At 70.3% G+C, this 56,588-nt stretch carries 49 protein-coding genes and 1 pseudogene (1 of these 50 running past the window's edge); 22 read left to right on the forward strand and 28 right to left on the reverse strand.

Translation table 11 applies throughout. The annotated features are described in order from the left end of the window. A pseudogene (locus tag TSO352_RS30535) lies at positions 1 to 340 on the forward strand (hypothetical protein); the annotation flags it as partial. A gap of 71 nt (positions 341 to 411) precedes the next feature. Here TSO352_RS30535 and TSO352_RS30540 read toward each other — a convergent pair. Beyond that, on the reverse strand, positions 412 to 1,539 hold the full coding sequence (locus tag TSO352_RS30540) for an aldose epimerase family protein (protein ID WP_247872550.1): 1,128 nt from the start codon (positions 1,537 to 1,539) through the stop codon (positions 412 to 414). Positions 1,540 to 1,833: 294 nt separating this feature from the next. Between TSO352_RS30540 and pyrC the strand changes: the two genes are divergently transcribed. Next, complete coding sequence (gene pyrC, locus TSO352_RS30545; protein WP_109111053.1) at positions 1,834 to 2,889, forward strand: dihydroorotase; 1,056 nt, start codon at positions 1,834 to 1,836, stop codon at positions 2,887 to 2,889. 66 nt (positions 2,890 to 2,955) lie between these two features. Here pyrC and TSO352_RS30550 read toward each other — a convergent pair whose 3' ends face one another. Next, the gene (locus tag TSO352_RS30550; RefSeq protein ID WP_109111054.1) at positions 2,956 to 3,894 is read right to left on the reverse strand and encodes an alpha/beta hydrolase; all 939 of its coding nucleotides are present in this window, start codon (positions 3,892 to 3,894) and stop codon (positions 2,956 to 2,958) included. Between the two features lie 210 nt (positions 3,895 to 4,104). Beyond that, complete coding sequence (xseA, locus tag TSO352_RS30555; protein WP_109111448.1) at positions 4,105 to 5,694, reverse strand: exodeoxyribonuclease VII large subunit; 1,590 nt, start codon at positions 5,692 to 5,694, stop codon at positions 4,105 to 4,107. A gap of 73 nt (positions 5,695 to 5,767) precedes the next feature. On the opposite strand from xseA, the gene purD reads away from it, so the two are divergent. Continuing rightward, on the forward strand, positions 5,768 to 7,054 hold the full coding sequence (gene purD / locus TSO352_RS30560; protein ID WP_109111055.1) for a phosphoribosylamine--glycine ligase: 1,287 nt from the start codon (positions 5,768 to 5,770) through the stop codon (positions 7,052 to 7,054). 25 nt (positions 7,055 to 7,079) lie between these two features. On the opposite strand, the gene TSO352_RS30565 is transcribed toward purD, so the two are convergent. From TSO352_RS30565 to TSO352_RS30575, 3 genes are all read right to left on the reverse strand, one after another. Next, a complete protein-coding gene (locus TSO352_RS30565; RefSeq protein ID WP_109111056.1) occupies positions 7,080 to 7,718 on the reverse strand; it encodes a hypothetical protein in 639 nt (212 codons plus the stop codon). 174 nt (positions 7,719 to 7,892) lie between these two features. Beyond that, positions 7,893 to 9,398 (reverse strand): PAS domain-containing protein, encoded by a 1,506-nt coding sequence (locus tag TSO352_RS30570; protein ID WP_109111057.1) that lies wholly within the window; start codon positions 9,396 to 9,398, stop codon positions 7,893 to 7,895. A 262-nt stretch (positions 9,399 to 9,660) separates the two neighbouring features. Further along, positions 9,661 to 10,113 carry a nucleoside deaminase gene (locus TSO352_RS30575; protein ID WP_109111058.1) on the reverse strand — a complete coding sequence of 151 codons (453 nt, stop codon included), beginning with the start codon at positions 10,111 to 10,113 and terminating at the stop codon, positions 9,661 to 9,663. Positions 10,114 to 10,218: 105 nt separating this feature from the next. Here TSO352_RS30575 and TSO352_RS30580 point away from each other — a divergent pair, with 105 nt between their 5' ends. From TSO352_RS30580 to oxlT, 3 genes are all read left to right on the forward strand, one after another. Then, complete coding sequence (locus TSO352_RS30580; protein WP_109111059.1) at positions 10,219 to 11,787, forward strand: pseudouridine synthase; 1,569 nt, start codon at positions 10,219 to 10,221, stop codon at positions 11,785 to 11,787. Next, positions 11,747 to 12,328 carry a 16S rRNA (guanine(966)-N(2))-methyltransferase RsmD gene (gene rsmD / locus TSO352_RS30585; RefSeq protein WP_247872551.1) on the forward strand — a complete coding sequence of 194 codons (582 nt, stop codon included), beginning with the start codon at positions 11,747 to 11,749 and terminating at the stop codon, positions 12,326 to 12,328. The genes TSO352_RS30580 and rsmD overlap by 41 nt, the downstream gene beginning before the upstream one ends. Positions 12,329 to 12,975: 647 nt before the next feature. Then, on the forward strand, positions 12,976 to 14,331 hold the full coding sequence (oxlT, locus tag TSO352_RS30590; RefSeq protein WP_109111060.1) for an oxalate/formate MFS antiporter: 1,356 nt from the start codon (positions 12,976 to 12,978) through the stop codon (positions 14,329 to 14,331). A gap of 67 nt (positions 14,332 to 14,398) precedes the next feature. Here oxlT and TSO352_RS30595 read toward each other — a convergent pair whose 3' ends face one another. Beyond that, positions 14,399 to 14,590, reverse strand: coding sequence for a hypothetical protein (locus TSO352_RS30595; protein ID WP_109111061.1), 192 nt, complete (start codon positions 14,588 to 14,590; stop codon positions 14,399 to 14,401). Positions 14,591 to 14,863: 273 nt separating this feature from the next. Between TSO352_RS30595 and TSO352_RS30600 the strand changes: the two genes are divergently transcribed. Further along, complete coding sequence (locus TSO352_RS30600) at positions 14,864 to 16,543, forward strand: alpha-amylase family protein (RefSeq protein ID WP_109111062.1); 1,680 nt, start codon at positions 14,864 to 14,866, stop codon at positions 16,541 to 16,543. Here the strand turns inward: TSO352_RS30600 and TSO352_RS30605 are convergent. Next, positions 16,540 to 16,974, reverse strand: coding sequence for a helix-turn-helix domain-containing protein (locus TSO352_RS30605; protein ID WP_109111063.1), 435 nt, complete (start codon positions 16,972 to 16,974; stop codon positions 16,540 to 16,542). The genes TSO352_RS30600 and TSO352_RS30605 overlap by 4 nt on opposite strands. A 133-nt stretch (positions 16,975 to 17,107) precedes the next feature. On the opposite strand from TSO352_RS30605, the gene TSO352_RS30610 reads away from it, so the two are divergent. Next, positions 17,108 to 17,719 carry an NAD(P)-dependent oxidoreductase gene (locus tag TSO352_RS30610; RefSeq protein ID WP_109111064.1) on the forward strand — a complete coding sequence of 204 codons (612 nt, stop codon included), beginning with the start codon at positions 17,108 to 17,110 and terminating at the stop codon, positions 17,717 to 17,719. A 43-nt stretch (positions 17,720 to 17,762) separates the two neighbouring features. Here TSO352_RS30610 and TSO352_RS30615 read toward each other — a convergent pair whose 3' ends face one another. The 4 genes from TSO352_RS30615 to TSO352_RS30630 form a co-directional block, all read right to left on the reverse strand. After that, entirely contained in the window at positions 17,763 to 17,957 is a 195-nt protein-coding gene (locus tag TSO352_RS30615) for a CstA-like transporter-associated (seleno)protein (RefSeq protein WP_109111065.1), read from the reverse strand. Positions 17,958 to 18,079: 122 nt separating this feature from the next. After that, positions 18,080 to 20,146: a carbon starvation CstA family protein gene (locus TSO352_RS30620; RefSeq protein ID WP_109111066.1), complete on the reverse strand. Its 2,067-nt coding sequence runs from the start codon at positions 20,144 to 20,146 to the stop codon at positions 18,080 to 18,082. Positions 20,147 to 20,456: 310 nt separating this feature from the next. Continuing rightward, complete coding sequence (gene mutL / locus TSO352_RS30625; RefSeq protein ID WP_109111450.1) at positions 20,457 to 22,385, reverse strand: DNA mismatch repair endonuclease MutL; 1,929 nt, start codon at positions 22,383 to 22,385, stop codon at positions 20,457 to 20,459. A 62-nt stretch (positions 22,386 to 22,447) separates the two neighbouring features. Continuing rightward, the gene (locus TSO352_RS30630) at positions 22,448 to 22,813 is read right to left on the reverse strand and encodes a hypothetical protein (protein WP_109111451.1); all 366 of its coding nucleotides are present in this window, start codon (positions 22,811 to 22,813) and stop codon (positions 22,448 to 22,450) included. A gap of 377 nt (positions 22,814 to 23,190) precedes the next feature. Here TSO352_RS30630 and TSO352_RS30635 point away from each other — a divergent pair, with 377 nt between their 5' ends. Both TSO352_RS30635 and TSO352_RS30640 read left to right on the forward strand, forming a co-directional pair. Then, the gene (locus tag TSO352_RS30635; RefSeq protein ID WP_247872552.1) at positions 23,191 to 23,625 is read left to right on the forward strand and encodes a CBS domain-containing protein; all 435 of its coding nucleotides are present in this window, start codon (positions 23,191 to 23,193) and stop codon (positions 23,623 to 23,625) included. Positions 23,626 to 23,768: 143 nt separating this feature from the next. Next, the gene (locus tag TSO352_RS30640; protein WP_109111067.1) at positions 23,769 to 24,977 is read left to right on the forward strand and encodes a DUF3095 family protein; all 1,209 of its coding nucleotides are present in this window, start codon (positions 23,769 to 23,771) and stop codon (positions 24,975 to 24,977) included. A gap of 50 nt (positions 24,978 to 25,027) precedes the next feature. On the opposite strand, the gene TSO352_RS33350 is transcribed toward TSO352_RS30640, so the two are convergent. Together TSO352_RS33350 and TSO352_RS30650 are read right to left on the reverse strand one after the other, a co-directional pair. Then, complete coding sequence (locus TSO352_RS33350) at positions 25,028 to 25,744, reverse strand: hypothetical protein (RefSeq protein ID WP_158284644.1); 717 nt, start codon at positions 25,742 to 25,744, stop codon at positions 25,028 to 25,030. A 119-nt stretch (positions 25,745 to 25,863) separates the two neighbouring features. Further along, entirely contained in the window at positions 25,864 to 26,304 is a 441-nt protein-coding gene (locus TSO352_RS30650; RefSeq protein WP_109111069.1) for a YccF domain-containing protein, read from the reverse strand. 307 nt (positions 26,305 to 26,611) lie between these two features. On the opposite strand from TSO352_RS30650, the gene TSO352_RS30655 reads away from it, so the two are divergent. Next, positions 26,612 to 27,160, forward strand: a complete 549-nt coding sequence (locus TSO352_RS30655; protein WP_109111070.1) for a hypothetical protein — start codon at positions 26,612 to 26,614, stop codon at positions 27,158 to 27,160. Positions 27,161 to 27,401: 241 nt separating this feature from the next. Next, positions 27,402 to 28,124 (forward strand): alpha/beta hydrolase, encoded by a 723-nt coding sequence (locus TSO352_RS30660; protein WP_109111453.1) that lies wholly within the window; start codon positions 27,402 to 27,404, stop codon positions 28,122 to 28,124. A 98-nt stretch (positions 28,125 to 28,222) separates the two neighbouring features. Here the strand turns inward: TSO352_RS30660 and TSO352_RS30665 are convergent, their stop codons facing one another. Both TSO352_RS30665 and TSO352_RS30670 read right to left on the reverse strand, forming a co-directional pair. Continuing rightward, on the reverse strand, positions 28,223 to 28,918 hold the full coding sequence (locus TSO352_RS30665; RefSeq protein WP_109111454.1) for a response regulator transcription factor: 696 nt from the start codon (positions 28,916 to 28,918) through the stop codon (positions 28,223 to 28,225). A gap of 262 nt (positions 28,919 to 29,180) precedes the next feature. After that, complete coding sequence (locus TSO352_RS30670; protein ID WP_109111455.1) at positions 29,181 to 29,861, reverse strand: response regulator transcription factor; 681 nt, start codon at positions 29,859 to 29,861, stop codon at positions 29,181 to 29,183. 517 nt (positions 29,862 to 30,378) lie between these two features. Between TSO352_RS30670 and TSO352_RS33685 the strand changes: the two genes are divergently transcribed. Further along, positions 30,379 to 30,552 (forward strand): hypothetical protein, encoded by a 174-nt coding sequence (locus TSO352_RS33685; protein ID WP_199231790.1) that lies wholly within the window; start codon positions 30,379 to 30,381, stop codon positions 30,550 to 30,552. 80 nt (positions 30,553 to 30,632) lie between these two features. Here the strand turns inward: TSO352_RS33685 and TSO352_RS30675 are convergent, their stop codons facing one another. The 3 genes from TSO352_RS30675 to hflK form a co-directional block, all read right to left on the reverse strand. Next, entirely contained in the window at positions 30,633 to 32,147 is a 1,515-nt protein-coding gene (locus TSO352_RS30675; protein ID WP_247872602.1) for a DegQ family serine endoprotease, read from the reverse strand. A 341-nt stretch (positions 32,148 to 32,488) separates the two neighbouring features. After that, a complete protein-coding gene (gene hflC / locus TSO352_RS30680) occupies positions 32,489 to 33,424 on the reverse strand; it encodes a protease modulator HflC (protein ID WP_109111072.1) in 936 nt (311 codons plus the stop codon). A 13-nt stretch (positions 33,425 to 33,437) separates the two neighbouring features. After that, positions 33,438 to 34,697 carry an FtsH protease activity modulator HflK gene (hflK, locus tag TSO352_RS30685; protein WP_109111073.1) on the reverse strand — a complete coding sequence of 420 codons (1,260 nt, stop codon included), beginning with the start codon at positions 34,695 to 34,697 and terminating at the stop codon, positions 33,438 to 33,440. A 172-nt stretch (positions 34,698 to 34,869) separates the two neighbouring features. Here hflK and apbC point away from each other — a divergent pair, with 172 nt between their 5' ends. Next, positions 34,870 to 36,024, forward strand: coding sequence for an iron-sulfur cluster carrier protein ApbC (apbC, locus tag TSO352_RS30690; RefSeq protein WP_109111074.1), 1,155 nt, complete (start codon positions 34,870 to 34,872; stop codon positions 36,022 to 36,024). A gap of 206 nt (positions 36,025 to 36,230) precedes the next feature. Here the strand turns inward: apbC and TSO352_RS30695 are convergent, their stop codons facing one another. Together TSO352_RS30695 and TSO352_RS30700 are read right to left on the reverse strand one after the other, a co-directional pair. Continuing rightward, positions 36,231 to 37,481, reverse strand: a complete 1,251-nt coding sequence (locus TSO352_RS30695) for an Hsp70 family protein (protein ID WP_109111075.1) — start codon at positions 37,479 to 37,481, stop codon at positions 36,231 to 36,233. A 124-nt stretch (positions 37,482 to 37,605) separates the two neighbouring features. Continuing rightward, the gene (locus TSO352_RS30700; RefSeq protein WP_109111076.1) at positions 37,606 to 38,589 is read right to left on the reverse strand and encodes an SDR family oxidoreductase; all 984 of its coding nucleotides are present in this window, start codon (positions 38,587 to 38,589) and stop codon (positions 37,606 to 37,608) included. A gap of 226 nt (positions 38,590 to 38,815) precedes the next feature. On the opposite strand from TSO352_RS30700, the gene TSO352_RS30705 reads away from it, so the two are divergent. From TSO352_RS30705 to TSO352_RS30715, 3 genes are all read left to right on the forward strand, one after another. Then, complete coding sequence (locus tag TSO352_RS30705; RefSeq protein ID WP_247872553.1) at positions 38,816 to 39,037, forward strand: sulfurtransferase TusA family protein; 222 nt, start codon at positions 38,816 to 38,818, stop codon at positions 39,035 to 39,037. An 81-nt stretch (positions 39,038 to 39,118) separates the two neighbouring features. After that, positions 39,119 to 40,348 carry a DUF2478 domain-containing protein gene (locus TSO352_RS30710; protein WP_109111457.1) on the forward strand — a complete coding sequence of 410 codons (1,230 nt, stop codon included), beginning with the start codon at positions 39,119 to 39,121 and terminating at the stop codon, positions 40,346 to 40,348. A 39-nt stretch (positions 40,349 to 40,387) separates the two neighbouring features. Further along, complete coding sequence (locus TSO352_RS30715; RefSeq protein ID WP_109111077.1) at positions 40,388 to 40,720, forward strand: DUF1244 domain-containing protein; 333 nt, start codon at positions 40,388 to 40,390, stop codon at positions 40,718 to 40,720. 48 nt (positions 40,721 to 40,768) lie between these two features. Here the strand turns inward: TSO352_RS30715 and TSO352_RS30720 are convergent, their stop codons facing one another. Both TSO352_RS30720 and TSO352_RS30725 read right to left on the reverse strand, forming a co-directional pair. Then, entirely contained in the window at positions 40,769 to 41,395 is a 627-nt protein-coding gene (locus TSO352_RS30720) for a glutathione S-transferase family protein (protein WP_109111078.1), read from the reverse strand. A 94-nt stretch (positions 41,396 to 41,489) separates the two neighbouring features. Continuing rightward, on the reverse strand, positions 41,490 to 42,167 hold the full coding sequence (locus TSO352_RS30725) for an ABC transporter substrate-binding protein (protein ID WP_247872554.1): 678 nt from the start codon (positions 42,165 to 42,167) through the stop codon (positions 41,490 to 41,492). 366 nt (positions 42,168 to 42,533) lie between these two features. Between TSO352_RS30725 and TSO352_RS30730 the strand changes: the two genes are divergently transcribed. Both TSO352_RS30730 and TSO352_RS30735 read left to right on the forward strand, forming a co-directional pair. Further along, the gene (locus TSO352_RS30730; protein WP_109111458.1) at positions 42,534 to 46,133 is read left to right on the forward strand and encodes a response regulator; all 3,600 of its coding nucleotides are present in this window, start codon (positions 42,534 to 42,536) and stop codon (positions 46,131 to 46,133) included. A gap of 163 nt (positions 46,134 to 46,296) precedes the next feature. Continuing rightward, the gene (locus TSO352_RS30735; protein WP_109111080.1) at positions 46,297 to 47,229 is read left to right on the forward strand and encodes a response regulator; all 933 of its coding nucleotides are present in this window, start codon (positions 46,297 to 46,299) and stop codon (positions 47,227 to 47,229) included. Here TSO352_RS30735 and TSO352_RS30740 read toward each other — a convergent pair. From TSO352_RS30740 to cobD, 4 genes are all read right to left on the reverse strand, one after another. Continuing rightward, positions 47,180 to 47,410: a hypothetical protein gene (locus tag TSO352_RS30740; RefSeq protein WP_109111081.1), complete on the reverse strand. Its 231-nt coding sequence runs from the start codon at positions 47,408 to 47,410 to the stop codon at positions 47,180 to 47,182. The genes TSO352_RS30735 and TSO352_RS30740 overlap by 50 nt on opposite strands. A 59-nt stretch (positions 47,411 to 47,469) precedes the next feature. Next, positions 47,470 to 47,775 (reverse strand): STAS domain-containing protein, encoded by a 306-nt coding sequence (locus TSO352_RS30745; protein WP_109111082.1) that lies wholly within the window; start codon positions 47,773 to 47,775, stop codon positions 47,470 to 47,472. Between the two features lie 56 nt (positions 47,776 to 47,831). Further along, positions 47,832 to 49,493, reverse strand: a complete 1,662-nt coding sequence (locus tag TSO352_RS30750; RefSeq protein WP_109111083.1) for a diguanylate cyclase — start codon at positions 49,491 to 49,493, stop codon at positions 47,832 to 47,834. Positions 49,494 to 49,611: 118 nt separating this feature from the next. Next, complete coding sequence (cobD, locus tag TSO352_RS30755; protein ID WP_109111084.1) at positions 49,612 to 50,733, reverse strand: threonine-phosphate decarboxylase CobD; 1,122 nt, start codon at positions 50,731 to 50,733, stop codon at positions 49,612 to 49,614. A 68-nt stretch (positions 50,734 to 50,801) separates the two neighbouring features. Here cobD and cbiB point away from each other — a divergent pair, with 68 nt between their 5' ends. Further along, positions 50,802 to 51,764, forward strand: coding sequence for an adenosylcobinamide-phosphate synthase CbiB (gene cbiB / locus TSO352_RS30760; RefSeq protein ID WP_109111085.1), 963 nt, complete (start codon positions 50,802 to 50,804; stop codon positions 51,762 to 51,764). Between the two features lie 231 nt (positions 51,765 to 51,995). On the opposite strand, the gene TSO352_RS30765 is transcribed toward cbiB, so the two are convergent. After that, the gene (locus TSO352_RS30765) at positions 51,996 to 52,565 is read right to left on the reverse strand and encodes a hypothetical protein (RefSeq protein WP_199231791.1); all 570 of its coding nucleotides are present in this window, start codon (positions 52,563 to 52,565) and stop codon (positions 51,996 to 51,998) included. A gap of 158 nt (positions 52,566 to 52,723) precedes the next feature. Between TSO352_RS30765 and TSO352_RS30770 the strand changes: the two genes are divergently transcribed. Both TSO352_RS30770 and TSO352_RS30775 read left to right on the forward strand, forming a co-directional pair. Then, a complete protein-coding gene (locus TSO352_RS30770) occupies positions 52,724 to 55,033 on the forward strand; it encodes an MHYT domain-containing protein (protein ID WP_109111086.1) in 2,310 nt (769 codons plus the stop codon). Between the two features lie 207 nt (positions 55,034 to 55,240). After that, positions 55,241 to 56,588, forward strand: the 5' portion of a protein-coding gene (locus TSO352_RS30775) for a penicillin acylase family protein (RefSeq protein WP_109111087.1). It continues 1,331 nt past the right edge of the window; 1,348 of the gene's 2,679 nt are visible here — the first part of the coding sequence; the start codon lies at positions 55,241 to 55,243; its stop codon lies off the right edge, out of view.

A 56,588-nucleotide genomic window follows, 5' to 3' on the forward strand; every position in this document is an offset into this window, starting at 1 on the left:
CAGCAAATCCACCGTCAAGACGGAGACCCACAGCCAGACCGCGCCCACCCACAAGCAGGTCGCGGCCACCCCGAAGGCCGAGGTGACCAAGGCGCAGGCCGACGCCGTCGCCAAGGAGCTGGGCACCAAGCCGAGCGAGAGCCTGACCGTCCAGTTGGGCAAGTACCATGAGCAGCTCGTCGCCGCGCACGCGCTGAAGGACGGCGCCGCCCGCGACAAGGCGGTGACCGAGGCCCGCCAGCAGCTGACCGCGGTCGCCGGCAAGCCGGTGACGACGGAGCAGGCCGCCAAGATCGACGGCATCCTGGGCGTGAAGGCCGCGCCGGCCACCGTTCAGTAACACAACCCTCCACCGCCGCATCCCCACCCGCCCACGCCGGCCGGCGGGCGGGGATGCGGACGGGGCGGGACTCAGTTCTGGGTCAGGAACTTGAAGACGATCTTACCGCTGTAGGTCTCACCCGGCCGCAGGACGGGCGACGGGAAGTTCGCCTTGTTCGGCGCGTCCGGGAACACCTGCGGCTCCAGGCAGAACGCCTCCTGCAGGCCGTAGAGATGGCCGCCCTTGCCCTGGTCCTTCGGCACGGCGCCGGCCAGGAAGTTGCCCGAATAGAACTGGATGCCCGGCTGCGTGCCGTAGACCTCCAGCACCCGGCCGGACACCGGCTCGACCACCCGGGCCATCAGGCCATATTCGCCCGGCTTCTTGTCGATGACGAAGTTGTGGTCGTAGCCCTTCACGAAGCCCAGCTGGTCGTAGCTGGAGGTGATGCGCGCGCCGACCGCCTGCGGGCTGGTGAAGTCCAGCGGCGTGTCCTTGACCGGGCGGATCTCGCCGGTCGTGATCAGGGTGCTGTCGACCGGCGTGAAGGACTTGGCGTTGACCTGCAACTGGTGGCCGAGGATGGAGCCGTTGCCTTCGCCCGCCAGATTGAAGAAGACATGGCTGGTGAAGTTGACGATCGTCGGCTTGTCGGTGGTCGCGTCGAACGCGATGTCCAGCGCGTTGTCGTCGGTCACCTTGTAGACGACGCGGGACGGCACCGTTCCGGGATAGCCCTCCTCGCCGTCCTTGTAGGTGTAGGTCATCTCGACCGTCTGCGGGTCGATCTGCTTGGCGTCGAAGACGACGAAGCGGCTGCCCTTCTTGCCGCCGTGCAGGCTGTTCGGGCCATCGTTCAGGCTGGCCTGGTAGGGCTGCCCGTCGATGGCGAACTTGCCGCCGCCGATGCGGTTGGCGTAGCGGCCGATGAAGGACCCCATCGACGGCTGTCCGGTCAGCACCTGATCGATGCCGTCATAGCCCAGCGCCACGTCGCCGAGCGTGCCGTTGCGGTCGGGGACGAGGATTTGTTCGACCTTGGCGCCGTAGTTGGTGATCTTGACCACCATCCCCTTGGCGTTGGTCAGGGTGTAGAGGTCGACCTGCTTGCCATCGATCTCCTTCTGGAAATTCTCCCGTTTCAGGTCGACGGGGCCGGCCGCCTCGGCGGACGCCGCCAGGGCGCCGGTCGACACGCCGACCAGAAGCAGAAACACACCACGCGTCCATTTCCTCATGATGCAACCCTTGTTTCGTTGCTTGACTGCGGCTCGCGCCCCTCATGCGCACAGGGATGCGTTTGAGGGCGCAATTAACATACTAGTATATTAATAAGTCTCAACAAGGTCATTCGGGGGAGGCGCGGCGGCAGGACGCTTTTGTCGCAGCCCCCTGCGTCGTCCCGGCCCTCGGGCGGCCCGGTGCTGTTGAGATGCGGCGGCGATGGCGATAGAACGTCGTTCAGCCATTCCACCGTCATCGCCCCACCGCCATCGCCGGGATCCCTCGCCATGCCGAACGACCGTCTTGTCATCCGCCGTCCCGACGACTGGCACGTCCACCTGCGCGACGGCGCCATGCTGAAGGCGGTGCTGCCTTTCACCGCCCGCCAGTTCGGCCGCGCCATCGTGATGCCGAACCTGAAGCCGCCGGTGACGCACGCCGCCGACGCCGTCGCCTACCGCGACCGCATCCTGGCGGCGCTGCCGGACGGCGTCGCCTTCACCCCGCTGATGACCGCCTACCTGACCGACGGCACCGACGCCGACGATCTGGCCCGCGGGTTCGAGGATGGAGTGTTCGCCGCGGCGAAGCTCTACCCGGCCAACGCCACCACCAACAGCGCCCACGGGGTCACCGACGTCGCCCGCATCGCCCCGGTGCTGGAGCGGATGGCCGAGATCGGCATGCCGCTGCTGATCCATGGCGAGGTGACCGATCCGTCCGTCGACATCTTCGACCGCGAGGCGGTGTTCATCGACCGCATCCTGGCGCCGCTGCTCGACCGTCACCCCAGCCTGCGCGTCGTGCTGGAGCATGTGACGACCTCCGACGCGGTGCAGTTCGTCCGCGCCCACGCCGGCAGCGGCCGCATCGGCGCCACCATCACCGCGCACCATCTGCTGATCAACCGCAGCCACATCTTCCAGGGCGGCATCCGCCCGCACCTCTACTGCCTGCCGATCGCCAAGCGCGAGACGCACCGCGTGGCGCTGGTCGAGGCCGCGACCTCGGGCGAGGGGCCGTTCTTCCTCGGCACCGACACCGCCCCGCACACCGTGACCGCCAAGGAGGCCGCCTGCGGCTGCGCCGGCTGCTTCACCGCCGCCAACGCGCTGGAACTCTACGCCGAAGCCTTCGACGAGGCCGGCGCGCTCGACCGGCTGGAGGCCTTCGCCAGCCTGAACGGCCCGCGCTTCTACGGCATGCCCGCCAACGAGGAGCGCGTCGCGCTGGAACGCCGCCCGTCGGTGACGCCCGACGTCCTGCTGGTCAGCGAGGGCGACGCCGTGCTGCCCTTCCGCAGCGGCGAAACCCTGCGCTGGAGCTTCGCCGGGGTGGTGTGACGGCCGGGCGGGGCGGGAAGGCCCGGGCGGGGGTGCGTCCCGCCGCCCGGAGCCTGTCGCGAACGGTCAGGGCAGCATCTTGATCGAGTTCATCCAGGCCAGCAGCAGGTCCGGCCATTGCGCTGCCGGCAGGCCGGCCGCAAAGCGCAGCGAGAAGCCGTGCCCGCCCTGGCGGAAGATGTGCAGCTCCGCCGGGACGCCGGCCTTGCGCAGCGCGTCGTAGAAGGCCAGCGAGTTGGCGACCGGCACGTCGGCGTCGTCGTTGGCGTGGAAGATGAACGCCTGCGGCGTCGCGGCCGTCACCTGCCGCTCGGTCGAATAGGCGGCGATCGTCTCCGGCGACGGCGTGTCGCCGATCAGCTCCTGGCGCGAGATGGCGTGCGTGAAGCGCTCGTCCATCGTGATGACCGGATAGCCGAGCGCCAGGAAGTCCGGACGGGCGGAAAGCTGATCGGCCGCGTCCACCGGCTCATACACCTTGCGCTCGTACCCGGTGGCCAGTTGCGAGGCGACATGGCCGCCGGCCGAGAAGCCGAGCACCCCGATGCGCGCCGGGTCCAACCCCCAGTCCGCGGCGTTGGCACGGATCAGGCGCAGCGCCCGCTGGGCGTCCATCAGCGGCGCGTCGGTGGCCTGGGCCTTGCCCGGCAGCCGGTAGGCCAGCCGGAAGACGGTTACCCCCGCATCGGTGAAGCGCGGCGCGATCTCGTCCGCCTCCTTGTCGAGCACGACGCGCTGGTAGGCGCCGCCCGGCGTCACCAGCAGGGCGGTGCCGTTCGGTTTCGCCGGCCGGTAGACCAGCAGCGACGGCTGGGTGATCGCCAGCAGGGCGCGATCCTTGATCGCCGGGTCCTTGCTGCGCTCCAGCACCTGCTGCGGCATCGGGAAGCTTGCCGAACCGGGCGGCCCCTTCGGCCACAGGGTGAGTTCCTGCAGATTTTCGAGCGACGCGGCCGACGCGGTGGCCGACAGCGCGGCCAATGCGGTCGCAGCGCCGACGAGCATGAGGGCAGTGGACCGGACGAGACGCCGGTAGAGACCTGCGAAACCCTGCATTCTTGAACACTCCCGATGCGCGGCCGTCCTTCATGTCCACCAAAGGCGGCCAGCCTTTATCGTTCCACCGAAGCGTCGGCGTACTAATATATTAGCGTCGGGAAGCGCTGCTCTGGCAATGGGGCAAAATGGCTTGGCCGATGGGAGGGGGGCTCGCGGTCAGAACAAACTCCCCTGCACCGGAACCACCCGCGGCTTCTTCTTCTCCGGCTTGGCCTCCGCCTTGGGCGCGCCGCCGTCGATGGTCGCCGCCACCTTGGCGTCGTCGGCGAAGACGAGGTTGACCTCCAGGCCCGGCGTCGCCTGGTCGGGGCGGGTGATCGGCCGGCCGGCGCGGTCCTCGACCAGGGCGAAGCCGCGGGCCAGCACGCCCTTGTAGCTGTAGCTCTCCAGCAGTTGGCCGAGCGACGCCAGTTTCGCCACCTTGTCGGCCACGCCCTTGGCGAAGCTGCGGTCGAGGCGCGGCGTCAGGTCGGCGAGCCGGCGGGCGCCCTCGTCCAGCTTCACCCGCGCCGGGGCCAGCGACAGCCGGCCGGCCACCCGGTCGAACCGCCCGCCGGCCATCGACAGCGCGTGGCGCAAGCCTGAGTCGAGGGCGCGGCTTTCCGACGCCAGCCGCTGCCCGGCCTGGGCCAGCTTCTCGCGCGGGTGGCGCAGCTTGGCCGACAGCTCGCCGACGCGGGTGCGGCGCCGCTCCACCAGGGCGGATGCTGCGAGGTTCAGCCGTTCGGCGCGATCGTCCAGCCGCTGGGCGTGGCCTTCCAGCAGGGCGCGGGGGTCGCCCAGGCCGCGCGCCAGCCCTTCCACCCGGTTGCGGCGGTCGTCCACCGCGCGGGAGGCGCAGGCCAGCAGCCGGCGTTCGTCGTCGAGGATCTGGGCCAGCAGCTCGGCGCGCACCGGCACCGCCATTTCCGCCGCGGCGGTCGGGGTGGGCGCGCGCAGGTCGGACGCGAAGTCGATCAGCGTGGTGTCGGTCTCGTGGCCGACGGCGGAGATCAGCGGGATGGCGCTGGCCGCCGCGGCGCGGACGACGTTTTCCTCGTTGAAGGCCATCAGGTCCTCCAGCGAGCCGCCGCCGCGGGCGACGATGATCAGGTCGGGGCGCGGCACCGGACCGCCGGGCTGGATGCGGTTGAAGCCCTCGACCGCCGCCGTCACCTCGGCCGCCGCGCGCTCGCCCTGGACGGCGACCGGCCACAGCAGGACATGGCGAGGGAAACGGTCGTTCAGCCGGTGCAGGATGTCGCGGATGACCGCGCCGGTGGGCGAGGTGACGACGCCGATGACGTCGGGCAGGAAGGGGATGCGCTTCTTGCGGGCGGGGTCGAACAGCCCCTCCGCCGCCAGCCGGCGCTTGCGCTCCTCCAGCATCTTCAGGAGGGCGCCTTCGCCGGCCAGCTCCATCGACTCGATGATCAGCTGGTATTGCGAGCGGCCGGGGTAGGTGGTCATGCGGCCGTTGACGATGACCTCCAGCCCCTCTTCCGGGCGGACCGCCAGCTTGGCGGCGGTGCCGCGCCAGCACACCGCCTCGATCACCGCGGTGTCGTCCTTCAGCCGCAGATAGATGTGGCCGGAGCTGTGCTTCTTCGGCTGGCTGATCTCGCCGCGGACGCGGACGAAGCCGAACTCGTCCTCGATGCTGCGCTTCAGCCGGCGGGCGAGGTCGCCGACGGTGAATTCCGGCAGGTTGGACCCGGGCCGCGGTTCCGGGGCGATCAGGGGCAGGGAGTCGGTGTCGGAGGTCATGGCGCTCTTGAGTTGGGGCGCCGCCATGATACAAGGCGCGCTGTCGGCAACAAGGCGGAAGGAGCGCCATCCCATGAAAGTCCTCGTCGTCGGATCGGGCGGTCGGGAGCACGCGCTCTGCTGGGCCATCTCCAACTCGCCGCTGTGCGACGCGCTCTATTGCGCGCCTGGCAACGCCGGCATCGCCGACGTCGCCACGCTGGTCCCCATCGGGTCGGACGACGTCGACGCGCTGGTGCGCTTCGTCCAGGACAGCGCCATCGACTTCGTCGTCGTCGGTCCGGAAGGCCCGCTGGTGCTGGGGCTGGTCGACCGGCTGGCCGCGCTGGGCGTCAAGGCCTTCGGCCCGAGCGCGGCGGCGGCGGAGTTGGAAGGCTCCAAGGGCTTCATGAAGGACATCCTGGCGAAATACGGGGTGCCGACCGCCTTCTACGAGCGCTTCAAGGATCCCGACGCCGCCAAGGCCTATGTCCGCAAGCACGGCGCGCCCATCGTGGTGAAGGCCGACGGGCTGGCCGCCGGCAAGGGCGTCACCGTCGCCCGCACCGAGCAGGAGGCGTTCGAGGCGATCGACGACGCGCTGGTCGGCGGCCGCTTCGGCGCCGCCGGTGCGGAAGTGGTGGTGGAAGAGTTCCTGGACGGCGAGGAGGTCAGCTTCTTCGCGCTGTGCGACGGCGAGAACGCGCTGCCGATGGCGTCGGCCCAGGACCACAAGGCGGTCGGCGACGGCGACACCGGCCCCAACACCGGCGGCATGGGCGCCTATTCCCCGGCCCCGGTGCTGACCCCCGACCTGCAGGAACGCGTGATGCGCGAGATCATCCTGCCGACGGTCAAGGGCATGGCGGCGGAGGGCAAGCCCTTCAAGGGCGTGCTGTTCGCCGGCCTGATGATCATGCCGACGCCGGACGGCCCGGTGCCGAAGACACTGGAGTTCAACGTCCGCTTCGGCGACCCGGAATGCCAGACGCTGATGATGCGGCTGAAGTCCGACGCGCTGGCGGCGCTGGTCGCGGCGGCCGACGGCGTGCTGGACAGCATCGACCTGCGCTGGCACGACCAGACCGCGTTGTGCGTGGTGATGGCGGCCAACGGCTACCCCGGCGACTACGCCAAGAACACCGAGATCCGCGGGCTGGAGGCGGCCGGCGCCGTCGATGGCGTGACCGTTTTCCACGCCGGCACCAAGCGGGCCGAGGACGGCCGGGTGCTGTCGGTCGGCGGCCGCGTGCTGGGCGTGACGGCGCTGGCCCCGACGGTGGCCGAGGCGCAGGCGGCGGCGTACAAGGCGGTGGACGCGCTGGACTGGCCGGACGGCTTCTGCCGCCGCGACATCGGCTGGCGGGCGGTGGGACGCTGACGCGCCCCGTTTCGCGGCGGCGGGCTCAAACCCCGCCGGTCGGCAGCCCGAGGATGCGGTCCACCCGCGCCACCACCGGCGCGGTCAGCGGCTTGTTGGCCACGGTGGCGAGATCGGCGCGGGCCGCATTGATGGCATAGGCGCGGGTGACCGGATCGCTGATCGTCAGCGCCTGCCGCATGGCGGCGTCGTAGGCCGCGATCTTGCCGACCATGGAGGCCGGGGCGGCGTTCGCCAGCGCCGTGGTCGATGCATGGGCCGCGTTCAGATTGCCCAGTTCGCGCGCCACGGCGTTGGTCTTGGTCGCGGAGATGTGGGACGGCTGAGCGCTGGCCGCCGCACGCTCCTGCGCCGCGTGGGCCTGCGCCGCGTGGGCCTGCGCCGCGCGGGCCTTCGCGGCCTGGGTCGCATCGTCGCCCTGGCTGGCGTCGGTGGCCGTGCTGCCCGGCGCGTGGCTGGAGCTTTGCGAATGGCCGGCGCTGTTGCCACCGCTGTTGCCGCCACCGTGTCCGCCGCCATTCCCCCCACCATTTCCGCCACCGTTTCCACCCCCGCCGCGGGCGAACGCGACGGACGGCGCGAACCCGCCGAGCGGATCGGTGGTTGCGGCGGTGAAGACAAGGCCCAAGGCCAGCAGCAGGCTTGCGGAACGGCGGTTCGTCATCGGTCTCTCCCTCACGCCTGGGGCTTCCACCCCTATCGATTGGTGCAAACAAGCGCGAGCGTGACTTTAGTCCCCGGTCGGCAGGGCCGGCCATGGGGGCATCGGTGACAAAAATGGGGCCTGGGCCGACTGGAGGGAGGGGGGAGCGACGCACGCCCCCCTCCCGGCTTCGTCTCAGGCGCGCAGCCGCTCCGACGCGCTGGCGATGTTCTGCGACACCACCTCGATGTCACGCACCACGCGGGTGACGCTGTGGGCGATTTCCTTGGTGGCCGATTCCTGCTGCGACACCGCCGCGGCGATCGTGGTCGAGATCTGCTGAACGTCGGAGACGATCGCGCCGATGCGGCGGATCGCGTCGACCGCATGCAGCGCCTCCTGCTGGACGGCGGCGATTTGCGCTGCGATGTCGTCGGCGGCGCTGCCGCTCTGCTGGGCCAGCGACTTCACCTCGTTCGCCACCACGGCGAAGCCGCGGCCCGCCTCGCCGGCGCGGGCCGCTTCGATGGTCGCGTTCAGCGCCAGCAGGTTGGTCTGCGACGCGATGCTGTTGATCAGCTTGGTGATGGCGCCGATGCGCTCGGCCGAGGTGACCAGCGCCTCCACCGCGGTGTTGGTGCGCGTGGCCTCTTCCGACGCCTTCAGCGAGGCGCCCGACGCTTCGTTGGCGCGGTTGCTGATGTCGGAGATCGAGGCCGACAACTCCTCGGTCGCGGCGGCGACGGTCTGCGCGTTGGTGATGGCGCGGTCGGCGGCGGTGCCGACCTCGCCCTTTAGCGCTTCGGCGAGGCCGGCGACGGTGCGGCGGCGCTCGCCATCCGTGTCCACTTGGCGCAATTCGGCCGATTTCTGCGCGTCCACGTCGATCAGCGAACCGCAGGCGCGCAACGCGAGGCCGTTGGCATCACGGGCGACGCCACCGATGGCACGGAACCAGTGATAGGCACCGTTTTTCGTCTTCAGCCGGTAATCGACGTCGTAGCCGGTGCGGCCGCTGCGGTCGTTCAGGCAGGCCATGAAGGCATCGAAGGTCCGCTTGGCGTCGTCGGGATGCAGCCGGTCGGCCCAGGAGCCGACCAGATCCGGGAAGCCGGCCTTGTCGTCGCGGTCGAAACCGGCGAGGCGGCGGAACTCCGGCGACCAGTGCCAGCGGCTCTGCGCGTGCATCGGATCGCCGTTGTGGAAGACGGCGTCCCACAGCCCGACACCGGCGTGGCGGTCGAGCAGCTTGGCGCGTTCCAGTTCGTTTCGTTCGGCATCGATGTCGATCAGCGAGCCGCAGGCGCGCAGCGCCCGACCGCTGGCGTCGCGGGCGACGCCGCCGATGGCGCGGAACCAGCGGTAGCTGCCGTCCTTCACCTTGAGCCGGTAGTTGACGTCATAGCCGGTGCGGCCGCTGCGGTCGTTCAGGCAGGCCATGAAGGCGTCGAAGGTCGGCTTGGCGTCGTCCGGGTGCAGCCGGTCGGCCCAGGAGCCGACCAGATCCGGGAAGCCGGCCTTGTCGTCGCGGTCGAAGCCGACGAGACGGCGGAACTCCGGCGACCAATGCCAGCGGCTCTGCGCGTGCATCGGATCGCCGTTGTGAATGACCGCATCCCACAGCCCGACGCCCGCATGGCGGCCCAGCAGCGCCAATTCCTCGGCGGCGTGATTGTCTTGCGGCTTGCGGAACGACAGCATCCTCAACTCCTGGAAGCGGGAAGGGAAAACGGGAGGGGTTGAGGGCCACTTTGCATATTCGGGCTGAACAAACAATTAATACAGCTGATCTTATGCACACGATACTATTTCCGGATTTGCGCCGGCTCCGGATGGTGTTTGGCGTTCCTGCGCCATTGTCAGCTGGCGTCGGTATTAATTTAATTTCCCGGCAGTTAAACGAATATTTCTCGTTGTCTGACGGGAGCGGCGAACAGGACCGGCCATGCGGCGTGCGGCCCGACTATCGCCGCTCCCTGAAGAAGCTCCGCAGCAGCGCCCCCGCCCGCGTCTCGTCGATGCCGCTGTAGACCTCCGGCGCGTGGTGGCAGGTGGCTTGGCCGAAGAAGCGGGGGCCGTGGTCCACCGCGCCGCCCTTGGGGTCGTAGGCACCGTAATAGACCCGGCGGAGGCGGGCGAAGCTGATCGCGGCGGCGCACAGCGCGCAGGGCTCCAGCGTCACATACAGGTCGCAGCCGGGCAGGCGCGGCTGGCCTCGGGCGGCGCAGGCGGCGCGGATCGCCAGCAGTTCGGCGTGGGCCGAGGGGTCGCAGAGTTCCTCCGTCCGGTTGCCGGCAGTGGCCAGCACGGACCCGGTGGCGGGGTCGACGATGACGGCGCCGACCGGCACCTCGCCGCGGGCGGCGGCGGCCTCGGCGGCGGCGAAGGCGAGGTCCATGTAGCGGGGGGAGGGCATGGCCGGGCAAGGTGCCAACCGCAGATCGGCCGCGTCAACCGGATTCCGGCGCCTTTCCGCGGGACTCGTGTTGCGGGCGGCGCCTCCAGGCCCTATGGTCCGGCCATGGACCGCTCCGATACCGTCAAGACTTCCAAATCCGATTCCGATTCCGCCGCCGGCTCCGCCGGCGATGGCGGGGAACGCATCGCCAAACGGCTGGCGCGCGCCGGGCTCTGCTCGCGCCGCGACGCCGAACGCTGGATCGCCGAGGGCCGCGTCGCGGTCAACAGCCGCACGCTGGACAGCCCGGCCTGCGTGGTGCACCCCGGCGACATCGTGCAGGTCGACGGCAAGGTCATCCCGGAGCCGGAGCCGGCCCGCCTGTGGCGCTATTACAAGCCGTCGGGCCTCGTCACCACCGCGCGTGACGAGAAGGGGCGCGAGACCGTCTTCGACCGGCTGCCGCCGGAGCTGCCGCGCGTGGTCTCGATCGGCCGTCTCGATCTGACGACCGAAGGGCTGCTGCTGCTGACCAACGACGGCGAGCTGGCCCGTTTCCTGGAGCTGCCGGCCACCGGCTGGACCCGCCGCTACCGCGTGCGCGTGTTCGGTGAGGTCGACGAGGTCCAGCTGGCCGCGCTGCGCAAGGGCCCGACCATCGACGGCGTGAAGTACGGCCCGATCGAGGCGGTGCTCGACCGCATCCAGGGTCGCAACGCCTGGCTGACGGTCAGCCTGAAGGAAGGCAAGAACCGCGAGATCCGCAAGGTGATGGAGGCGTTCGGCCTTCAGGTGAACCGGCTGATCCGCGTCGCCTACGGTCCCTTCCAGCTCGGCAAGCTCGAAGAGGGCGCCGTCGAGGAGGTGCCGAAGCGCGTCGTCCGCGAACAGATCGCCCCCTTCTTCGGCACGCCCGAGGGCGCCGAACCCACTGAATCCGGCAGCAAGCAGCGGGCCAAGGCGCGCGCCGAGGCTGTGGCCGCGGCGGCGCCCGCCAAGACCGCCCCCGTCGCCGGGGCACGGCCCGGGGCCAAGGCATCGACCAAAATGGCGGCCAAACCGGCGGCCGAGGCCGAGACCACCCGGGGTGGGCCGAAGCGCGCCCCGCGCTCCGCCACCAAGCGGCACGAGGTCGAGGCCGCCCGCGAGGCGGAAGCGAAGCCGGCCCGCCGTCGCGCGACGCTGTCCCTGGGGGCCCCCGGGGCGAAGCCCGGCCGTTCCGGCAAGCCGGATGGCCGTTTCGAGGGCCGCGATTCGGCGGGACCGGAGGGCCGCGGCGCCAAGACCGTGTTCGGCAAGCCGGCCGGCGCCAAGTCGTCCGCGGGGAAACCCGACGGCGCGCCGGCACCGCGCGGCCAGAAGCCCGGTCGTCCGGGCAAGGCGTCCGCTTCGGAGGCGCAGCCTGAGTCCGGCCGCGGCTCGCGGCCCGGCCGCGGGGCGGCTTCGGACACGGCGTCCGAAACCGGCCGAGGCTCGCGTCCCGGCAAGGCGTTCGGTGCGGGCAAGCCGGCCGAGTCCGGCAAACCGGCGGGTCCGGGGCGGCACGCCGGCTCCGGCAAGCCGTCTGGTCCCGGCAAGCCCACTGGCCCCGGCAAGCCGTCCGGCCCCGGCAAATCGGGCGGTGCCGGCGGCAAGCCGGATGGACGGCTGAATGGTCGGACGGAGCGCCCGCGTGCGGATCGTCGGCGGTAGGCACCGCGGCCGCGGTCTGGTCGCGCCGAGCGGGCGCGACACCCGGCCGACCACCGACCGCACCCGCCAAGCCATCTTCAACATCCTGGCCCACGCCGAGTGGGCGCCCGAGTTCGAGGGCGCCGCGGTCGTCGACGCCTTCTGCGGCACCGGCGCCCTGGGGCTGGAGGCGCTGTCGCGCGGCGCGTCCTGGTGCGGCTTCCTCGATTTGGGCCGGCCGGCGCTGGACGCCGTGCGGGCCAATCTCGCCGCGTTGAACGAGACGGACAACGCCGCCGTGCTGCGCGCCGACGCGACCAAGCCGCCGCCGGCGCCGCGCCCCTGCACGCTCGCCTTCCTCGACCCGCCTTACGGCCAGGATCTGGCGCCCCGCGCGCTGGGGGGGCTGATGAAGGCCGGCTGGCTCGCCGACGGCGCGCTCGCGGTGGTCGAGGTCGCCGACCGCGATCCCTTGCCCCTGCCGGCCGGGATGACCCTGGTCGATGAACGGCGCTACGGCGACACCCGCGTCGCCTTCCTGACGGTCGCCCGTCCCGGCTGAGCACCGCGCGCCGGTCGGTCGCGGTGGGGTCGCGCGCGCCGCTTTCAATCCCCCGAGTTCCATTTTTTCCGTCCGTCGCCGCCAGGGCGTTGGTGCCCGTTCCCTTGCGCTCCAAGGGGCACGGCCTTGTTTTTCCACCATACGGAAAGACCAAACGGACTGTTGAGTTCCAAAACAATCAGAGCAAATGATGGTGCGTCGCCGATGCGGTTCCAGTTGGAAACGGCGGCATCTTTCTATCTCCTTTGACTGCACACCCTCGTTCGAGGGGGCCGTGCAGGTACCGGCACGGCTTCTTTTTGCAGAACGTCTGTCAAAGCGGATGTCGGGGCACAGGACAAGTGTGAACCGGATATCCATGAGAGCGTGATCGTCAGTTTTTACTTGGTCAGTTGGTTCGTCTGCGGCGTCGATCCGCTTCGCGGGGTCTTTCTGCGCCCGTCTTTGGCATACCAGATTACATATCTGGCATTCCTAAACCGGGACAATCGGACTCCGGACGATTGTCGGCATCCGCGCCTCAGTTCCGGAATGGAACCGTCGGAAAGAACGCGTCCATCCGGTCTGTCCGCATTCGTGATTGGTGCGCCGGCGCCCGGGATCGGGCGTCGCGGCCACCGGCTCTGGCAAGCTCAATGGGAGGCACGATGGCACACTCGACTTCACAACCGGCGGCATCGGGGGCGCCGATTTCCGACGGCGCCCGCTGGATGCAGATCGTCATCGGCATCGTCTGCATGGTGGCGGCGGCCAACATCCAGTATGCCTGGACGCTGTTCGTCCCGGAAATCCAGGCGACGCACAACTGGACGCGCGCGTCGATCCAGACCGCCTTCACCATCTTCGTCGTCGTGCAGACCTGGCTGACGCCGATCGAAGGCTATTTCATCGACAAGTACGGCCCCAAGGTGATCGTTGGCGCCGGCGGCTTCTTCACCGGCCTGTCCTGGATCGTCGACAGCTACGCCGGCTCGCTCAGCATGCTGTATGTCGGCTCGGCCATCGGCGGCGTCGGCGTCGGCTGCGTCTATGCCACCTGCGTCAACAACGCGCTGAAATGGTTCCCGGAAAAGCGCGGTCTGGCGGTCGGCCTGACGGCGGGCGGCTATGGCGCCGGCTCGGCCCTGACCATCCTGCCGATCTCGGCGATGATCCACAGCAGCGGCTACCAGACGACCTTCTTCTGGTTCGGCCTGTTGCAGGGCGCCATCATCATGGCCGCCGCGATGTTCCTGCGCATGCCGCAGAAGGAGCAGGTGAAGGCGTCGACCAAGGTCGCGCAGACCCGCCGCGACTACACCCTGGCGGAGGCGCTGCGCACCCCGGTGTTCTGGGTGATGTGGGCGATGTTCATCGGCACCGTCACCGGCGGCCTGATGGCGGTGGCCCAGCTCGGCGTCATCGCCCATGACCTGGGCGTGAAGGAGGCCCCGGTCAGCGTGCTGGGCCTGACCATGGCGGCGCTGCCCTTCGCCCTGATGCTGGACCGTGTGATGAACGGCATCTCGCGTCCGCTGTTCGGCTTCATCTCCGACCACATCGGCCGCGAGGCGACGATGTTCGTCGCCTTCACCCTGGAAGGGCTGGGCATCATCATGCTGAGCCGCTTCGGCCACGACCCGATGATGTTCCTGATCCTCAGCGGCATGGTCTTCCTGGCCTGGGGCGAGGTCTACAGCCTGTTCAGCGCCACCTCGGCCGACACCTTCGGCACCAAGCACGCCGGCAAGATCTATGGCGTCCTCTATTGCGCCAAGGGCGTCGCCGCGCTGCTGGTGCCGATGGGCAACCTGCTGATGGAGGCGACGGGGACCTGGGCGACGGTGCTGTACGTCACCGCGACCATGGACCTGACGGCGGCGGCCTGCGCGCTGCTGGTGCTGAAGCCGATGCTGGCCCGCCACCACGCCCGCAACGCCGAACTGGCCCGCAACGCCGAGCAGGACGAGGCGCCGCGGACCGTTCCGGTGGGCGTCCAGGCGGCCGGCACCGCCAACGGCTGAGGCTGGTCCGGCGGACCGGCGATGGGGACCGGCGGACCGGGGCGGGAGGGCGCCCCGGTCCGTTGTCCTATTCGAGCCAGAACGGCCGCTCTTCGCCCTTGGCGCTTTGCTGGAAGCGGTCGGAGGAGAACGCATCATCCTCCGTCTCGTCCGTCTCCGGCGGGGTGGCCGGGTTCGATCCGCGCCCGCTGGCCATGTAGACGGCGTGGCCGATCATGCCGGTCAGCGCCAGGAACAGAAGGGCTTGGGTGTCGATCATGACCGGTCTCCGCTGACGGCGTGGGGCAGGGGGCGTGGGGGAACGCCATGCTCCCGCTATGCTGTGATGCAACATAATGCGGCTGGCATGCCCGCACAAAAAGTTTTGCATGCCAGATACCGTAAGGCGGCCATGCGCCGCACCCCCGGGATGCTATGCCGATGGGCCAGCACCTCCATGCAACGAAAGGGGCCTTGCCGCTGTTCCACGCGGTGCCGGCGCTGGTGCCGGCCAGCCCGGTCGGGCATTCACAGCGGGGACGGAGCGGCGCGCATGATCCGGGATCTCTGGTACAAGAACGCGGTCATCTACAACCTGTCGCTCTCCACCTTCATGGACGCGAACGGCGACGGCGTCGGCGATTTCCAGGGGCTGCTGCGCCGGCTGGACTATCTGCACGGGCTGGGGGTGACCTGCCTGTGGCTGGGACCGTTCCAGACCTCGCCGATGAAGGACGACGGCTATGACGTTGCCGATTACTACAACGTCGATCCGCGCTATGGCACGCTCGGCGACTTCGTCGAGTTCACCCACGCCTGCGAACAGCGCGGCATCCGGGTCATCATCGATCTGGTGATCAACCACACCTCCGACGAGCATCCCTGGTTCCAGGCGGCGCGGAAGGACCCGGCCGGCAAACACCGCGACTGGTATGTCTGGTCCGACAAGAAGCCGGAGAACGCCGACCAGGGCATGGTCTTCCCCGGTGTGCAGAAATCGACCTGGACCTATGACCGCGAGGCGCGGGCCTGGTACTTCCACCGCTTCTACAAGTTCCAGCCCGACCTGAACACCGCCCACCCGGAAGTCCACGCCGAACTGCTGAAGATCATGGGCTTCTGGATCCAGCTGGGCGTCGCCGGCTTCCGCATGGACGCGGTGCCCTTCATCATCTCCAAAAAGGGGGCGGACGTCACCAAGCCGACCGAGCAGTTCGGCATGCTGCGCAGCTTCCGCGAGTTCGTGCAGTGGCGCCGCGGCGACGCCGTGCTGCTGGCGGAGGCCAACATCCTGCCGGAAGACGATCTGGAGTATTTCGGCGAAGACGGCGACCGCTGCCACATGATGTTCAACTTCCAGGTCAACCAGCACCTGTTCTACGCGCTGGCGACCTCCGACACCGCGCCGCTGACCAAGGCGTTGGAGGTGACCAAGCCGCGCCCGGCCACCGCGCAGTGGGGCAGCTTCCTGCGCAACCACGACGAACTCGACCTCGGCCGCCTGACGGACGAACAGCGTCAGGCGGTGTTTGCCGCCTTTGGTCCGGACAAGACGATGCAGCTCTACGACCGCGGCATCCGGCGGCGGCTGGCGCCGATGCTGCACGGCGACCGGCGGCGGCTGGAGCTGGCCTACAGCCTGATGTTCACGCTGCCCGGCACCCCGGTGATCCGCTATGGCGATGAGATCGGCATGGGCGACGACCTGTCCGTGCCGGAGCGCAACTGCGCCCGCACGCCGATGCAATGGTCGGACGAGCCGCAGGGCGGCTTCACCAAGTCCGACGACCCGATCCTGCCGGTGATCAGCGGCGGTGTCTTCGGCTATGAACGGATCAACGCCGCCCGCCAGCGCCGCGACCCCGAATCGATGCTGAACTGGACCGAGCGCATCATCCGCATGCGCAAGGAATGCCCGGAAATCGGTTGGGGCGACTTCCGCGTCCTGAAGACCGGCCGGCCGGAGGTGCTGGCGATGCGCTACGACTGGCGCAACAACGGCGTCGTCGTGCTGCACAACCTGTCGGACAAGCCCTGCGAGATCACCCTGGATGTCGACGGCAACGGCGAGTCGTGCCGGCTGGTCAACCTGCTGTCGGAAGACCACAGCGAACCCGATGACAAGGGCCGCCACCGTCTGGTGCTGGAGGCCTATGGCTACCGCTGGTTCCGTGTCGGCGGGCTGGATTACCTGCTGCGGCGGACGGAAGGCGATATGAAGCCGAAAGGCTAGGCGGCGTCCAGCCGGGCCGGCGCGTTGCCGTCGGCCCGCTCATGGGCCTCATCGTGGGCGGCGTCATAGGCGGCGCGTGCCTGCAACATCCGCTCGACATGGGTTTCCGCCCAGACGCGCAGGGGGACCAGCGTCTGCGCCAGCGTGGCGCCCAGAGGCGTGACGGCGTATTCGACCGTCACCGGCACGGTGGCGAAGACCTTGCGGGTGACCAGCCCGTCGCGCTCCAGGCTTTTCAGCGTCTGCGACAGCATCTTCTGCGAGATGCCGGCGATCTCCCGCCGCAACTGGTTGAACCGCATCGGCCCGGTTTCGACCAGAAGACCGAGGATCAGCACCGTCCACTTGTCGGCGATCCGGTCCAGCGCCTGCCGGGTCGGACAGGTCGCGGCGTAGGCGTCCCAGTCTTTGGCCATGCTGTCCCGGTCCATGCGCTTCGATCTCCTTCTGCCGACAGCCGCCGGTTACGCGGTGGTGACCATGTAACGGAAAGGTGCCTTCTTTACACCAGATTCCCAACCCGGCATCAAGTTACCATCAGATACCAACCGGGAGCGCATCACCATGAACATCGCCATCATCGGCGCCGCCGGCCGCGCCGGCAGCCGCATCCAGGCCGAACTGGTCCGCCGCGGCCACCATGTGACCGCCATCGTTCGCGACCCGGCCAAGGTCGCCGCCACCCCCGGCGTCACCGTCAAGGCCGGCGACGCCAACGACGGCGCGACGCTGGCCCCGCTGCTGGCCGGCCACGACGCGGTGGTCAGCGCCGTCATGTTCCTGATGAGCGACGTCGAGACGCTGGTCGGCGCGGTGAAGCGGGCCGGCGTGCCGCGCTACCTCGTGGTCGGCGGCGCCGGCAGCCTGGAGGTCGCCCCCGGCGTCCGCGTGCTCGACACCCCGCAGTTCCCCGAGGCCTACAAGGCCGAGGCGACCAAGGGCGCCGAGTTCCTCGCCCGCCTGAAGACTGAGCCCGACCTGAACTGGACCTTCCTGTCCCCCTCGGCCGAGTTCGTGCTGGGCGCGCGCACCGGCGTGTTCCGCCTGGGCACCGACAGCCTGCTGGTGGACGGCGCCGGGCGGAGCTGGATCAGCTACGAGGATTTCGCGGTGGCGCTGGCCGACGAGATCGAAACGCCGGCGCACGAGCGCCAGCGCTTCACCGTGGGCTACTGAGGCAGGGGGCCGGAGCGCGACCCCCGCTCGTGATCGCAAGCCGTCAGCAGCAGCCGGCCTTTCCGGCGCCGTAACGCGCTTCCAGCCGGTTGTCGAGAAACTCGCGGTAGGTCATCACCGGCTGGTCGGGGTGCTGGACCCGCATGTGCTCGACGTAGGTGTCGTAATCGGGCACCCCGACCATGAGCTTGGCGGTCTGCTCGAAATATCCGCGGAACCGGCTGAGATTGCTTTTCATCCTCTCCATGAGGCGGTCTCCCGGACGGCGGTTGTGGGTTTCACGCTTTTGCTGCCCGCCGCGCCGTCATCCCTGCGCAACGTTGCAGGGATGACGGGCGGGCATCGTCACCGTCGCTGGGATCAGTCTCCGGCTTCGGCGACGACGCCGGTCGCCGGAATTTCCCGCGCGGTCGGGCGGTCGCTCTGCAGCGCCTGCAGACAGGTCCGAACGGCAAAACCAAGCACCGCCAGCACCACCAGGACGAACAGCGCGGACAGCCCGGCGTCGAGGTAATCGTTGAAGATGACCTGGCGCATCTGCTCCATCGACTTCGCCGGAGCGAGGAGCCTGCCCTCGTCGGCGGCGGTGCGGAAGCGGTCGGCATGGGCGAGGAAGCCGATCGCCGGGTTGCTGTGGAAGACCTTCTGCACGCCCGCGGTGAGGGTGCAGATCAGCAGCCACGCGGCCGGCACCATGGTCACCCAGGCGTAGCGTTCGCGCTTCATCTTGAACAGCACCACCGTGGCCAGGATCAGGGCGATGCCCGCCAGCATCTGGTTGGAAATGCCGAACAGCGGCCAGAAGGTGTTGATGCCGCCGAGCGGATCGACCACGCCCTGGTAGAGGATGTAGCCCCAGGCGGCGACGCACAGCCCGGTCGCGATCAGGTTCCCGGCCCAGGACGCGGTCTGTTGCAGCGGCTTGAAGAACACGCCCAGCAAGTCCTGCAGCATGAAGCGGCCGGCGCGGGTGCCGGCGTCGACGGCGGTCAGGATGAACAGGGCTTCGAACAGGATGGCGAAATGGTACCAGAACGCCATCATGCTCTTGCCGCCGAACAGCTCGGAAAAGATCTGCGACATGCCGACCGCCAGGGTCGGGGCGCCGCCGGCGCGCGACAGGATGCTCACCTCGCCGACGTCCTTGGCCGTCTGGGTGATCATCTCGGGCGTGATGACGAAGCCCCAGTTGTTGATCACCTGGGCGGCGGCCTCGGCGGTGCTGCCGAGAACCGCGGGCGGGCTGTTCATGGCGAAGTAGACGCCGGGCTCGATGCAGGACGCCGCCACCAGGGCCATGATGGCCACGAAGGATTCGGTCAGCATGCCGCCATAGCCGATGAAGCGGGCCTGGAGCTCGTTCTCGACCATCTTCGGCGTGGTGCCCGAAGAGATCAGGGCGTGGAAGCCCGACACCGCGCCGCAGGCGATGGTGATGAACAGGAACGGGAACAGGCTGCCCGACCACACCGGACCGGTGCCGTCGATGAAGCGCGTCATGCTCGGCATCTTCATCGGCGGTGCGACCAGCAGGATGCACAGCGCCAGCACCACGATGGTGCCGACCTTGAGGAAGGTCGACAGGTAGTCGCGCGGCGCCAGCAGCAGCCACACCGGCAGCACCGACGCCACGAAGCCGTAGCCGATCAGGATCCAGGTGATCTGGATGCCGGTCAGCGTGAACAGCGGCGCCAGGGTCTCGCTCTGGGCGACCTGGCCGCCGAGCAGGATCGCGGCGATCAGCAGGAAAAAGCCGATGACCGAGATCTCGCCGATCCGGCCGGGGCGGATGAAGCGCATGTAGAGGCCCATGAACAGCGCGATCGGCACGGTGGCGGCGACCGTGAAGAAGCCCCATGGGCTGTTCGTCAGCGCCTTCACCACCACCAGGGCCAGCACCGCCAGGATGATCACCATGATCATGAAGGTGCCGAACAGCGCGATCACGCCGGGGACGGCCCCCAGCTCGGACTTGATCAGCTCGCCCAGCGAGCGGCCGTCGCGGCGCATCGAGATGAACAGGATCATGAAGTCCTGCACCGCCCCGGCGATCACGACACCGGCGAGAATCCACAGCATGCCCGGCAGATAGCCCATCTGGGCCGCCAGCACCGGGCCAACCAGCGGGCCGGCTCCGGCGATGGCGGCGAAATGGTGGCCGAACAGGACGTATTGGTTGGTCGGGACATAGTCCAGCCCGTCATTGTGGCGGGCGGCCGGCGTCGGCCGATCCGGGTCCAGGCGCATGACACGCTTGGCAATGAAGAGGCTGTAGTAGCGATACGACACCAAATAGGTGCAGACGGCGGCCACCACCAGCCAGAGTGCGTTGATGGTCTCACCTCTGGCCAACGCGACGGTGCCGAGCGAAAACGCACCCAGCACGGCGACGACCAGCCATGGCGCGTGGTTGACGATGCGGGACATGCAGGCTCCTCCCCAACGATCCATTATCGCTGAACAGTACGATTGCCCTGACAAAAAGTACGGGAAGCAAACATAACTGTTGCTGAATCAGAGCGGCAAATCATCACCCCAAGTGGCCGGGGCGGAAAGGGGAAATCAACTGGCTATGACGAAATGCGGCGGACACCCGAGATCTCATGAAAATGGGCGGGTGCCCGCCGGTGTGTCGTCCGAAGACGTGGCTTGACCTTTGCCTTAGCTTGTCCAGCCTCAGCTTTCATCGCGGCGCGACACGCCGTCGCAAGGCAGCCCTTCCACCCAGTCCGCTCCGCTACCGCCGCCCGAACAACCGCTCGATGTCCGTCAGCTTCAGCTCCACGTAGGTCGGTCGGCCGTGGTTGCACTGGCCGCTGTGCGGCGTCGCTTCCATCTGGCGCAGCAGGGCGTTCATCTCGTCGATCGACAGGGTGCGGCCGGCGCGGACCGAGCCGTGGCAGGCCATGGTGGCGCAGACCTCCTCCAGGCGTTCCTTCAGCGACAGGGTGTCGCCCAGTTCGGACAGCTCCTCGGCGAGGTCGCGGATCAGGTTCTTGACGTCGGACTGGCCGAGCAGGGCCGGCACCTCGCGCACCATGACGCAGCCTTGGCCGAACCCCTCGATCACCAGGCCTAGCTCGGCCAGTTCGGCGCTGCGGGTCAGCAGGCGGTTGGCCGAGGGCTCGTCCAGTTCGATCAGCTCGGGGATCAGCAGGGCCTGGCGCTTGACGCCGCCCTCCAGCAGGGCGGCCTTCATGCGTTCGTAGACCAGCCGTTCGTGGGCGGCGTGCTGGTCGACGATGACGATGCCCTCCCTGGTCTGGGCGACGATGTAGGTGGTGTGGACCTGCGCCCGCGCCGCACCCAGCGGGTGGCTGTCCAGCGGCGCTGAGTCGGCGGCCGGGGCCGGGCGGTATTCCGGTGGGCGGGCCGCCGGGGTGAAGCCGCTGAGGCGGCCTTGCAGCGGCGGCAGGCCGGTCTGCAGCGGCGCCTGGAAGGCGGCCGACCGCTCGGCAAGGCCGCGCGGCACCGGCGCCGGGCTGTAGGAGCCGCCCCAACCGCCGGACCCGCCGCCGCCATGCGACCGGTTGCCGTAGGGCAAGGGGGAGGGGGTGAAGCCGCCGGCGCCCGTCCGATCTGCCGCTGCACCGTCTGCCGAGTCGCCGTCCGGCTCGGGACGCAGCGCGCCGAGCGTCGCCAGGCCGACGGTGGTGGAGGCGCGGTGCCCGGCCTCGGCCAGCGCGTGCTTCAGCGAGCCGACGATCAGGCCGCGCACCAGCCCCTGGTCGCGAAAGCGCACCTCGGCCTTCGCCGGGTGGACGTTGACGTCGACCTCCTGCGGGTCGATGTCGAGGAACAGCGCCAGCATCGGGTGGCGGTCGCGCGGCAGGAAATCGGCGTAGGCGGCGCGGACGGCGCCGACCATCAGCTTGTCGCGTACCGGCCGTCCGTTGACGAACAGGTGCTGGTGCTTGGCGGTCGGGCGGTGCAGGGTCGGCAGGCCGATCCAGCCGGCCAGCGCCACGCCCTCGCGCTCCGCCCGCACCGGCACCGCGTTCTCCTGGAAATCGCGGCCCATCAGCGCGCCCAGCCGGGTCAGCCGGGCGTCGAGCAGGTCGCCCTGCGCCGCGCTCAGCCGCAGGCCGCCGCGCCCGCCGTCGGACAGGGTGAAGGCGACGCCGGGATGGGCCATCGCCAGCCGTTCCAGTCCATCGGCGATGTGGTCGTATTCGGTGCGCGCCGCCTTCAGGAACTTCAGCCGGGCCGGCACCGCGGCGAACAGGTCGCGCACCTCGATCCGCGTCCCCTGGGCGAGCGCCGCCGGCTGCGGCGCGCCCTTGGCGCCGGCGTCGACGGTCAGGCTCCAGGCGCTGTCGGCGCCGCGGGCGCGGCTGGTCAGGGTCAGGTGGCTGACCGCGCCGATCGACGGCAGCGCCTCCCCGCGGAAACCGAGTGAACGGATGTCGAGCAGATCGTCGCTCGGCAGCTTGGAGGTGGCGTGGCGTTCGACCGCCAGCGCCAGCTCGTCGGCCGTCATGCCGCAGCCGTCGTCGGTGACGGTGATCAGCGACTTTCCGCCGTCACGCGCCACCACGTCGATGCGGGTGGCGCCGGCGTCCAGCGCGTTCTCCACCAGCTCCTTCACGGCGGCGGCGGGGCGTTCGACCACCTCGCCGGCGGCGATGCGGTTGACCAGGGTTTCGGGCAGCATACGGATGGGCATGCCCATACATATAGTGGCCCGCCGCCGCCAAGACCACCAACTTCGGCGTTAAAGTGGGGCGCTCAGACGCCCTTCCAGGCGCGGATGTAGTCGATCAGCTTGCGTTCGTAGAAGGGCTGCGGGCTCTGGTAGCGGGCGACGAGGCCGGTCTGGTCGTTCAGCTTCACCACCAGCCCGCGGCAGACGACGTCGACCGGGTCGTTGCCCAGATCGAAGATCATGCGGAAATCGAACTGCTGCTTGGCGATCAGGTCGCCGTCGTAAGGGCGTATGCGGAACGAGCCGAGCGCGAACTCCTCCGGCACATAGTCGTGATGGTCGATCACGATCTTGGGCGCGTGGGCCGGGCGCTCCTGCCGGGCCGGGCCGGCGGCACTGGTCCCGGCGGACGTCTTGGTGCCCCCGGAGAATTTCGACAGCCAGGACATGAACGGCAACGCCCCTTTATTCGAAAGCCTGACGCTGTGGTGATGCGCACCGACAGTTTCGGGTGTATTTGGTTTCATAACGGTTAATGGTCCGGCAGGCCGGTGCAACCGAATAAATTTTTGTGCCAACTGAAGGCGAAGACAACGCAGCCGAGCGGAAATGTCGCATGTCCATGCGGCATGGCGAACCTGCTTCAGACTTTCGCATGACAGCGTGTGCGGTTACGCTGGTCTGGTTTAGGATTTTCGAATTGCATGTCTTATCTTCGCATGCGCAGGCATGAGCATCCGGTGGTCTTCGCAGGTGCGAACACTTTGATCGGGAAGACTCCGGCCGGTTCCTGAACCCGCGCGCAGCCCTGGGGGGAGGAAGCATCATGATGACACGTTCCGTGGGTGAACTGATCGGCCGGCACCGGGTGGTGGCGCTGCCGCCGACGGCAACGGTGCGCGAGGCGGCACGCCGCATGAAGGCGGAGCATGTCGCCTCCGTCATCGTCACCGATCCCGAACGGCACGCCGCCGGCATCTTCACCGAACGCGACCTGACCGACCGGGTGGTCGCCGACGGGCTGGACCCCGACACGACGCAGCTCGACGCGGTGATGACCCACTGCCCGGTGACCACCGGCCCCGACGTGACGGTCGCCGACGCCCTGCGCCGGATGTCCGACAACAACCTGCGCCATCTGCCGGTGGTGGTGAACGGCGTGGTGGTCGGGCTGGTGTCGATGCGCGACTTCGTCGGCGACGAGCTGGCGCTGTTCGACCGCGAGAAGGAGCGGATGGACAGCCTGAGCGAACGGCTGTGACCGGAGGGTTGTGACCACGGGGCTCCGCCCGGCGGCGATCCAGGCTGCCCCCGATAGGGCAAGGCCGGCCGCCGTGTTAGGCTGCGGGCGGCCGGATCCCCACCGGATCCGGCGCCCCCCGCCCCGCCGAGGGAGGAGTCGCCTTGCCCCCATTGCCGGTGATCCGCGACTTCGCCGCCGAGGCGTCGGATCCCAGCCGCTATGCGGCGCTGGACGGCGACTGGTGGCTGGCGGTGGCCGACGTCACCGGCAGCACCCGGCTGGCCGGGGAGGGGCGTCACCGCGACGTCAATTTCGTCGCCGCCGCGGTGGTCGCCGTGCTGACCGCGGCGGTGCGCCGCGGTGACGAACCGGTCGCCTGCCAGTTCGGCGGCGACGGCGCCATCGCCGCCGTGCCGCCCGGCCGCGCCCCGGAGGCCCGCGCGGCGCTGGAGGCGCTGGGCCATTGGGCGGCCACGGTGATGGACGTGCCGCTGCGCGTCGGGCTGGTCCCGGTGCGGGCGCTGCTCGACCACGGGCTGGAGGTGCTGGCGGCGCTGCATGATTTCGGCAACGGCAACAGCTTCGGCCTGTTCCTGGGGGCCGGGGTGGTGGCCGCCGACGCCTGGGTCAAGGAGGACGTGCGCTGGCGCCTGACGCCGCGGCCGGGGCCGTTGCCCGGTCTGGACTCGGTGTCCTGCCGCTGGAACCCGGTGCCGCCGCGCCGGGGCACCGTGCTGTGCGTGATCGTCGATCCGGTCGCCCCGGGGCCGGCCGGGCTGCTGGCGCTCGCCGATGTGCAGCGCGCGATCGAGGCGGTGGTGCCGACCGTCGGCGCCGCACCGCTGGGCCACGGTGAACGGCTGGAGGCGCGCTGGCCGCCGGCGTGGCGCGCCCTGCTGATGGAGGCGCGCGGCTCCAGCGGGGGTGGTGGCTGGCGCGACCGGTTCGGCCGGATGGCCGGGGCGCTGGTGAAATCGGCGGTTCTGGTGCTGCTGCTGAAGCTCGGGCTGACGCTGCCGAGCTTCGATCCGCAGCGCTACCGGCGCAGCATGGCCGAACGGTCGGATTTCCGCAAATCGGCGGGCGGGCCGCGGCTGGTGCTGGACGTGACCGGGCTGGAGGCGGCGGAGATCGAGGCGCTGCTGGCCGACGCGGCGGCGGCCGGGGCGATCCGCTACGGCACCGCGCGGGCCGATGCCACCACCATCACCTGCCTGGTCGGCGATGTCACGGCCGACCGCCACGTCCATTTCGTCGACGGCGCCGGGCTGGGATTCTGGCGGGCGTCGGTGATGCTGAAGGCGATGAAGGCCAGGGAGACGGCGCCGGAGATGCTAGCCGCCGCCCTGGCCCCGGTCCCGCCCGGCTGAGGGGCGGGCGCGGCCGGAGCCGGAACGGTGGCCGAAGGTGGTCGGACGTCTCACGCCGTGACGTCGACGCCTTGCGATCCGCGCGGCACGAGGCTGGCGAACAGCTTCTGGGCGCTGCCGAGGTCCCCCGAACTCAGCGCGCTGCCGAGATCGCTCAGGTTGCTCTTCAACGAGTCCAGGAACGAGTTCGCGCTGGTGCCGGACGTGCTGCTGGAACTGGAGGAACTGCTGTCACTGTCGCTGTCGCTGCCGTTCTTGAGCAGATCGGCCAGCGCCGACAGCGAATCCTGGGCGCCCGACACGTCGCCGGACTGCAGGGACTGGGCCAGGCTGCCGACGGCGCTGCCCACCGCGTCGGATCCGCCGGCCCCATCGGGGGGCGGGCCGTTCGGCGGCGGACCACCGGCACCGCCGGGACCGCCACCGGGACCGCCGGCGCCGCCCGGGCCGCCGCTGGGCGGGCCGTTCTGGGCGAACGCCTGCTGGACCTGACTGACGTCGCCGCTCTTCAGCGCCTCTCCCACGCTGGACAGCAGTTTGGACAGCGGGTCGCTCGAACTGCTGGTTGAGCTGGTGGAACTGCTGGTGCTCTGCTTGTCGGACTGCAGCTTTGACAGGGAATCATAGGCGGACTGGGCGGCGGTCAGGTCACCCGACTCCACCGCCTTCTTCAAGCTGTCGATCCCCTGCCGGATTTCCTTTCCCGGGCCTTGCGGCCTCTGAAAGGTCTGGCCGACGGCCGACGAACTCACCATGGAAACGGACATGGCACTCTCCAACGGATAGCCTCACAAGAGGCAGTACGTTGGAGAGTGGGTGCTCCTGCGCGCGTCCGGGCCCCTATTTCCCGGTTTGCCTAAAATTGTCGGGATTCCGGGATCCGTGGTCAGATCCGGCTCATCGTCCGGCGGCGGTCGGCGTCGTCGGCGGGCACGATCTCGGTGCCGACCGGCCACAGGGCGAGCAGCGCCAGCTTCAGGTGGGCCCAGGCGAAGGGCAGGCCGATGATGGTGATGGCCAGCCCCACCGCGGCGATCAGATGGCCGATCGCCAGCCACCAGCCGGCCAGCACGAACCACACCACGTTGCCGATGAAGCCGATGGCGCCGGTGCCCAAGTCTTCGCGCCCGCGGAACTCATCACGCCGCACGGCGGTTTGTCCAAAGGGGAGCAGCGTGTAATGGGCGATGGTCAAGGCGGATCGCGCCCAGGGCAGGCCGATGATGGACAGCGCCATCAGGGCCGCGGCGAACAGCCAGCCCAGCGCCATCCAGACGCCGCCGGTGACCAACCACAGCACATTGAGGAGAAAGCTGAGCACGGACATGACAGGAACCCTCCCTTTCGCCGCAGATGTGGGGACGGGCATACCGCCTGCCTAGATGGGGACCCTCAAAGGGGTTGCCCGAAAGACAGGGTGCCCGGATGCCGAATGCGTCGGCGGCTGCCCCTTACCGCTGGCGCGAAAGGGCGGGTCGGTCGATGCTTTGGTGCCTTGAACCGGATCCGCTCGGTCCACAGATCCAGCAACAGGCTTTAGGGATGGGCATCAAGACGAGGTTTCCGGACGGGTCCTCCGCCGACACCACCGCCGACGGACCGCCCGCCTCCGGATCACACGGATCGGAGGCCGCATGAACGAGGCTTTGAACACCGACGCCGGCGCCGAGTCGCCGAACGTCCCGCGCGAAGGCGAATCGCTGTCGCCGGTGGTCGCCGCCATCCTCGGCACCGCCGTCGCCGCCGCCGCCAAGCGCGGGGGCACGGGCGACGTCGTCCGCGGGCTGATCGCCGGCCTGCGCATCCTGCGCGCCACCGTCGAGGAGGAGGCCGGCTACACCATGGCCGCCGCGGTCGACAACGCCATCCGCACCCGGCTGCTGGCCGACAACCTGTCGCGGTTGCGGGTGACCGGGCATGAGCCGGAGGCGGTGCCGCTGCCGGATCCCGGTCCGGGCGCCACGGCCGCCGCCGCCATCTTCGAAAGCGCCGCCGAATCCTGCCTGACCGTCAACGCCCACGCCGAGGACAACGGGCCGCTGGAACACGCGGTCTTCGCCTTCACCGCGCAGTTGCTGCAACAGTTGGGCGGCGCCCCGGAATGGCGCAGCCTCGCCGGCGAGCTGCGTCGCCCGATGGTCGACGGTCCGGACGGCGAGGATGTGGAGGTGACGCTGCACTGAGGTTCCGGCCCGTCCGGCGTCCGGACGCCGGTTGCGGCCGCTGCGGACCGGCACCATTTTGCCGGGCTTTTGAGGCGTTTCAGCGGCGGTTGAAACCATTTGCGGACAGGGCGGTATCCGGGGCCGTGTTAATGTTTGTGCCCGAATTATCGAACGGGACGAAGCGCTTCCGGCTTCGTTAGGGTTGGGTTCGGCGATGGGGCAGTCCCATCGCGGAACGCCAGCGCCGGGGATCCCGATCGTGTTCTTTCACACCCAGCCTTCCACCGTCCGCAGCGGACGGGCCGAGTCCGCCCGCCGTCCGGCGACGGGACTGGTCCCGGAGGGCGCGGAGCCGCGCGCGGCCAATTCCGGAGCGATGGGCTCCGGGGCCATGGGCTCCGCCGCCGGCGACCGGGCCGGCGATCCATGGGGGCGGCGGGTGATCTTCCTCCATCCCGGAAAGGGTGCCTGGTGGCGCCTGCTCGACCATGTGCCGGCGGGGCAGGAGTGGCTGACCATCCCGGCCGCCGCCTCACCGCTGCGCCTGACCTCCCTGCTGGTCGAACGCAACGGGCGCAAGCCGGTGCTGGTGGCGGGCGCCGTCACCGCGGCGCTGGCGATCGCGGCGGCGCTGGACCATCCGGACGCGGTCGGCGGGGTGATGATCATCGACGATGTCGGCGCCGAATCGCCGCTGCGCCGGCGCTGGAACACGCTGGCCGCCCGCTTCGGCCGCGTGGTGCCGGACGCGTTGGGGGAGCTGGAAGCGGAATTGGCGGCGGTGAAGGTTCCGGTGACGCTGATGCAGGGCAACGACCCGGTCGACCTGTTCGAACGTCTGGAAAGCGGGCTGACCGGCTGCCGGACCCTGACGGTCGTCGCGGTGCCCGGCGCCGCGGCCGTGCGTCCGCGCACCCATGCCGGGGAGTTGCGCGGCGCGTTGGCGGCGCTGGTCGCCGCGGTGGAACGCGCCAGCCGGTAGGACGCCATCCGGAAAACGCCGTTCGGGAAACGCTGGCGGCCGCGCTGGACAGAGCGCGGCCGTTTCGATTCAGGACGTCCTGCAGGAAGGGGAGGGCGCTAGAGGCTCTGCGCCGTCAGCGCCGCCTGGGTGCGGTTGCGCACCCCCAGATGCCGGAGGATGGCGGTGACGTGGACCTTCACGGTGCCCTCCGTCAGCCCCAGCTCGTGGGCGATCTGCTTGTTGGATTTGCCGTCGCGCAGGCGGGCGAGCACGTCGCGCTGCCGGGGCGTCAACTGGTCGCCGTTCGCCGACAACAGCGCGGTCGAGTCGTCGAGCGGATCCGAGCCGCCATGGCCACCCGAGCCGTAGCCGCCCGATCCGTGCCCGCCGCCATGGCCCTGGTCCAGGCGGTCGCTGCCGCGGATGGCCTGTTCGGGCAGGTAGATGCCGCCGGCGAGCACCAGTTGCAGGGCGCCCAGCAGCACCTTGGCGCTGGAGGATTTGGGGATGTAGCCGGCGGCGCCATTCTCCAGCGCGGCCAGCAGGTCGGATCGCTTCTCCGACCCCGACACCACCACCAGCAGGGCCTTGGGCAGGTTGGCGTGGATGTCGCCCAGCGCGGAAAAACCGGTCCAGCCCGGCATGCCGAGATCGAGCAGGATCAGGTCATAGGACCGCGACCCGTCGCACAACGCGCGCACCTCGTCGTAGGTGCTGGCCTCGAAGAAAGTCATGTCGGCGTCGAATTGCGCCAGGAGCCGGCGCAGACCGTCGCGGAACAACAGGTGATCGTCGGCGATCAGCACGTTCATCGCGGGCATTTCCAGAGGGTTGCGGCGATGGGCCGCCGGGATGGCGGCATCGGCCCTGTCGATCACATAGTCACCGCCATTTTCGCGCTGTAGTGCGCTTTTGGTCTTAGGCCGGTTCCTCTATGCCCGCTTCGGTACCGCCCGCCGGCCGCCCGGCCTCGGATGGATGAGGCGGGCGGCCCATCGGCGGAACGGAACGACGCTCGGGCGGAGCAGGACGGAACGGGCGCGTGACGGGCGGCGGAACCGCCCGGGGGGCAACTCAGACGGTGGCGGCGACGCCGGTTTCGGCGGCCTGGTCGCCGATGCCGTTGTTGAGCGCCCAGATCGCCGCCTGGGTGCGGTTGGAGGCGTTGATCTTGCGCAGCAGGCTCTTCAGATGGACCTTCACCGTCGCCTCGGTGATGTTCAGGTGGTTGGCGATCATCTTGTTGCTGTCGCCGTTCAGCAGGCAGCGCAGGATCTGCACCTCGCGCTGCGACAGGCCCTTGCGCGACACCGGCATCTCGGTGCCGTTGCCGTTGACGCGGCCGGAGATCAGCAGGGCGGCCAGATGGGTCGGGAACACCTTCTCGCCCATCATCACCAGCTTCAGCGACTGGGCCAGCGCGTCGGACGACAGGTCCTTCATCAGGTAGCCGTCGGCCCCGGCCTCCAGCGCGTTGGCGAGGCGGCGGGTGCACAGGTCGCTGGTCAGGATGACCATGCGGGTGTCGGGCAGCAGGGCGCGCAAACGGCGCATCCCTTCGGCTTCCTCGTCACCACCATTCTGCAGGTCCAGAAGAAGAAGCTGCGGCTTCAGGCCGCTTTCGACCGACGCCAGCGCTTCGCGCAGGTTCCCCGCCTCGGCTCCGATCTGGAAAGGCGAATCGTCGAGCAGGCGCTTCAGCCCTTCGCGAAACAGCTTGTTCGAGTCGATGAGAAATGCGCGCACTGAGTCCATGGTCCGCTCCCGCGTTGGATCGATCGTCATGACGTCGTGTTGAAAAAAGGCCGTGTTCCTGAGGAATGCCCCGACGCATTGGCGATGCGGCGATTACCCCACGATTGCTTCGGCAGGCCGTTATTTAGGGTGAGGTTACCCCCGTGTCGTGTCCTACGGTACCACTCTCAGGGGTTAAAAGAAGAACGCATTTGGCATATGCGCTAAGCTTCACCACGATTGCAGGTACCATAGATATCACAAGAGCGAACATTTCTGTGATCGAACGCGTTAACTGTCCTGTTAACCACCACTTATTTGCGCGAAACGGCGCGCGATAGGAGAATTCATTCGGGGGACTGTACCACCCGATTGTAGCCGTGGCTGTCGGCGCGATGATGACCGGCGATAACCCGGATGGGGGTATGCGACCTTCGACATAGCCTCGGAACGCGCCGGCCGTCGTACCGCTTGACCCGCGACAAAAGGCTGTGCGCTGCTGCTGCGACCGGCGTGACGACGGGAAGCGAGGGGTGGGATGGGCTGGCAGATCATCGGCGCCGCGATGGCCGGTTATCTGGTGCTGCTGGGGCGCAGCGCGTGGAAGCAGGGCGAGTTCATCCTGTTCCTGCGCAGCCTCGCCATCGTGCTGGGGCTGTGCGTCCTGCTGGCCGGGGCGGTGGCGCTGGCGATGCTGCTGGACACCGCCTGAACAGGAACCATGGGCCTGAAACAGAAAGGGCGCCGGCGGTTTCCCGCCGACGCCCTCTTTGCGTGATAACGCCGCGCGGATCAGCTGAGCGGGATCGCCACGAAGCGCAGGTCGCCCTTGCGGTCGACCAGCAGCAGGACGGACTTCTTGCTCTGCTCCTTGGCCTTCTGGACCTTGGCGGTGACGTCCTCCGGCTTGCGGACCTCTTCCTGGCCGACTTCGAGGATGACGTCGCCGGCGCGCAGGCCCTTTTCGGCGGCGGTGGAGTTGCCGGCCACCTCGGTGACGATCACGCCCTTCATCTCGGGCTTGATCTCGTACTGCTGGCGCAGTTCCGGGGTGATGGTGGTCAGCTTCATGCCGAGCGTCTCGGTCGGCTTCTGCGCCGGCGCCTTGTCCTTCGGCGGCTGCTTGTCCTCCGGACCGGCGGCGAGCAGGCCCTGCTCTTCCGCAGCCTCCAACTCGCCGACCTTGACCTGGATGGTCTGCGCCTTGCCCTTGCGCCAGACCTCGACCGGGACGGCCTTCTCGATCGGCGATTCGGCGACGACGCGCGGCAGGCGACGCATCTCGTCGATCTCCTTGCCGTCGAACTTGGTCACCACGTCACCGGCCTGGATGCCGGCCTTGGCCGCCGGACCGTCGGTGGTGACCGAGGCGACCAGCGCGCCCTTGTGGCCGGGCAGGCCCAGGCTCTCGGCGATCTCCGGCGTGACCGCCTGGATGCGGACACCCAGCCAGCCGCGGCGGGTCTTGCCGTAGTCCTTGAGCTGCGCCACCACCTGCTTGGCCATGTTGGACGGAATGGCGAAGCCGATGCCGACCGACCCGCCCGACGGCGAGAAGATCGCGGTGTTGATGCCGATGACCTCGCCGTTCAGGTTGAACATCGGGCCGCCGGAGTTGCCGCGGTTGATCGACGCGTCGGTCTGCAGGAAGTCGTCGTAGGGGCCCGCGTCGATGTTGCGCTGGCGCGCCGAGATGATGCCGGCGGTGACCGAGCCGCCCAGCCCGAACGGGTTGCCGATCGCCAGCACCCAGTCGCCGACGCGCATGGCGTCGCTGTCGCCGAACGGCACGGCGACCAGCGGGTGGCTGGTCTTGATCTTCAGCAGGGCGAGGTCGGTCTTGCTGTCCTTGCCGACCAGCTCGGCCTTGATGTTGGTGTCGTCCTGCAGGATGACGGTGATCTCGTCGGCGTCCTGGACGACGTGGTTGTTGGTGACCACGTAGCCGTTCTTGGCGTCGATGATGAAGCCGGAGCCCAGCGAGGTCGCCTTGCGCTGCGGCTGGTCCTGCTGCTGGCGGTCGAAGAAGTCCCGGAAGAAGTCCTCGAAGGGCGAACCCGGCGGGAACTGCGGGATCTCCGGCCGCTGGCCCTGCGGACGCTGCTGCTGCTGCGGCGCGTTCTGGCTGGAGGAGATGTTGACCACGGCCGGCAGCAGCTTTTCGGCCAGATCGGCGAAGCTGCCGTTGGCCGCGCGGCCGGCCGCCACCGGAGCCGGGGCCCCGGACGGGACGGCGGCCTGTGAGGCCGCCTGGGCCTGGACCGGAGCCGCAAGGGTGAGGGCGCTTCCGACCGCGACCGACGTCATCCCCCACAGGAGAGCGGCGAACAGGGGCCGGACGCCCGCCTTGCGGCATGGCCGTCCGAGGGTCGCGACCTCGGCCGCGGCGCCACGCCCAGCGGGTTCGAATTTTGGCATGCGAATCAACGTACTCTCCCTACCAGACGTCCGGCCGGTTCCATGAACGGGAGCGGCCGCCCCAGTGTTGGGCCATGAGTATGGCCGCAAAGTGGCGTTCCGGTCCAGCGAAGGCCGCCGACGACGACGGATCGACACCAAGGCCGGTGACGCCACCGTCAAAGCTGTAGGCCGGGTCGAGACTGGAACTCAACCCGGCCGAACGGTTTAGTGCCGAACGATCGGCCCGGTCACTGCGCCGGAGCCGGCGCCGCTTCCGCTGGCGCCGGAGCCCCGGCCGGCGACCGCGAGGCCGGCGCCGCCTGCGGCCCCGCCCCGTTGAAGTAACGGAAGAACTCGCCGTTCGGCGACAGCACCATGGTGGTGTCGTTGCCGTTCAGCGCCTTCCGGTAGGCCTCCAGCGAGCGGTAGAAGCCGTAGAACTCCGGATCCAGCGAGGTCGCCTCGGCGATCAGCTTCAGCGCGGTGTTGTCGCCTTCGCCGCGCAGCACCTGCGCGTCGCGCTGCGCCTCGGCGATGATGACCGTGCGTTCGCGTTCGGCGCGCGACTTGATCTGCTGCGACTGCTCCTGGCCCTGGGCGCGGGCCTCGGCCGCCTCGCGTTCACGCTCGGAGCGCATGCGGGCGAAGATCGACTGGCTGGTCTCCTCCGGCAGGTCGGCGCGGCGGATGCGGACGTCGACGATCTCGATGCCGAAGCGCTTGGCCTCGTCGTTCACCTGACCCTTGATGTCGGTCATGATGCGGGCGCGTTCGTCCGACAGGACGGCCAGCACCGTGACGTTGCCGAGCACGCGGCGCAGCGCCGAGTTGACGATGGAGTTCAGCCGCGTTTCGGCCACCGCCTCGGTCCCGGCGGTCTGGTAGAAGCGCAGCGGGTCGTGGATGCGGTAGCGGGCGAAGGCGTCGACGTCCAGGCGCTTCTGGTCGGCCAGGATCACCTGCTCCACCGGCGGGTCGAGGTCGAGCACGCGGCGGTCCAGGATGCGCACCTCCTGGATGAAGGGGATCTTGAACTTCAGGCCGGGGTCCTGGATCACCCGGCGCGGTTCGCCGAACTGAAGGACCAGCGCCTGCTGCGCCTCGTTGACGGTGAACAGCGACGACGAGACGATGATGCCGAGCGCGACGATGCCGACGCCGATGGCGATGAGGGTGCGGTTCATGATGCGTGCCTCCTCACTGGCCGGACTGCGACAGGGATTGCGACAGCGGCTGTGTCTGCGTCCCGCCGCGCGACCCCGATGACGAGCCCGCCGGTGCTCCCGACGTCGGGCCGCCCGGCTGCGCCGGACGCGGCGCCGGGGCGGCGTTGGCCGGGGCGTGCGGGGCGATCTGGTTCAGCGGCAGATAGGGCACGACGTTCTGCGCCGAGCCATCGACGATGATCTTGCTCCGGCCGCGGAGGATCTCCTCCATCGTTTCCAGATACATGCGGCGCGCCGTCACGTCCTTGGCCAGGGCATAGGCCTCGTACACCTTGCGGAAGCGCTGGGCCTCACCCTGGGCCAGGCTGACCACCTGCTCGCGGTAGGCCGACGCCTCCTGCACCAGCCGTTCGGTCTCGCCGCGGGCGCGCGGGATGATGTCGTTGCGGTAGGCCTCCGCCTCGTTGCGGGCGCGTTCGCGGTCGGCGCGGGCACGCTGCACGTCGTTGAAGGCGTCGATGACCGGCTGCGGCGGGTCGGCCTTCTGCAACTGCACCTGGGTGATCTCGATGCCGGCCTGATACTCGTCCAGCATGGTCTGGAGCAGCTGGCGGGTCGAGGTTTCGATCTGCTGGCGTGCCTCGGTCAGGGCCGGCTGCAGGTCGGTGCGGCCGATCACCTCGCGCATCGCGCTCTCGGCCGCCTTCTTCACCGTCACTTCCGGCTCGCGGATCTTGAACAGGAAGTTGCCGGCGTCCTTGATCACCCAGAAGACGGTGAAGTCGATGTCGATGATGTTCTCGTCGCCGGTCAGCATCAGCGACTCGTCCGGCACGTCGCGGTCGTTGCGACCGCCGCCGACGGCCGAGCGGTAGCCGACCTCGATCCGGTTGACGCGCGTCACCTTGGGCAGCAGCACCGTTTCGATCGGCGACGGCAGGCGATAGCGCAGGCCGGGCTGTTCGGTGCGGGTCCATTGGCCGAAGCGCATGACCACGCCCTGCTCGTCCGCCTCGACCCGGTAGATGCCGCTGGCCAGCCAGATCAGCGCCAGCACGCCGACGACCAGCGCCGCGCCGCGCCCGCTGCCGACGCCGCCGGGCATGGCGCGCCGAAGACGGTCCTGGCTCCGCCGCAGAAGATCCTCAAGGTCGGGAGGCTGCGGACCGCCGCCGCCCCCATTGCCCCCCCCGCCCGAGGGACGTCCCCACGGGGTACCCGGGCCGTTGTTGCCCGGCGGGGGACCCCAGGGGCCGCCACCGCCACCCCCGCCCTGATTGTTCCACGGCATACGCGTCTGTCCCCCTTCTGCGATTCGTCCCACAGGGCGGAACGGCGAGGCCGGGCGGCCCTGCGTCCCTTTACCAACCTCGTCCGTCGGTCCTATAGTCCCCCATACCCTTCGGCAAGGATTCCACCAACGGATATCCGCCAATATCGGGAAGATAGCGGAGTTTTCAACCATGGCGCAGATCAGCGAAGCTCAAGTCATGCAGGCGCTGAAGACCGTCATCGACCCGGACCGGGGCGCTGACATCGTCAGTCTGGGCATGTTGTCGGGCCTCGTGGTGCGCGACGGGCATGTCGCTTTTTCCATCGAGGTGGACCCCAAGCGCGGGGCCCAGGCCGAACCGGTCCGCCACGCGGCGGAGAAGGCGGTCGACGCCCTGCCCGGCGTCCTGTCGGTCACCGCGGTGCTGACCGCCCACCGCGCCGCGCCGCAGGCGGCGGCGCAGGGACAGGGGCACGGCCATGATCACGGCCACGGCCACTCCCATGGCCAACCCCAGGGGGGCGCCGCCCAGCAGCAGAAGCCGCTGGTCCCCGGCGTGAAGGCGATCGTCGCGGTGGCGTCCGGCAAGGGCGGCGTGGGCAAGTCGACCACGTCGGTCAACCTGGCGCTGGCGCTGGCCGCCAACGGGCTGAAGGTCGGGCTGCTCGACGCCGACATCTACGGCCCGTCGATGCCGCGCATGATGGGCATCTCCGGCCGCCCCAACAGCCCCGACGGCAAGCGGCTGGAGCCGATGGAGAATTACGGCATCAAGGTGATGTCGATGGGCTTCCTGGTCGCCGAGGACACGCCGATGATCTGGCGCGGGCCGATGGTGATGAGCGCGCTGCAGCAGATGCTGCGCGACGTCAACTGGGGCACCCTCGACATCCTGGTCGTCGACATGCCGCCGGGCACCGGCGACGCCCAGCTGACCATGGCGCAGCAGGTGCCGCTGGCCGGCGCGGTCATCGTCTCGACCCCGCAGGACATCGCCCTGCTCGACGCCCGCAAGGGGCTGAACATGTTCCGCCGCGTCGATGTCCCGGTGTTGGGCATCATCGAGAACATGAGCTATTTCTGCTGCCCCAACTGCGGCCACCGCACCGACATCTTCAGCCACGGCGGCGCCCGCAAGGAGGCCGACGATCTGGGCATGGAGTTCCTGGGCGAAATCCCGCTGCACCTGTCGATCCGCGAGACGTCCGACCAGGGCCGGCCGATCGTCGTGTCGCAGCCGGAGTCGGAGCACGCCAAGGTCTACCGCGGCATTGCGACGCGCCTGTGGGAAAAGATCGGCGGCGGCACCGGCGGCCGGGCGGCGCCGCGGATCGTGGTGGAGTGAGGGTGCTGGGGGTGGGGGGCATGCCCCCTCCCCATCCCTCCCCCGCTCTCGCGGGAGAGGGGGCAGGAGCTTTGCGGGAGTTCAGCGGAGTTCCCTCCCCCGCTCTCGCGGGAGAGGGGGCAGGAGCTTTGCGGGAGTTCAGCGGAGTTCCCTCTCCCGCGAGAGCGGGGGAGGGTTAGGGAGGGGGCACCCGCGCAAACACCCCCTCAGCCATAGCGCCGCTGCGCCTCCACCGTCAGCCCCAGGCCGACGGAGCCGAAGATGTTGCCCTCGACCACCCGGGCATCCGGCGCCTCGGCGAGGATCGCGGCGCGGACCTGGGGCAGCAGGGTGGAACCGCCGGTCAGGAACACCGCATCGATGCGGTCGGCCGTCACCCCGGCGTCGGCCAGACACTCCCGGATGCGGGTGCCGATGCGGGCGGCCAGCGAGCCGGTGGCGCGGTTCAGCGCCGGGCGGTCGACCGCCAGCGCCAGCGCGCCGTCGCCCCAATCCAGACCCAGCTCCGCGCTCTCGTGGTCGGACAGCGCGATCTTGGTGCGCTCCACCGCCATCGCCAGCGCGTGGCCCTGGCGGTGCTCGACGACGCCGATCAGCCGGTCGATCTTCTCCGGCTCGGCGGAATCGCGCTGGAGGCGCTCCAGCTCGGCCATCGCCTTGGCGGTGTAGAGGAAGTTGATCTTCGACCAGGTCGCCAGATCGAAATAGAGGCTCTTGGGCGCCAGCAGGCCGGCGCGCTTCATCGCGCTGCCGTGGCCGAGTTCCGGCATGGCGGTGGCGAGGCTGAGGTCGCGGTCGAAATCGGTGCCGCCGACGCGGATGCCGTCGTTGGCCAGGATGTCGCCGGCGCGGTCGGGCTTGCCGCGGCGGTCCGGCCCGATGCGCACCACCGAGAAGTCCGAGGTGCCGCCGCCGATGTCGGCGATCAGCGCCAGTTCCTCCCCCGCCACCTGCTGCTCGTAGTCGAGCGCCGCGGCGATCGGCTCGAACTGGAAGGAGACGTGGCGGAAGCCGGCGGCGCGGGCGATGGCGCCCAGCGTCTCTTCCGCCGCGGCGTCGCCGGCCGGGTCGCCGTCGACGAAATGCACCGGGCGGCCGACCACGACGTCGCCCAGCTCGCGCCCCAGCGCCTGCTCGGCCCGCGCCTTGACCCGGTCGAGGAAGGTGCCGATCACGGCGCGGAAGCTGATGCGGCCCTTGCGCAGCGCGGTGTCGGCGTCGATCAGGTCGGTGCCGAGCATCGACTTGATCGAGCGCATCAGCCGCCCCTCGACGCCCGAGACGTAGCCGTCGATGGCGCCCTGGCCGATGGTCACCCGGTCGGTCTCGAAATCGAAGAACACCGCGGTCGGCAGCGTCGTGCGCGCGCCGTCGAGCGCCAGCAGCCGGAAGCCGCCGGCATCCTGCACGCCCAGCGTCGTGTTCGAGGTGCCGAAATCGAGTCCGCACGCCGTCATGTCCCGCCTCCTGCCCGGATGTCCGGCGACGGGGCCATCCGCCGCACCGGAAAAGGGGCGAGCCTATAACGGCTCCCGCCCGCCGGATCAAGCGGGCGTTGGCATGAGGTGCGGGCGCCGACCGTCACGGATGCCGCACGGCGCCTCCGCCCAGCGGGCGGCTGGCCAGCAGCACCGGCAGCAGGAACAGCGTCAGGTTGGTCCAGGAGAACCCGCGCTTCGGCTTGGGCGTCCGCCAGCCGCCGCTGGTGCCCTGGTGCTCCGGCATGGTGGCCAGCACGCCGCCGGAGGTCGCCGGGGCCGAGCGGTTGGTGAACATGTCGCGCTCGATGGTGTGGGCGATGGCGCGCTCCACCAGGGACGGCGCCATGGCGTTGCCGACGGCGGCCAGCCGCCCCTCCGCCCCGACGAAGACCTCGCGCTGCGGGCTGTGGACCAGCGCCAGGATGGCGGCGGCGACCTCCTCCGGCGGGTGGACCGGGTTCATCGGCTTGACCGCGCGGCCGGTGTAGTTGGCGGCGTGCTGCCACAGCGGGGTGTCGATGGCGGCGGGCAGCACCATGCTGACATGGATGCCCGGCTCGTCCACCAGCTCCTGCCGCAGCGATTCGGTGAAGCCGCGCACCGCGAACTTGGCCGCGGCGTAGGCGGTGGCGTAGCGCTGGCCGATGGTGGCGACCATCGAGGCGTTGTTGATGATGATGCCCTCGCCACGGTCGAGGAAATGCGGCAGCACCGCGCGGCAGCCATGGACCGTGCCGAAGAAATCGGTGCGCACCACCTGCTCGAACACGTCGTCGGGGGTGTCCTCGAAGCGGCCGAGCGCCAGGACGCCGGCGTTGTTGATCCAGATGTCGATGCCGCCGAAGGCGTCGATCGCGCGGTCGGCCAGGGCCTGCATGGCGCGCTGGTCGGTGACGTCGGTCGGCACCACCATCGCCCGCCCGCCGGCCTCCACGCACTCCTCCGCCACCTCGTGCAGCGCCGCCATGCGGCGGGCGGCCAGCACCACCGCCGCGCCCTGGCGCGCGAACTCCAGCGCGGTCGCGCGGCCGATGCCGCTGGACGCCCCCGTGATGACCACCACCTTGTCGAGCCGCTTCGCCATGACCGCTGTCCTTTCGTCGAAATTCCACCGTCTTGCGCCGGACAACAGCGCGGGCGGCTGAAGATCGCGCCTTCCGGCCCGGTCGCAGCCACCGGGGTGCGGCATGACAGGGCCGGCGGAGGCCGGGGTGGAGAAGCGGCGGTGAACCGGCTACAGTCATAGCGCCAGTGTGGTCTTCATCCTCAACCAGTACGGAGCGGGCGCGGTGCCGGCGAGAGAGCTTGACGTGACGGGGCTGCATTGCCCGCTGCCGATCCTGCGCACGCGCGCGCTGCTGGACGGCATGGCGCCGGGGGAGGAGCTGGTGGTCTACGCCACCGATCCGGCCTCGGTCATCGACTTCCGGCACTTCTGCAACACGACCGACAACGCGCTGCTGTCGCACGAGACACGGCCGGACGAGACCCACACGGCCGTGTTCGTCTACCACATCCGCCGCGGCGGCTGAGGCGCCCCCTCCCCCACCGTTCCCGCTTGCCGCCCCCCCTGTCGTCCCAGGGGCTGTTCCCCGCGCGAAAGGACCATGGTCATGCCGCTGCCCCCCGCCTTCCCGCCGCCGCTCCGCCCCGGCGCGGTGATCCATGGTCCGGGCTCGTACGGGGTCGACGCGCTGCTGGACGGCTTCACCGCCGAGTTGACCCGGCGCGGCTTCCGCGTCGGCGGTCTGGTCCAGCGCAACCACGGCCCCGGCGACGACTGCGCCGAGCGGATGGAACTGGTCGACGTCGCCACCGGCCACGCCTACGACATCACCCAGCGGCTGGGGCGGGAATCGCAGTCCTGCCGCGTCGATCCGACCGGCGTCGCCGAGGCCAGCCAGGCGATCCGCCGGGCGGTGGCGGAACGCGTCGACCTGCTGGTCGTCAACAAGTTCGCCGGTCTGGAATCGCACGGCGACGGCCTGTCGGACGAGATGCTGACCGCCATCGCCGAGGGCATCCCGCTGCTGACCAGCGTCGGCAGCCGCTATCTGAACGAATGGCAGACCGCCACCGGCGGCTTCTGCGAGCTGCTGTCGCCGGTGGAAGACGCGCTGTGGCGCTGGTGGGGGCCGCAGCGGCTGTACGACGATCTGGTCAACGGCGTCGCCGACACCGCCGTCCGCCGCGTGGTGACCGGCGCCAAATGGGTGCTGGTGGAAACCGACGCCGGGCTGGGCGTCGCCGCCCGGCAGGGCGATTCCGAGCTGGCCGCCGCACCGGAGCGCTGGGCCGGGCGGTCGTTGCGCGACCTCGCGGCGCTGGCGGCGCGGTCGTGGGACCCGCTGGAGATCGCCGTCGGGGTCGCCGCGCTGAATGCGCACTACAACCACCCCGGCCTGACCGGCGCGCCCGGCAACGGGCTGGACCTGTTCGCCAAGGTCGAGGGGCGGGTGGTGGTGGTCGGCGGCTTCCCCCAGGTCGCCCAGCGGATGCCGCGCGCCCAGGTGATCGACATGACCCCGCGCGACGGCGAACACCCGGAGGCCGCCTGCGACTGGCTGCTGCCGGGGGCCGACGCGGTGGCCGTCACCGCCTCGGCCTTCGCCAACCGCACCCTGCCCCGCCTGCTGCGGGTGTCGGCCGGGGCGCGGGTGGCGATGATCGGCCCCGGCACGCCGCTGACCCCGCGCCTGTTCGACTACGGCATCGAATCGCTGGCCGGCTTCGTCGCCGAGGACCGCGAGGCGGTGGTCCGCACCATCGCCGCCGGCGGCGGCTCGCGCGATTTCCACCCGTTTGGCCGGATGGTCACGCTGCACCGGCCGCACCACTCTTAAAGCAGCACCAAGCAAGAAAACCGGAGGAGTAGAGACACCATGGCCGATCTGGACCACCAGACCCGCATCGAGCTGGAAGCCGCCGCCTTCCGCGGCCTGGTCGAGCATCTGCGCAAGCGCACCGACGTGCAGAACATCGACCTGATGAACCTCGCCGGCTTCTGCCGCAACTGCCTGTCGAAATGGTACGCCGCCGCGGCCAAGGACCGCGGCGTCGCCCTGTCCGACGAGGACGCGCGCGTCGCCGTCTACGGCATGCCCTATGCGGAGTGGAAGCAGAAGCACCAGAAGGACGCCACCCCCGAGCAGCAGAAGACCTTCGAGGACACCAAGCCGCTGCACGCCGAGATCAGCGGCCACACGGCGCGGTGATAGGACGGGTATGAACAGGCCCCCGCCCCAGCGGGCGGGGGCCATGTCTCAGGCGCTCACCGCGAAGGGCTGCACCACCGCCTGGAATTCCGGCAGCGCCTCGCACGCGTCGGCGTGCGCGGCCAACGCGGGCCAGCGGCTGCGGTCGAAGACGCCGGGGTGGGCTTCGCCGACGAAGCGCAGGGCGCAGCCGACCGCGATGTCGGGGTGGCCGATGCGGTCGCCGAACCACCAGGGGCCGGGGCGCGCCGCCCGGTCGGCCTCCAGCGCGTCGAGCACGGCGCCGATCTGGCCGGTGCAGCGCTCCACCCACAGGGCCGAGCGGTCCTGGTGCAGCACCCGTTCGTAGACCAGGCTGACCGCCTTGTCGGCAAGGCCGGTCGCCAGCGCGCAGACCTTCAGCGCCCGGCGGCGGTCCGGCCCCTGGCGCGCGATCAGCGCCCGTCCGGCGCCGGCGACCTCGTCGAGATGGTCGAGGATGGCGCCGCTTTCGATCAGCACCTCGCCGTCGTCGAGCACCAGCGTCGGCACCCGCTTCAGCGGGTTGAAGCGCGCGACCTCCGCCGCGTCGGAAAAGACCGACCAGGGGCGATGCTCGTAGGCGATGCCGTAGAGCCGCAGCGCGATGGCGACGCGGCGCACGAAGGGCGAATCATACTGTCCGATCAGGATCATCGTCGGGTCCCGCGGTGAGGGGTGGCGGTGAGTGCAGACCTGCACACCGATCCTACATCGGATTTGTCCCGATGCCGCATTCTTGCGGTGCGCCTCAGTCCCGCGCCACGATCGGGGTCAGCTTGTAGCGGGCGGCGATGCTTTCCAGCCGGCCGTCCTGCTTGATGTGGGCAACGAAGGCGTTCACCCGCTCCAGCCACGCCGGGTCGCCGGGCGCCACCGCGTAGGCGTAGGGGGTCGGCTGCACCGGGACGTCCGGCACGATCAGCCGCGCCCAGGGCTGGAACGCCAGCATGCGCTGGCCGTAGGGATAGTCGGTCAGGAAGGCGTCGGCGCGGCCGGACTGCACCTCCTCCTCGCGCTCCTGCGGGCGGTTGACGGCGACGATGCGGGCGGAGGTCATCGCCTTGCGGGCGTAGCCTTCCATGTAGGTGTCCTTCTGGACGACGACGACGTTGCCGGCGCGGTCCAGATCCTCCCAGCGGCCGATCTGCCCGCTGGCCTGGGAGGTCACCGCGTAGATGCCGCTGCGCAGGTAGGGCTGGCTGAACGCCACCTTCGCCGCCCGCGCCGCGGTGGCGCCGATGGCGAACATGCCGATGTCGCAGCGATCGGCCAGCAGATCATCGATGAAGCGCGGAAAGCTCGATTCGACATAGGCGACCGCCACGCCCAGATCGCCTGCGAAGGCCGCCGCCAGCTCGACGTCCAGCCCCTCCAGCACGCCGGTGCGCGGGTTGCGGAACGAGATCGCGTAGTATTCGGGCCACATGCAGACACGAAGTTGCTTTGATTCCGCAATTTTCTGAAGATGTCCATCAACGGCCGTGGCCGGCGCCGCGGTCCCCGGCAGAAGGAGGGACAGAGTTGCCAAACCGATTGCCCAGCCGATGCGCGTCGCCATGTCACACCTTTCGTTGCACTGCCGCCATTGGTCTTGCTTGCAACGCAGCAAGGTTTTCGCGCGGCGCCTGCATACTACCACCCTTTCCACTCAACCGGCAGCCGATGCTTGGCGGAAGAGGGGTATACCTGCTATTGTGATCTCCGGATGCAACCCCCGAATGGCCGCGGACGACCACGGATGGTCGGGGCGGATGGCCGGGGCGGCCGGCATCCCGGTCCGCATGGCGGCCCGATGCCCGATCCGAGTGCCCTTTTCACCACGCGGTTGCCCATCACCCGTCTCCACCCGATCATCCGGAACACAGCCCTGGCCCCGCTCCCCGCACCCCAGCCCCCAGCAAAAGCGGAACCGAAGGGTCTTTTCCGGCATCGCGGCGGCGTCATCGCCTTTGCCCTGCTCGCCGTCTTCGCCCTGCTGATCAACCAGGGCTACCAGCTGGCCGCCGCGCGTCAGGCGACGCTGGCGGCGACGGAGGCCAACCTCGCCAACCTCGCCGCGGCACTGGAGGTTTCGACCACGCGGACGCTGCAGTCGGTCGACCTGACGCTGACCGCCATCGTCGATTCCCTCGGTGATTCCGGCTGGACCGGCGACGACGCGGCGACCGAGCCCGACGCGGCCGGCCGGGCGAGCCGGACCGACGTGATGGGGCTGCTGACCGACCGGCTGCGGCGGTCGCCGCACCTGCGGGCGCTGACCCTGCTGGACCGCACCGGCCGCATCGTCGTCAGCACCGAAGGGATGCATCCGGCCGGCGCCTATCTCACCGAACTCGACGCCTTCCGCCTCCACGCCTCCGGCCAGGCCGGCGGGCTGGTGATCGGCGACCCCAGGCCCGGCCGCGGCCTGCTCGACCGTGCGGCGAACGGCGAGCGGTCGGGGCGCTGGCTGCTGCCGATCAGCCGCGCCCTGCGCGAGGCGGACGGAACGCTGCTGGGCGTGATCGTCGCCACCGTCAACCCGGACTATTTCCAGGGCCTGTACCGGGCGGTGCAGATCAGCGACGCCGGCGAGGGCGGGGGTGGCGGCGGCCATGTCGCGCTCTACCGCTACGACGGCACGCTGCTCACCGGCCAACCCCCGGTGACCGAGGCGATCGGCCGCTCCTTCGCCGCGACGCCGCTGTTCCGGTCGCGGCTGCCGGCGGCGGAATACGGCGTGTTCCACGAGCGCGGGGCCGACGGGGCGATCATGATCACCGCCTACCGGGCGACGCCGGTCTGGCCGCTGGTGCTGGCGATCAGCGTCGACCAGGGCGCCGCGCTCGCCGGCTGGCAGAAGAACCTGACGATGGCGATGCTGCTGTCGGGCGGGCTGATCCTGCTGCTGACGCTGTTCGGGCTGCTGCTGACCCGGTCGCTGGCGGCGCAGCGCCGCCAGGGCGAGGCGCTGGAGGAGGCGAACGCCCGGCTGAACGCCATCGTCGACACCGCGGCGGAGGGCATCGTGACCGCCCGCCCCGACGGCGTGATCGAGGCCGCCAACCCGGCCGCCCACGCCATGTTCCGCTGCCCGCCCGGCGGGCTGGTCGGCCGGTCGGTGGTCGAGCTGCTGCCGGCGGAGACGCGCGACGCCGCCACCCGCGCGCTGTCGGACATCGCCCGCGGCCGCCGGCCGATGACGGCGGGCATCAGCGGCGAAACCACCGCGCTGCGCCCGGCGGAGAAGGATGCGGCGGAAGGCGGGTCCGGAGACGGATCGGAGGATGGCGAGCGCTTCCCGCTGGCCTGCTCGGTGGCGCTGGTGAAGACGGCGGCCGGGCCGCTCTACGCCGCCATCCTGCGCGACCTGACCGACGCCAAGCGGGTGGAGCACACGCTGCGCGAGGCCAAGGAACGGGCGGAGGACGGGCAGCGCATCAAGATGGAGTTCCTCGCGACGATGAGTCACGAGATCCGCACGCCGATGAACGGGGTGATCGGCATGGCCGGGCTGCTGCTCGACACCCCGATGGAGACGGAACAGCGGACCTACGCCGAAACCATCCGCGATTCCGCCGAATCGCTGCTGGTCATCATCAACGACATCCTGGACTACTCGAAGATCGACGCCGACCGCCTCGAGCTGGAGATCGGCGAGTTCGAGCTGGGGCCGATGGTGGAAAGCGTGGCGGAGATCCTGGCGCCGCGCGCCGCCGCCAAGGGGCTGGACCTGGCCAGCTTCGTGCCGCCGTCGCTGCGCGGCAGCCTGCGCGGCGATGCCGGGCGGCTGCGCCAGATCCTGCTGAACCTGGCCGGCAACGCCATCAAGTTCACCGACACCGGCAGCGTCACCATCCTGCTGGGCGAGGAGCCGGCGGAACCGGGCCAGCCGGCCGATTGCGTCCGCGTCCGCTTCGAGGTGCGCGACACCGGCATCGGCATCCCGGAGGAGGACCGGCCGCGCCTGTTCGCCATGTTCACCCAGGTCGATTCCTCCGCCGCCCGCCGCCATGGCGGCACCGGCCTCGGCCTGGCGATCTGCAAGCGGCTGGCCGAACTGATGGGCGGCGCGATCGGCGTAGACAGCCGGCCCGGCGCCGGCAGCAGCTTCTGGGTGTCGATCCCGCTGCAGCGCGGCACCGGGATGGTGCAGGCGCCGGCACCGATCGGCGACTGGACCGGGCGGCGCGTGCTGCTGGTCGACGACACCGCCGTCAACCGCGATCTGCTGACCCGCCATCTGGTCGGCTTCGGCATCCAGACCGAGACCGCCGAGGACGGCGCCCAGGCGCTGGAGCGGCTGGAGGCGGCGGTCCGCGCCGGCCGGCCGTTCGACGCGGCGATCCTCGACCACCGCATGCCCGGCCTCACCGGCCCGGAACTGGCGGAGCGCATCCGCGCCACGCCGGCGCTGGCCGCCATCCGGCTGGCGCTCGCCTCGTCCCAGCGGCTGGAGTGGCCGGAGTGGGAGAAGGGCGCGGTCGATGCCCATCTGGCGAAGCCGATCCGCTTCCGCGCCCTGTGCCAGTGCCTCGCCCGGCTGCTCGACCGCCGGGCGGAACCGCTCGACCCGCAACCGCAACCGGTGGCGCCGCCGGCACCGCCGGCCGCGGTCGCCGTGCCGGCCGCGGCGGAGGCCGGGCCGCGCGTCCGCGTGCTGGTGGCGGAGGACAACCCGGTCAACCAGCAGCTCACGCTCGCCCTGCTGCGCCGCGCCGGCCACAGCGCCGAAACCGCGGCGAACGGGGAGGAGGCGGTGGAGGCGGTGTCGTCCCGGCCCTACGATCTGGTGCTGATGGACGTGCAGATGCCGGTGATGGACGGTCTGGAAGCGACGCGCCGCATCCGGCGGCTGAACGGGCCGGCGGCGCGCATCCCCATCGTGGCGCTGACCGCCAACGCCATGCAGGGCGACGCCGCCGCCTGCCTGGAAGCCGGGATGGACGACTATCTGTCCAAGCCGATCAACGCCCGCAAGCTGCTGGACGCGGTCGCCCGCGTCGCCCGCCCGGCGGCAGAACGGCCACCGCCGCCGCCCGCCCCGGCCAGCCCGGCGGAGGCGGCGACGGTGAACGCCGAGAAGGTCGACGAGCTGCGCGACGCGCTGGGCGAGGACGGCTTCGTCCTGCTGCTGGAAACCTTCTTCAGCGACAGCCCGGTCCATCTCGACCTGCTGCGCACCGCCATCGCCCACGGCGACTGCACCGGCATCGAGCGCGAGGCGCACATCCTGAAGGGGTCCGCCGGCAATGTCGGCTTCGACCGGCTGGCGCAGGCCGCCGACCGGCTGGTCGTGGCGGCGCGACGGCGCGACCGGACCGTGCTGACCACCGACGCTGGCGAACGCGTCTCCCGCGAATTGGCCGCCGCCGAACGCGCGATGGGCGAGCTGGCCTCGCCGGCGCTCTGATCCCGTCCGAGGCCGACGGCGCGGCCGCGGGACAACTGCGCGCAACGGAACGCTTTGTTGCGACGCAATGCCGCCGGCAATTGTGTCATCGCTAAAGTTTTGGCAAAATACCCGGCATTCCTGGCCCCGTCCTGGCCGCCCATCCGCCGGAGAACACGCCGACATGGCCGACGCCGTCACCGCCCTGGTTGTCGATGACGAGGAGATGACCCGCGCCATCGTCGCCGGCTACCTCGCCCGCATCGGCTACCGGACGCTGGAAGCCGAGAACAAGGCGCAAGCCTGGGACATCCTGCAGAGCGCCGGGCAGACCATCCACGTCGTGCTGCTCGACCGCCGGCTGGCCGACGGCGACGGGCTGGAGCTGTACGAGCGGATGAAGGGGGTGCCGCATCTGGCCGAGATCCCGGTGATCGTCCAGACCGTTTCCGACAGCAGCGCGGAGATCGCGGCGGCCATCCGCGTCGGCGTGTTCTATTACCTGATCAAGCCCTATGACGGCGCCCTGCTGCGCTCCGTCGTCCGCGCCGCGGAGGAGACGACCGGCCGGCTGAAGAGCCTGAAGGGCGACCTGCGCTCGCGCGCCGACGCCATCGCCCTGCTGCGCGACGCCCGTTTCCGCTTCCGCACCCCGCAGGAGGCGCAGAATTTGGCGATCACCCTGTCGTCGATCGCCCAGACCTCGCACAGCCTGACCTTCGGCCTGTCGGAGATCCTGATGAACGCGGTGGAGCACGGCAACCTCGGCATCGGCTTCGAGGCCAAGGGCCGGCTGAAGACCAGCGGCATGCTGGGCCGCGAGATCGAGGCGCGGCTGGACTCGTCGGAGCATCGCGACAAACACGCCACCCTGCATGTCGAGCGCAGCGACAGCCGGGTCATCTTCACCGTCACCGACATGGGCCGGGGCTTCGACTTCAACCGCTACCTGACGGTCGACGCCTTCCAGTCGACCGCCACCCACGGCCGCGGCATCGCGCTGGCCCGCATGGTCGGGTTCGACCAGCTCACCTATGTCGGCAACGGCAACCGGGTGGTCGGCATCGTCAACCTGCCGCAGCCGACGGAGGATCCGGAGGAAGACCCCGCCGGCTGATCCACAGCAGGGTCAGGTCGGCGCGCTGCCGGCCGCCGGCGAAGCGTCCCAGCACCAGGATCGGCACGTCGCGCAGCGCCGCGGCGGCGCGCAGCCCGGCGACCGCCGCCGGGCCGCAGCCTGGCAGGCCGGCCACCGCGTCCGCCAAGCCATCGCCGTCGACCACCGCGGCGCCGCGCACCCCCAGCGCCTCCAGCGCCGAGCGCAGCGGCCCGGCCGCCGCGTTCGTCGCTCAAGGGGTCAGAACTCGCAGGGGACGATGGTGTGGAATTCGGAGATCTCGATCATATCGCGGACCTGCCCGCGCGGGTGCTTCATGCTCAGCCGCACCGCCGCCCGCTTGGCCGCGCTGTTCGCCAGCACCAGCAGCCCGAGCCCGGCGGAGTCGATGAACTCGACGCCATCCAGGTTCAGCACGCAGTCCGTCACCCGGTCGCGCTCGAACGCCTCCAGGATCTGCCGGAACTCGGCGTCGGCCTCGAAGGTCAGTTGGCCGCGCAGTTCGACCTCGCGCAGCCCGGCGGTGTCCCGCACCGTGCAGTCCATGCTTGTCAACCCAACAGAGGGGCCCTGCGAACCCGGCGGCGCCTTGCCGGCCGGGGTCACATCCCGGGTTCGTAGACGGCGACGCGGTTGCGCCCCATGTGCTTGGCGCGGTAGAGCGCGAGGTCGGCGCGGTGGATCGCCCGTTCCAGCGTGTCGGTCGCCCCGTCCAGCCCGGCGATGCCGATGCTGGCGGTCAGGCGGAAGACGCCGTCGGGCGCCTCGATCGGCATGCGGGCGAGGTGGCGGCGCACCCGTTCGGCGACGACGCGGCTTTCGTCGGCGGTGGCGCCGGGCAGCACCACCACGAACTCCTCCCCGCCCAGCCGGCCGAGGATGTCGTATTCCCGCAGGATCGCCTGGCAGCCGGCGGCGACCATGCGCAGGGCGTCGTCGCCGGTGGCGTGGCCGTAGGTGTCGTTGATCCGCTTGAAATGGTCGACGTCCAGCACGAAGACCGACAGCGGCTCGTGGAACCGGTGGGCGCGGGCGAGCTGGCTGCGCGCCATGTCCATGAAGGAGCGGCGGTTGAAGATGCCGGTCAGCGGATCGCGCGACGCCATGTCGCGCAACGCCTCTTCCATGCTGCGGCGTTCGGTGTAGTCGTAGATCCAGGCGAGGTTCACCGGCACGCCCTGCACCACCGCCTGGTTGACGGTGAACAGCGTCCAGAAGGGCGAGCCGTCGGCCCGCTTGAACTGGACCTCCATGTTGGTGACGCCGCCGCCGCTGCGCAGCCGTTCCAGCACCCGCTGGCGCTGGAGGCCGTCCAGGTAATAGTCGCGGGCGCGGCTGCCGACCAGACGCTCGCGCGGCAGCCCGATCAGCTCGGAAAAGCGGGTGTTGACGAAGATGATCCGCCCGTTGTCCCGGCGCGACACCGACACGCCGACCGGGCTCTGCTCCAGGATCGCCTCCAGCCGCTCCTCGTTCGGCCGGACCTCCGCCATCTCGTGGATCGCGCCGACCACGCCGCCCGGCTTGCCCGACGCGTCGCGGAACGAGGATTTGGTCAGTTTGACCATGCGCACGGCGCCGTCGGCGGTGCAGATCGGCGCCTCGTAGCTGACCCGGCCCTCCGTCTCCAGCAGGACGCGGTCGTGGACGCTGTGCTCCTTGGCGGCGCCCGGGCTGGTCACCGCGAAGGTGGTGTGCCGCAGGATGTCGGCGCGGCCGATGCCGGTGAAACGCTCGAACGCGTCGTTGATCGCGACATACTGGCCGCGGGTGTCCTTGACGAAAAGCGGGATCGGCGCCGCGTCCATCAGCGCCTCGACCAGCGGTGCGCCGGCGGCTGGCCCGCCGTCCGCCCCGTCATCCGCCCCGCCGTCCGCCGCCGCTTCCTGCCGGGGGCCGATGCCGGTCACCGTCAGCAGCCGCAACGCCTCTCCCGTCGCCCCGTCGGGTTGCGGCGCGGTCCAGGGGACCTCGGCCACCGACACCCGGCGCGTTCCACCGTCGGCCAGCCGCAGCGCCCGCTCGCCGATGACTGCGGTCCCGGCGGCGCCATCCAGCCCGACATCGGACAGCGAGCGGCCGTCCAGCAAGCCGTCGGCGCCGCCCAGCAGGTCGTGCAGGGCGGGGTTCGCATAGCGGATCACGCCGGCCGCCGACGCGAGGCAGACCCCGACCGGCAGACAGTCAAAGGCCGACCACGCGGTATCCCGCATGCCCTGCGCGCCACGACCGGAGATCATTGCCACGCTACCCGAATCCAGCATGGCGAGCAGTGTCCCATAAAATTTTATTTCCTTGCAACCCTGGAGAATCCCGACGAGGTCGAAGTGGGACGTGCAGGATTCTCGAAACGGTTGAGTGTATAAAATTTTCGCCGATTGTTCAAGACGCGGACGTTTCCACGGGTTGAAACGCCGCAGGACACCCACCGGACAGCGCACCGCGCAGCCGCTCCTTCTCCGCCGGCGTGCCGGGCAATCCGAAACGCAGCCAATCCGGGCGGTGGTCGAATCGGCGGACCAGGATGCCGGCGGCGCCCAGCGTCCGGTACAGGGCGGGGGCGCGGGCGTCCTCCACCAGCCGGAACAGCTCGGTGCCGCCGACCACCCGCAGGCCGGCCGCGTCCAGCGTCCGGTCCAGCTCCGCCGCCTCCCGCGCCAGCCGGGCGCGGGTCGCGGCGATCCAGCCGTGGTCGCCCAGCGCGGCGGTGGCGATCGACAGGCCGGGGCCGGACACCGCCCAGGGGCCGATGGCGGCGCGCAGGGCCGCCGCCACGTCCGCCGCCGCCAGCGCGATGCCGAGCCGCAGGCCGGCCAGCCCGAAGAACTTGCCGAAGGACCGCAGCACCACCAGACCGGGGCGCCCGACGAAGGGGGCGACGCTGCCGTCCGGCCGGGTGTCGGCGAACGCCTCGTCCACCACCAGCCAGCCGCCGCGCGCCGCCTGCCGGTCGGCGAGGTCGAGCAGCCGCTCGGGCGCGACGCGCCGGCCGTCGGGGTTGTTCGGGTTGACGACGACCAGAACATCGACGCCGTCCGCCGCCTCCGGCCCCTTGGCGTCGATCACCGTGTGACCGGCCAGCGCCCAGCAGCGGGCGTGCTCGGCGTAGGTCGGGCCGCAGACCGCCACCCGGCCGGGCGGGCGCAGCCGCGGCAAAAGCTGGATCAGCGCCTGCGACCCCGACGCCGCGGCGACCAGTTCCGCCGACCGGGCGCCGTAGCCGTCCGCCGCCGCTTGGCGCAAGGCCGCCTCCGCGCCGCGGCCCGGCAGGCGGGTCCAGGCCTCCGCCGCGACCGGCGGCAGCGGGTAGGGCCACGGGTTGATGCCGGTGGATAGGTCGACCCAGGGCTGCGGCGCGCCGGGGAAGGCGGCGCGGGCGCCGTCCAGGTCGCCGCCATGCAGCGGGCCGTCTTGTGGCGCTCCGTCTTGCGGCGCCCCGTCTTGCGGCTGTGCCCGTACCGTGTTGGTGAACCCGCCCTTGGTCGCCGGCTTGTCTTCGGCCATGATCGCGCCTCTTCCACCCACCCGTTGGCGCGGCGCGTCCGCCGCCCCCCTTTTGGAAACGTCCGTCCGTGCCGCTGCATCCCTTCCTGCTCGCCGCCGCGCTCGTCATCGAGGCGGTCGCGGGCTATCCGGACCCACTCTACGCCCGCATCCGTCATCCGGTCGTGTGGATCGGTTCGCTTATCGCGCAGCTCGACCATGCGCTCAACCGTCCGGACGACGGCTTCGGCCGGCGCAAGGCGGCCGGCGTGCTGGCGCTGCTGGTCCTGCTGCTGACGGTGGGCGGGGTGGCGGTCGCGGTGGCGTGGCTGTGCCGCCTGCTGCCGTTCGGCTGGCTGATCGAGGCGGCGCTGGCCTCCACCCTGCTGGCGCAGCGCAGCCTGCACGACCATGTCGAGGCGGTGGCCGACGGATTCCGCACCGGCGGTCTGGCCGGTGCCCGCGACGCCGTGTCGCGCATCGTCGGCCGCAACCCGGCCACCCTGGACGAACCCGCCGTCGCCCGCGCCGCCGTCGAGAGCCTGGCGGAGAACTTCTCCGACGGTGTGATCGCCCCGGCGGTCTGGCTGCTGGTGGGCGGGCTGCCGGGTCTGGCGCTCTACAAGGCGATCAACACCGCCGACAGCATGATCGGCCACCGCACCCCGCGACACGAGGCCTTCGGCTGGGCGGCGGCGCGGCTGGACGATCTGGTGAACCTGCCCGGCTCGCGCCTGACCGCGCTGCTGCTGGTCGCCGCCGCCTGGATCACCGGCGGGGCCGACGCCGCGCAGGCGTGGCGGTCGGTGCGGCAGGACGCCCACCGTCACCGCTCCCCCAACGCCGGCTGGCCGGAAGCGGCGATGGCCGGTGCGCTCGACCTCCGGCTGGGCGGCCCGCGGGTTTACGGCAAGACGCGAATCGAGGATGTCTGGCTGGGCGCCGGCCGCACCGCCGCGACGCCGGCCGACATCGCCCGCGCCTTGCAACTCTACCGCCGCGCCTGCGCCCTGCTGATCGCCGGCGCGCTGGTGCTGGCGCTGCTTGGGTAGGGTCCCCTCTCGAAGCCGGCCGTTCTCATTATCGGCCGTCATTCCCGCAACAGCGGGAATCCAGCCATGTCAGGCGCTGGGGCTGGAAACCCGGATCCGCGCCGTCGCGGGGATGACCCTCGATCGGGGAAACGTTCCGGTTTCGGTCAAGCTTGGCTCTCTGCGGTCGGTGGCTGTGTGCACCTCAAGGGGATGGCAGCGAACGATTGCCGCCCAGGGACTCACAGGCTTTCAGTGACCGGCGGCGCGGCGGACCGCCAGGGTCAGGCGCCGGGCCGCCCGGCGCAGGCGCCGGAACAGGTCGCGGGCAAGCCGGACCGCGGCGGTCGCCTTCAGCCAGGCGATCCAGCCGGTCACCCGCTCGTAGCCCCAGGCGAACCAGCCGATGGTCAGCAGTTTCGGCTTGGCGACGTGGAACAGCCGCTCCACCGTGGTGATCTTGACCAGTTCGGCGCCGACCACCACCGCGACCCCCAGCCACGGCCGCCCGGTGGCGAACAGCCAGGCGCCGATCGGCTTCGCCGGCTCCAGCAGCGCCAGCGGCACCAGCACCAGCACCAGCGACGGGTACGGACCCAGCCGGCCGACCCACCGCGCGACGCGCCGGAAGAGCGGCAGCCGGGCGACCCACCGCAGGACGGGCCGCACCCCCCAGTAGACCAGGGCATCCAACAGGAAATAGGCCAGCGCGAACGGGGTCGCGGCCATGCGCAGGATGCGGACCGGCCAGGATGGTCCCTGGACAGAACGATCGTGGGCCGGCCGGACGGACGGCGCCGGATCGGGGGGGTGGCTGCTCATAAGTCATATCCGGACAGAGGTCGTAGATCCATTTCTACCACCAAGGGGAGCCTTTCGTTCGATGGGATCGACTGGCACCCTCTCCCAAATTGTTTTCCGACAGGGCGAACATCGCCCCCTGCTGTGCTACCCCAATCCCTACAACGACGCCGCCGACCGTGCCAGGCCATTACGACCCACTCCTCGTCGCCTTATCCTATGTGATCGCCGTCTTCGGCGGTTACGTCGCGCTCGACCTCGCCCATCACGCCCGCGAGCCGGTGGGCCTCAATCCGCAAGGCCGCCATCGCGACAACAGGCGGCTGGCCGGCGCGGCACTGGCGCTCGGCATCGGCATCTGGTCGATGCACTTCGTCGGTATGCTCGCCTACCGGACGGACACGCCCATCGGCTACGACGGCGGGCTGACCGCCCTGTCCTTCGTGCTGGCCGTCGCCGTGGCGGGCGCTGGCCTGTTCGCCATGGCCCACAACCGGCCGCAACGGTTCACCCTCCCCGTCGCCGGGACCCTGACCGGGCTCGGCATCGTCGGCATGCATTACGTGGGGATGGCGGGCATGCGCACGGAGGCACGCATGTCCTACGACCCGACGCTGACCGCCGCCTCCGTCGCCGTCGCCATCGTCGCGTCGACCGCGGCGCTGTGGCTGGCCTTCCGCACCAGCCGGGCGCTGGAACGCGCGGCCGGCGCGGTGCTGCTGGGGCTGGGGGTGGTGACGATGCACTACACCGGCATGGCCGCCGTCGGGATGGAGGCGGTGACCGACGTCATCGATCCCGTGACGGCGCCCGGTCACGGGATGCGGGTGCAGGACGCGGCGCTGTCGTCGTCGCTGCTGGCGGTGCTGACCGGGGCCGGCGCGCTGCTGCTGCTGACGCTGGCGCTGCTGTCCTCGCTGCTGGACCGCCGCCAGCAGGCGGAGCGGTCGGACGAGCAGGAGGCGCGCTACCGCGCCATCGTCGACACCGCCGTCGACCCGATCGTCCTGATCAACGACCGCGGCATCGTCGAGTCCTTCAACCGCGCCGCCGAGAAGACCTTCGGCTTCGAGGCGGCGGAGGTGATCGGCCGCAACGTCTCGATGCTGATGCCGGAGCCGTACCACAGCGCCCATGACGGCTATCTGGAGCGCTACCACCGCACCGGCGAACCCCGGATCATCGGCATCGGCCGCGAGGTGATGGGCCGGCGCAAGGACGGCTCGGTCTTCCCGCTCGACCTGTCGGTCGGCGAATGGCACGTCGGCAAGCGGCGGATGTACACCGGCATCATGCGCGACATCACCGCCCGCAAGGCGGCGGAGGAGGCGATCCTGCGCGCCCGCGACGAGGCGGAGGCGGCGCGCATCGAGGCGGTGCGCGCCCGCGATTCGGCCGAGCGCGCCGACCGCGCCAAGACCAAGTTCCTGGCCGCCGCCAGCCACGACCTGCGCCAGCCGCTGCAATCGCTGTTCTTCTTCGCCCACGCCCTGTCCGACAAGCTGGAGAGCCACCCGACCGCGCCGCTGCTGGCCAGCATGACCGAATCGCTGAACGGGCTGCGGGTGATGCTGGACAGCCTGCTGGACGTGTCGCGGCTCGACGCCGGGGTGGTGAAGCCCAGCGTCACCGATTTCGCGCTCGGCCCGCTGCTGGAACGGCTGGCCGACGAATACCGCGTGCGCGCCGCCGAATCGGGGCTGACGCTGCGCCACGTCGCGACCTCCGGCTGGACCAGCAGCGATCCCGCCCTGCTGGAGCGCATCCTGCGCAACCTGATCGAGAACGCGATCCGCTACACCGAACGCGGCACCATCCTGATCGGCTGCCTGCACCGCGGCGGCGCCCTGCGGCTGGCGGTGATCGACCAGGGCATCGGCATCCCGGCCGACAAGACCCAGGACATCTTCCAGGAGTTCACCCAGCTCGCCAACCCGGAGCGCGACCGCCGCAAGGGGCTGGGGCTGGGGCTGGCGATCGTGCGGCGGCTGGCCGGGCTGCTCGGCCACATGGTCGGGGTGAAGTCGACCCCCGGACGCGGCAGCGGCTTCTTCCTGGATCTGCCGGCGGCGGTGCCGCGGCCGGTGCCGAAGCCGGCGCGCGTGACGGTGGAGCGGCCGCGCGGCAAGGGGCTGATCGTGGTCGTCGACGACGACACCATCATCCTGGTCAGCATGCGGGCGATGCTGGAGGAATGGGGCTATGACGTGGTCGCCGCGGTGTCGGCCGACGAGGCGATCGAATCGCTGCTGAACCTGGGCCGGCGCCCGGCGATGATCGTCGCCGACTACCGCCTGCGCGAAGGGCGCACCGGGGTCGAGGCGATCCGCGACATCTACGGCGTCTGCGGCGTCCGCGTGCCGGCGGTGGTCCTGACCGGCGACACCGACCCCGCCCGCATCGCCGAGGTCCAGCGCAGCGGCCACCGCCTGCTGCACAAGCCGGTGTCGGCGCCGCAACTGCGCGACATCCTGATCACCGCGGCGTGACGGATCCTGCCAAAAGCCCCTCTCCCCTCGCGGGAGAAGGGCTTTCGAGACGGAGCGCAGCCGTTCAAACCTCAAATGCGATCACCCCGCTTTTCCGCCACGCAACCCTGGACGGGCCGGCGGCCGGCGGACTAGCATCCGCCCCCCGACCGCACCCCCGGCATTCCCTGCCCGGCCTCGCCGCCCCTTTACCTTTCACGGACCGTGATGCTGCGCCGTTTCCTGTCCCGCGCCGGCCTGACCTGCGCCTTCCTCCTCCGCGCCGCGCTGGCCCGCGCCTGCCTGCTTCTCGCCGCCGCCCGCCGCCGTCGCGGCAACACGCCGCCCGGCTATCCGGGCGCGTATCCGGGGAACCAGCCGGGCGCCTATCCCTACCCGCCGCAGCCCTACCCGCCGCAGCCCTACCCCACACAGCCCTACCCCCCGCAGGCCTACCCGCCGCAGCCCCCCGCCGGGCCACAGCCGCCGTGGCGCCGCCTGCCGCTGCCGCGCGGGCGGTGGGGGCGGATCGCCGCCGGGCTCGGCCTGCTGGTGCTGCTGGTGCCGGTCGGGCTGGTCGGCGCGTATCTGTGGATGCGGGCGCAGCAGCCGCAGACGAGCGGGACGGTGACCATCCCCGGCAGCGGCGCCCCGGCGGAGATCGTCCGCGACGCCCAGGGCGTCGTCCACATCTTCGCGACGACCGAACGCGACGGCTACCGCGCGCTGGGCTACGCCCACGCCCAGGACCGGCTGTGGCAGATGGAGACGATGCGCCGCGCCGGGGCCGGCCGTCTGGCCGAGCTGATCGGCACCAAGTACGGCGACTTCCCGCTGCGCAGCGACCGGCTGATGCGGACGCTGGGCGTCTACCGCGCCGCCCAGGCGATGGCCGCCACCCTGTCGCCCGAGGCGCGCACCGCCTTCGAGGCCTACGCCGAGGGGGTGAACGCCTACCTCGCCACCCGCAGCGAGGCGCTGCCGATCGAGTTCCAGCTTCTCCGCCACACGCCGGAGCCGTGGACGGTCGCCGACAGCCTGGTGTGGGCGAAGCTGATGGCGCTGCAGCTCTCGGCCAACTACCGCGACGAGCTGTTCCGCTCGCGCGTGCTGGAGCGGCTGACGCCGCAACAGGTCGACGACCTGTTCCCGTCGGACGTGCCCGGCACCCCGACGACGCTGGCCGCCGACCTGCGCGGCCCGCAGTTGCAGGAGACGGTGCGGCGGACGCTGGCCGCCCTGCCGCGGATGGGCTTCGACACCGCGTCGAACGAGTGGGCGCTGACCGGGGGCCGCACCACCACCGGCAAGCCGATCATCGCCAACGACCCGCATCTGGCGCTGGAGGCGCCGATCCTCTGGTACCTCGCCCGCATCGTCACGCCGGAACTGACCATCGCCGGCGCCACCGTGCCCGGCGTGCCGCTGGTCATCCTGGGGCACAACGGCAAGGTCGCCTGGGGCTTCACCACCACCCACAGCGACACCCAGGACATCTTCGTCGAGAAGCCCGACCCGCAGGACCCGGCGCGCTACCTCGCCCCCGACGGCGCCAAGCCGTTCGAGACGCGCCGCG

The sequence above is a fragment of the Azospirillum sp. TSO35-2 genome (genome assembly GCF_003116095.1).
GTDB lineage: Bacteria > Pseudomonadota > Alphaproteobacteria > Azospirillales > Azospirillaceae > Azospirillum.

Coding starts and splice junctions, on each gene's coding strand:
- pyrC (WP_109111053.1), top strand. CDS start 1,834: ATGCCGAACGACCGTCTTGTCATCCGCCGTCCCGACGACTGGCACGTC.
- TSO352_RS30550 (WP_109111054.1), bottom strand. CDS start 3,894: ATGCTCGTCGGCGCTGCGACCGCATTGGCCGCGCTGTCGGCCACCGCG.
- xseA (WP_109111448.1), bottom strand. CDS start 5,694: ATGACCTCCGACACCGACTCCCTGCCCCTGATCGCCCCGGAACCGCGG.
- purD (WP_109111055.1), top strand. CDS start 5,768: ATGAAAGTCCTCGTCGTCGGATCGGGCGGTCGGGAGCACGCGCTCTGC.
- TSO352_RS30565 (WP_109111056.1), bottom strand. CDS start 7,718: ATGACGAACCGCCGTTCCGCAAGCCTGCTGCTGGCCTTGGGCCTTGTC.
- TSO352_RS30570 (WP_109111057.1), bottom strand. CDS start 9,398: ATGCTGTCGTTCCGCAAGCCGCAAGACAATCACGCCGCCGAGGAATTG.
- TSO352_RS30575 (WP_109111058.1), bottom strand. CDS start 10,113: ATGCCCTCCCCCCGCTACATGGACCTCGCCTTCGCCGCCGCCGAGGCC.
- TSO352_RS30580 (WP_109111059.1), top strand. CDS start 10,219: ATGGACCGCTCCGATACCGTCAAGACTTCCAAATCCGATTCCGATTCC.
- rsmD (WP_247872551.1), top strand. CDS start 11,747: ATGGTCGGACGGAGCGCCCGCGTGCGGATCGTCGGCGGTAGGCACCGC.
- oxlT (WP_109111060.1), top strand. CDS start 12,976: ATGGCACACTCGACTTCACAACCGGCGGCATCGGGGGCGCCGATTTCC.
- TSO352_RS30595 (WP_109111061.1), bottom strand. CDS start 14,590: ATGATCGACACCCAAGCCCTTCTGTTCCTGGCGCTGACCGGCATGATC.
- TSO352_RS30600 (WP_109111062.1), top strand. CDS start 14,864: ATGATCCGGGATCTCTGGTACAAGAACGCGGTCATCTACAACCTGTCG.
- TSO352_RS30605 (WP_109111063.1), bottom strand. CDS start 16,974: ATGGACCGGGACAGCATGGCCAAAGACTGGGACGCCTACGCCGCGACC.
- TSO352_RS30610 (WP_109111064.1), top strand. CDS start 17,108: ATGAACATCGCCATCATCGGCGCCGCCGGCCGCGCCGGCAGCCGCATC.
- TSO352_RS30615 (WP_109111065.1), bottom strand. CDS start 17,957: ATGAAAAGCAATCTCAGCCGGTTCCGCGGATATTTCGAGCAGACCGCC.
- TSO352_RS30620 (WP_109111066.1), bottom strand. CDS start 20,146: ATGTCCCGCATCGTCAACCACGCGCCATGGCTGGTCGTCGCCGTGCTG.
- mutL (WP_109111450.1), bottom strand. CDS start 22,385: ATGCCCATCCGTATGCTGCCCGAAACCCTGGTCAACCGCATCGCCGCC.
- TSO352_RS30630 (WP_109111451.1), bottom strand. CDS start 22,813: ATGTCCTGGCTGTCGAAATTCTCCGGGGGCACCAAGACGTCCGCCGGG.
- TSO352_RS30635 (WP_247872552.1), top strand. CDS start 23,191: ATGATGACACGTTCCGTGGGTGAACTGATCGGCCGGCACCGGGTGGTG.
- TSO352_RS33350 (WP_158284644.1), bottom strand. CDS start 25,744: ATGTCCGTTTCCATGGTGAGTTCGTCGGCCGTCGGCCAGACCTTTCAG.
- TSO352_RS30650 (WP_109111069.1), bottom strand. CDS start 26,304: ATGTCCGTGCTCAGCTTTCTCCTCAATGTGCTGTGGTTGGTCACCGGC.
- TSO352_RS30655 (WP_109111070.1), top strand. CDS start 26,612: ATGAACGAGGCTTTGAACACCGACGCCGGCGCCGAGTCGCCGAACGTC.
- TSO352_RS30665 (WP_109111454.1), bottom strand. CDS start 28,918: ATGAACGTGCTGATCGCCGACGATCACCTGTTGTTCCGCGACGGTCTG.
- TSO352_RS30670 (WP_109111455.1), bottom strand. CDS start 29,861: ATGGACTCAGTGCGCGCATTTCTCATCGACTCGAACAAGCTGTTTCGC.
- TSO352_RS33685 (WP_199231790.1), top strand. CDS start 30,379: ATGGGCTGGCAGATCATCGGCGCCGCGATGGCCGGTTATCTGGTGCTG.
- TSO352_RS30675 (WP_247872602.1), bottom strand. CDS start 32,147: ATGACGTCGGTCGCGGTCGGAAGCGCCCTCACCCTTGCGGCTCCGGTC.
- hflC (WP_109111072.1), bottom strand. CDS start 33,424: ATGAACCGCACCCTCATCGCCATCGGCGTCGGCATCGTCGCGCTCGGC.
- hflK (WP_109111073.1), bottom strand. CDS start 34,697: ATGCCGTGGAACAATCAGGGCGGGGGTGGCGGTGGCGGCCCCTGGGGT.
- apbC (WP_109111074.1), top strand. CDS start 34,870: ATGGCGCAGATCAGCGAAGCTCAAGTCATGCAGGCGCTGAAGACCGTC.
- TSO352_RS30695 (WP_109111075.1), bottom strand. CDS start 37,481: ATGACGGCGTGCGGACTCGATTTCGGCACCTCGAACACGACGCTGGGC.
- TSO352_RS30700 (WP_109111076.1), bottom strand. CDS start 38,589: ATGGCGAAGCGGCTCGACAAGGTGGTGGTCATCACGGGGGCGTCCAGC.
- TSO352_RS30710 (WP_109111457.1), top strand. CDS start 39,119: ATGCCGCTGCCCCCCGCCTTCCCGCCGCCGCTCCGCCCCGGCGCGGTG.
- TSO352_RS30715 (WP_109111077.1), top strand. CDS start 40,388: ATGGCCGATCTGGACCACCAGACCCGCATCGAGCTGGAAGCCGCCGCC.
- TSO352_RS30720 (WP_109111078.1), bottom strand. CDS start 41,395: ATGATCCTGATCGGACAGTATGATTCGCCCTTCGTGCGCCGCGTCGCC.
- TSO352_RS30725 (WP_247872554.1), bottom strand. CDS start 42,167: ATGTGGCCCGAATACTACGCGATCTCGTTCCGCAACCCGCGCACCGGC.
- TSO352_RS30730 (WP_109111458.1), top strand. CDS start 42,534: ATGCCCGATCCGAGTGCCCTTTTCACCACGCGGTTGCCCATCACCCGT.
- TSO352_RS30735 (WP_109111080.1), top strand. CDS start 46,297: ATGGCCGACGCCGTCACCGCCCTGGTTGTCGATGACGAGGAGATGACC.
- TSO352_RS30745 (WP_109111082.1), bottom strand. CDS start 47,775: ATGGACTGCACGGTGCGGGACACCGCCGGGCTGCGCGAGGTCGAACTG.
- TSO352_RS30750 (WP_109111083.1), bottom strand. CDS start 49,493: ATGCTGGATTCGGGTAGCGTGGCAATGATCTCCGGTCGTGGCGCGCAG.
- cobD (WP_109111084.1), bottom strand. CDS start 50,733: ATGGCCGAAGACAAGCCGGCGACCAAGGGCGGGTTCACCAACACGGTA.
- TSO352_RS30765 (WP_199231791.1), bottom strand. CDS start 52,565: ATGAGCAGCCACCCCCCCGATCCGGCGCCGTCCGTCCGGCCGGCCCAC.